The sequence below is a fragment of the Streptomyces sp. NPDC059957 genome (genome assembly GCF_042730015.1).
Taxonomy (GTDB): domain Bacteria; phylum Actinomycetota; class Actinomycetes; order Streptomycetales; family Streptomycetaceae; genus Streptomyces.
Window position 1 is genome coordinate 1 of sequence record NZ_JBHWMB010000066.1, and the last position, 45,682, is coordinate 45,682.

Annotated in this window: 42 protein-coding genes and 7 pseudogenes; 30 read left to right on the plus strand and 19 right to left on the minus strand. The window is 69.3% G+C overall.

From position 1 onward, the window contains the following. From ACFWBW_RS32345 to ACFWBW_RS32370, 6 genes are all read left to right on the plus strand, one after another. Nucleotides 1–653 (plus strand): helicase associated domain-containing protein (locus ACFWBW_RS32345; RefSeq protein WP_385380139.1); only part of this gene is annotated, 653 nt, incomplete at its 5' end. A 266-nt stretch (nucleotides 654–919) separates the two neighbouring features. Beyond that, entirely contained in the window at nucleotides 920–1,174 is a 255-nt protein-coding gene (locus ACFWBW_RS32350) for a hypothetical protein (RefSeq protein ID WP_385380142.1), read from the plus strand. An 85-nt stretch (nucleotides 1,175–1,259) separates the two neighbouring features. Further along, a protein-coding gene (locus tag ACFWBW_RS32355; RefSeq protein WP_385380249.1) for an IS3 family transposase occupies nucleotides 1,260–2,470 on the plus strand; the annotation gives its coding sequence in 2 pieces (ribosomal slippage) (nucleotides 1,260–1,560 and nucleotides 1,560–2,470; 1,212 coding nt in all). Nucleotides 2,471–2,599: 129 nt separating this feature from the next. Continuing rightward, the gene (locus tag ACFWBW_RS32360) at nucleotides 2,600–3,025 is read left to right on the plus strand and encodes an HIT family protein (RefSeq protein WP_385380145.1); all 426 of its coding nucleotides are present in this window, start codon (nucleotides 2,600–2,602) and stop codon (nucleotides 3,023–3,025) included. 303 nt (nucleotides 3,026–3,328) lie between these two features. Beyond that, a complete protein-coding gene (locus tag ACFWBW_RS32365; RefSeq protein ID WP_385380148.1) occupies nucleotides 3,329–4,054 on the plus strand; it encodes a DUF4241 domain-containing protein in 726 nt (241 codons plus the stop codon). A 255-nt stretch (nucleotides 4,055–4,309) separates the two neighbouring features. Beyond that, nucleotides 4,310–4,771, plus strand: a complete 462-nt coding sequence (locus tag ACFWBW_RS32370) for a hypothetical protein (RefSeq protein WP_385380151.1) — start codon at nucleotides 4,310–4,312, stop codon at nucleotides 4,769–4,771. An 87-nt stretch (nucleotides 4,772–4,858) separates the two neighbouring features. On the opposite strand, the gene ACFWBW_RS32375 is transcribed toward ACFWBW_RS32370, so the two are convergent. The 4 genes and pseudogenes from ACFWBW_RS32375 to ACFWBW_RS32390 form a co-directional block, all read right to left on the minus strand. Continuing rightward, nucleotides 4,859–7,312 (minus strand): protein kinase, encoded by a 2,454-nt coding sequence (locus tag ACFWBW_RS32375; protein WP_385380154.1) that lies wholly within the window; start codon nucleotides 7,310–7,312, stop codon nucleotides 4,859–4,861. A gap of 231 nt (nucleotides 7,313–7,543) precedes the next feature. Continuing rightward, complete coding sequence (locus tag ACFWBW_RS32380; RefSeq protein ID WP_385380157.1) at nucleotides 7,544–7,753, minus strand: hypothetical protein; 210 nt, start codon at nucleotides 7,751–7,753, stop codon at nucleotides 7,544–7,546. Nucleotides 7,754–8,405: 652 nt separating this feature from the next. Further along, nucleotides 8,406–8,591 carry a cold shock domain-containing protein gene (locus ACFWBW_RS32385; RefSeq protein WP_385380160.1) on the minus strand — a complete coding sequence of 62 codons (186 nt, stop codon included), beginning with the start codon at nucleotides 8,589–8,591 and terminating at the stop codon, nucleotides 8,406–8,408. A gap of 44 nt (nucleotides 8,592–8,635) precedes the next feature. Next, nucleotides 8,636–8,972 (minus strand): annotated as a pseudogene (locus tag ACFWBW_RS32390) (MerR family transcriptional regulator). Between the two features lie 888 nt (nucleotides 8,973–9,860). Between ACFWBW_RS32390 and ACFWBW_RS32395 the strand changes: the two are divergent. Together ACFWBW_RS32395 and ACFWBW_RS32400 are read left to right on the plus strand one after the other, a co-directional pair. After that, nucleotides 9,861–10,256, plus strand: coding sequence for an ATP-binding protein (locus ACFWBW_RS32395; RefSeq protein WP_385380163.1), 396 nt, complete (start codon nucleotides 9,861–9,863; stop codon nucleotides 10,254–10,256). 219 nt (nucleotides 10,257–10,475) lie between these two features. Beyond that, complete coding sequence (locus tag ACFWBW_RS32400; RefSeq protein WP_385380166.1) at nucleotides 10,476–10,874, plus strand: STAS domain-containing protein; 399 nt, start codon at nucleotides 10,476–10,478, stop codon at nucleotides 10,872–10,874. A 583-nt stretch (nucleotides 10,875–11,457) separates the two neighbouring features. Here the strand turns inward: ACFWBW_RS32400 and ACFWBW_RS32405 are convergent. Then, a complete protein-coding gene (locus tag ACFWBW_RS32405; RefSeq protein WP_385380169.1) occupies nucleotides 11,458–11,850 on the minus strand; it encodes an SPW repeat protein in 393 nt (130 codons plus the stop codon). A gap of 138 nt (nucleotides 11,851–11,988) precedes the next feature. On the opposite strand from ACFWBW_RS32405, the pseudogene ACFWBW_RS32410 reads away from it, so the two are divergent. Continuing rightward, nucleotides 11,989–12,189, plus strand: a pseudogene (locus tag ACFWBW_RS32410) (YnfA family protein); the annotation flags it as partial. Nucleotides 12,190–12,268: 79 nt separating this feature from the next. Here ACFWBW_RS32410 and ACFWBW_RS32415 read toward each other — a convergent pair. From ACFWBW_RS32415 to ACFWBW_RS32445, 7 genes are all read right to left on the minus strand, one after another. Then, nucleotides 12,269–12,406 carry a hypothetical protein gene (locus ACFWBW_RS32415; RefSeq protein WP_385380172.1) on the minus strand — a complete coding sequence of 46 codons (138 nt, stop codon included), beginning with the start codon at nucleotides 12,404–12,406 and terminating at the stop codon, nucleotides 12,269–12,271. Then, nucleotides 12,403–13,083, minus strand: coding sequence for a TSUP family transporter (locus ACFWBW_RS32420; protein WP_385380175.1), 681 nt, complete (start codon nucleotides 13,081–13,083; stop codon nucleotides 12,403–12,405). The genes ACFWBW_RS32415 and ACFWBW_RS32420 overlap by 4 nt, the downstream gene beginning before the upstream one ends. Nucleotides 13,084–13,203: 120 nt before the next feature. Beyond that, the gene (locus ACFWBW_RS32425; protein WP_385380178.1) at nucleotides 13,204–13,932 is read right to left on the minus strand and encodes a cation transporter; all 729 of its coding nucleotides are present in this window, start codon (nucleotides 13,930–13,932) and stop codon (nucleotides 13,204–13,206) included. Nucleotide 13,933: 1 nt separating this feature from the next. Beyond that, nucleotides 13,934–14,269, minus strand: coding sequence for an ArsR/SmtB family transcription factor (locus tag ACFWBW_RS32430; protein WP_385380181.1), 336 nt, complete (start codon nucleotides 14,267–14,269; stop codon nucleotides 13,934–13,936). A 153-nt stretch (nucleotides 14,270–14,422) separates the two neighbouring features. Beyond that, the gene (locus ACFWBW_RS32435; protein WP_385380184.1) at nucleotides 14,423–15,172 is read right to left on the minus strand and encodes an STAS domain-containing protein; all 750 of its coding nucleotides are present in this window, start codon (nucleotides 15,170–15,172) and stop codon (nucleotides 14,423–14,425) included. A gap of 498 nt (nucleotides 15,173–15,670) precedes the next feature. After that, complete coding sequence (locus ACFWBW_RS32440) at nucleotides 15,671–15,895, minus strand: hypothetical protein (RefSeq protein WP_385380187.1); 225 nt, start codon at nucleotides 15,893–15,895, stop codon at nucleotides 15,671–15,673. 27 nt (nucleotides 15,896–15,922) lie between these two features. Next, nucleotides 15,923–16,972 carry a magnesium and cobalt transport protein CorA gene (locus ACFWBW_RS32445; protein WP_385380252.1) on the minus strand — a complete coding sequence of 350 codons (1,050 nt, stop codon included), beginning with the start codon at nucleotides 16,970–16,972 and terminating at the stop codon, nucleotides 15,923–15,925. A gap of 457 nt (nucleotides 16,973–17,429) precedes the next feature. Here ACFWBW_RS32445 and ACFWBW_RS32450 point away from each other — a divergent pair, with 457 nt between their 5' ends. Further along, nucleotides 17,430–18,467, plus strand: a complete 1,038-nt coding sequence (locus ACFWBW_RS32450) for a magnesium and cobalt transport protein CorA (protein ID WP_385380190.1) — start codon at nucleotides 17,430–17,432, stop codon at nucleotides 18,465–18,467. 299 nt (nucleotides 18,468–18,766) lie between these two features. Here the strand turns inward: ACFWBW_RS32450 and ACFWBW_RS32455 are convergent, their stop codons facing one another. Further along, a complete protein-coding gene (locus tag ACFWBW_RS32455) occupies nucleotides 18,767–18,934 on the minus strand; it encodes a hypothetical protein (protein ID WP_385380193.1) in 168 nt (55 codons plus the stop codon). Nucleotides 18,935–19,258: 324 nt separating this feature from the next. On the opposite strand from ACFWBW_RS32455, the gene ACFWBW_RS32460 reads away from it, so the two are divergent. The 4 genes and pseudogenes from ACFWBW_RS32460 to ACFWBW_RS32475 all read left to right on the plus strand — a co-directional run bounded on the left by ACFWBW_RS32460 (nucleotide 19,259) and on the right by ACFWBW_RS32475 (nucleotide 21,647). After that, on the plus strand, nucleotides 19,259–19,399 hold the full coding sequence (locus ACFWBW_RS32460) for a hypothetical protein (protein ID WP_385380196.1): 141 nt from the start codon (nucleotides 19,259–19,261) through the stop codon (nucleotides 19,397–19,399). After that, nucleotides 19,399–19,783: pseudogene (locus ACFWBW_RS32465) on the plus strand (ATP-binding protein). Before ACFWBW_RS32460 ends, ACFWBW_RS32465 begins: the two are co-directional and overlap by 1 nt. 55 nt (nucleotides 19,784–19,838) lie before the next feature. Next, a complete protein-coding gene (locus tag ACFWBW_RS32470) occupies nucleotides 19,839–20,087 on the plus strand; it encodes a hypothetical protein (RefSeq protein ID WP_385380199.1) in 249 nt (82 codons plus the stop codon). A 309-nt stretch (nucleotides 20,088–20,396) separates the two neighbouring features. Next, a complete protein-coding gene (locus ACFWBW_RS32475; RefSeq protein ID WP_385380255.1) occupies nucleotides 20,397–21,647 on the plus strand; it encodes a PP2C family protein-serine/threonine phosphatase in 1,251 nt (416 codons plus the stop codon). Nucleotides 21,648–21,819: 172 nt separating this feature from the next. Here ACFWBW_RS32475 and ACFWBW_RS32480 read toward each other — a convergent pair whose 3' ends face one another. Continuing rightward, on the minus strand, nucleotides 21,820–21,963 hold the full coding sequence (locus ACFWBW_RS32480) for a hypothetical protein (protein ID WP_385380202.1): 144 nt from the start codon (nucleotides 21,961–21,963) through the stop codon (nucleotides 21,820–21,822). Nucleotides 21,964–22,850: 887 nt separating this feature from the next. Here ACFWBW_RS32480 and ACFWBW_RS32485 point away from each other — a divergent pair. From ACFWBW_RS32485 to ACFWBW_RS32500, 4 genes are all read left to right on the plus strand, one after another. Further along, nucleotides 22,851–23,375, plus strand: coding sequence for a hypothetical protein (locus ACFWBW_RS32485; protein ID WP_385380258.1), 525 nt, complete (start codon nucleotides 22,851–22,853; stop codon nucleotides 23,373–23,375). 677 nt (nucleotides 23,376–24,052) lie between these two features. Next, on the plus strand, nucleotides 24,053–24,283 hold the full coding sequence (locus ACFWBW_RS32490) for an STAS domain-containing protein (RefSeq protein ID WP_385380205.1): 231 nt from the start codon (nucleotides 24,053–24,055) through the stop codon (nucleotides 24,281–24,283). Nucleotides 24,284–24,810: 527 nt separating this feature from the next. Then, entirely contained in the window at nucleotides 24,811–25,194 is a 384-nt protein-coding gene (locus ACFWBW_RS32495; RefSeq protein ID WP_385380208.1) for a hypothetical protein, read from the plus strand. A 1,158-nt stretch (nucleotides 25,195–26,352) separates the two neighbouring features. Beyond that, nucleotides 26,353–26,571: a hypothetical protein gene (locus ACFWBW_RS32500; protein WP_385380211.1), complete on the plus strand. Its 219-nt coding sequence runs from the start codon at nucleotides 26,353–26,355 to the stop codon at nucleotides 26,569–26,571. Here ACFWBW_RS32500 and ACFWBW_RS32505 read toward each other — a convergent pair. After that, complete coding sequence (locus ACFWBW_RS32505; RefSeq protein ID WP_385380214.1) at nucleotides 26,516–27,163, minus strand: hypothetical protein; 648 nt, start codon at nucleotides 27,161–27,163, stop codon at nucleotides 26,516–26,518. The genes ACFWBW_RS32500 and ACFWBW_RS32505 overlap by 56 nt on opposite strands. 180 nt (nucleotides 27,164–27,343) lie before the next feature. On the opposite strand from ACFWBW_RS32505, the gene ACFWBW_RS32510 reads away from it, so the two are divergent. The 7 genes and pseudogenes from ACFWBW_RS32510 (at nucleotide 27,344) to ACFWBW_RS32540 (ending at nucleotide 36,379) form a co-directional block, all read left to right on the plus strand. After that, nucleotides 27,344–27,697 carry a hypothetical protein gene (locus tag ACFWBW_RS32510; RefSeq protein WP_385380217.1) on the plus strand — a complete coding sequence of 118 codons (354 nt, stop codon included), beginning with the start codon at nucleotides 27,344–27,346 and terminating at the stop codon, nucleotides 27,695–27,697. A 785-nt stretch (nucleotides 27,698–28,482) separates the two neighbouring features. Beyond that, nucleotides 28,483–31,911 carry an Ig-like domain-containing protein gene (locus tag ACFWBW_RS32515; RefSeq protein WP_385380220.1) on the plus strand — a complete coding sequence of 1,143 codons (3,429 nt, stop codon included), beginning with the start codon at nucleotides 28,483–28,485 and terminating at the stop codon, nucleotides 31,909–31,911. A 478-nt stretch (nucleotides 31,912–32,389) separates the two neighbouring features. Further along, on the plus strand, nucleotides 32,390–32,617 hold the full coding sequence (locus tag ACFWBW_RS32520) for a DUF6479 family protein (RefSeq protein WP_385380223.1): 228 nt from the start codon (nucleotides 32,390–32,392) through the stop codon (nucleotides 32,615–32,617). Between the two features lie 131 nt (nucleotides 32,618–32,748). After that, a pseudogene (locus tag ACFWBW_RS32525) lies at nucleotides 32,749–33,844 on the plus strand (glutamate--cysteine ligase). Between the two features lie 190 nt (nucleotides 33,845–34,034). Further along, nucleotides 34,035–34,292: a hypothetical protein gene (locus ACFWBW_RS32530; RefSeq protein WP_385380226.1), complete on the plus strand. Its 258-nt coding sequence runs from the start codon at nucleotides 34,035–34,037 to the stop codon at nucleotides 34,290–34,292. A gap of 449 nt (nucleotides 34,293–34,741) precedes the next feature. Continuing rightward, nucleotides 34,742–35,860: pseudogene (locus ACFWBW_RS32535) on the plus strand (PP2C family protein-serine/threonine phosphatase). A gap of 117 nt (nucleotides 35,861–35,977) precedes the next feature. After that, nucleotides 35,978–36,379 (plus strand): ATP-binding protein, encoded by a 402-nt coding sequence (locus tag ACFWBW_RS32540; protein WP_385380228.1) that lies wholly within the window; start codon nucleotides 35,978–35,980, stop codon nucleotides 36,377–36,379. A 218-nt stretch (nucleotides 36,380–36,597) separates the two neighbouring features. Here the strand turns inward: ACFWBW_RS32540 and ACFWBW_RS32545 are convergent, their stop codons facing one another. Further along, the gene (locus tag ACFWBW_RS32545; RefSeq protein WP_385380231.1) at nucleotides 36,598–37,002 is read right to left on the minus strand and encodes an SPW repeat protein; all 405 of its coding nucleotides are present in this window, start codon (nucleotides 37,000–37,002) and stop codon (nucleotides 36,598–36,600) included. A 185-nt stretch (nucleotides 37,003–37,187) separates the two neighbouring features. Continuing rightward, nucleotides 37,188–37,700, minus strand: a pseudogene (locus ACFWBW_RS32550) (GNAT family N-acetyltransferase). A gap of 153 nt (nucleotides 37,701–37,853) precedes the next feature. Here ACFWBW_RS32550 and ACFWBW_RS32555 point away from each other — a divergent pair. Beyond that, a complete protein-coding gene (locus ACFWBW_RS32555) occupies nucleotides 37,854–38,645 on the plus strand; it encodes a PIG-L deacetylase family protein (protein WP_385380234.1) in 792 nt (263 codons plus the stop codon). 51 nt (nucleotides 38,646–38,696) lie between these two features. On the opposite strand, the pseudogene ACFWBW_RS32560 reads toward ACFWBW_RS32555, so the two are convergent. Next, nucleotides 38,697–39,015: pseudogene (locus ACFWBW_RS32560) on the minus strand (type I glyceraldehyde-3-phosphate dehydrogenase); the annotation flags it as partial. Nucleotides 39,016–39,185: 170 nt separating this feature from the next. On the opposite strand from ACFWBW_RS32560, the gene ACFWBW_RS32565 reads away from it, so the two are divergent. From ACFWBW_RS32565 to ACFWBW_RS32580, 4 genes are all read left to right on the plus strand, one after another. Further along, complete coding sequence (locus ACFWBW_RS32565; protein ID WP_385380237.1) at nucleotides 39,186–39,374, plus strand: hypothetical protein; 189 nt, start codon at nucleotides 39,186–39,188, stop codon at nucleotides 39,372–39,374. Nucleotides 39,375–39,383: 9 nt separating this feature from the next. Further along, entirely contained in the window at nucleotides 39,384–39,617 is a 234-nt protein-coding gene (locus tag ACFWBW_RS32570; RefSeq protein WP_385380261.1) for a neocarzinostatin apoprotein domain-containing protein, read from the plus strand. A 522-nt stretch (nucleotides 39,618–40,139) separates the two neighbouring features. Further along, on the plus strand, nucleotides 40,140–41,957 hold the full coding sequence (locus tag ACFWBW_RS32575; protein ID WP_385380240.1) for a hypothetical protein: 1,818 nt from the start codon (nucleotides 40,140–40,142) through the stop codon (nucleotides 41,955–41,957). A gap of 557 nt (nucleotides 41,958–42,514) precedes the next feature. Beyond that, on the plus strand, nucleotides 42,515–43,330 hold the full coding sequence (locus ACFWBW_RS32580; RefSeq protein ID WP_385380243.1) for a hypothetical protein: 816 nt from the start codon (nucleotides 42,515–42,517) through the stop codon (nucleotides 43,328–43,330). Between the two features lie 381 nt (nucleotides 43,331–43,711). Here ACFWBW_RS32580 and ACFWBW_RS32585 read toward each other — a convergent pair whose 3' ends face one another. Then, complete coding sequence (locus ACFWBW_RS32585; RefSeq protein ID WP_385380246.1) at nucleotides 43,712–44,842, minus strand: hypothetical protein; 1,131 nt, start codon at nucleotides 44,840–44,842, stop codon at nucleotides 43,712–43,714. Nucleotides 44,843–45,682 lie beyond the last annotated feature (840 nt).

Below are 45,682 nucleotides of genomic sequence, written 5' to 3' on the forward strand. Positions count from 1 at the left end.
CCTACTTCGAGCAGCACGGGACGCTGGCCTCGCCGCGGCACGGCATCGCCCTCGGAAAACCGGTCGGGCAGTGGCTCACCAACATCCGCCGCCCCGGCGGGCTCGGCAAAGACCCGGTCCGCGCCCGCCGGCGAGCCGAAGCGCTCGCCACGGTCGATCCGGACTGGAACCCGGCCGAGAACGGCTGGACGGTGGACTGGCAACGGCGCTACGTATACCTCTCCCAGCTCCTCACCGACGGCGCCCGCCTGAGCGCGATCGTCCCCGGGGTGACCCGGCATGGCGAGGACATCAGACGCTGGCTCGACTCACAACGCCGTAACTGGAGCGGGCTGAACGACGAGCAGCGCGAGCGGCTCGGCGAACTCGGCGTCAAGGCCGTACGAGCCCGTTGGACCGCAGCGAAGGCACATGCGGCCTCCACGTCCGGCCGAGGCACAGCCGCCTTCCAGACAGGCATCCACGCCCTCGCGCAGTACCGGGAGTGGGAAGGGAGCGGGATGCCGGGGCGCGGCCACGTCGAACTGCTCCCTGACGGCATGGAGCACCGGACCGGGGTGTGGATCGTCAACCAGAAACAACGCCGCGACCGGCTCCACCCGGAGCAACTCGCCGCACTCGCCGACCTCGGTATCGACTGGGCCAGACCGTGACGATGCACGACCAGCGCCACCGTTCGGTCTGCCGCGCTGCACGCCCCGCGCAGGCCCGACGCCGACCCGTCCGGGAGGGGACCGGCGAGACCGACGGAGTGCGGGAAACCCGTCTTCACCTCACTGTGGAACCAAGCGGATAAGGGGAGAGCGGAGGCCCTGACATGGCTGACAACGCTCCTCAAGCCTGGGGAAACCGACCGCCCCCTCCCCCGAAGCACCATTCCGGCGGTCGGTGGCGCCCTCATTGGCGGCTCTTCACATGGGTGATCCTCGCGTTCAACCTGGTGATGCTGCTGTGGCTGATCTCCGGAATCGCAGCAGCCGGCAAAGACCTCTGTGCCACGAAGCCTCCCGAAGTCCAGGACGCCTGCAGAGTGGGCAGCGATGTGGGCACCGTCCTCGGCGTGGGGGCAATCGTGTTTCTGTGGATGGCCGGAGCCGTGATCCTGGGTGTCCTGTGGCTTGTGACCAACTCACGGACAAAGGAGCGGCGACACAGCCACCACGGACACAAATGATCTTGAACCGTTCCAGGGGCCCTGACCCTGGGTTTTGGACACCGGAGACACTTGGATCTTGATGGTCCAGGAGAACGGAGTCCCCGTGGGGATGAAGCACTATCCCGCCGAGTTCAAGGCGGACGCGGTCGCGTTGTACCGGTCGAGGCCGGGAGCGACGATCAAGTCGGTCGCCGGTGATCTCGGGGTGAACACCGAAACGCTGCGGAACTGGATCCGAGCCGCCGACGGCCGCCGCCCCGGCGCCCACTCGTCGCCGCCGGCCGCCTCGCAGGCCGGCGACAACGCCGTTCAGGCGGAGCTGGCCGCCGCCCGCAAGAGGATCCGCGAGCTCGAGGAAGAGCGGGACATTCTCCGCAAGGCGGCCCGGTATTTCGCGACGGAGGCGCGCTGGTGAACCGCTACCAGTTCGTTGACGATCACCAGCGCCGTCACGGCGTGAAGCGGCTCTGCGACATCCTCGGACTGGCCCGCTCGAGCTTCTACTACTGGCGTCGCACCGCGGCCGCGAGAGCGGCCAGGCAGAGCGTCGAGGCCGGGCTCGCGGCCCGGATACGCAAGATCCACCAGGACTCCGACGGCACCTACGGAGCCCCCAGGATCACCGCGGAACTCCGCGACGAGGAGGGTCCGGTGGTCAACCACAAGCGGGTCGCCAGGATCATGCGGACCATCGGGCTCGAGGGCGTCCGGTTGCGCCGCCGGCACCGCACCACCGTCGCGGACCAAGCCGCGTCGAAGGCACCGGACCTGATCGGACGCGACTTCACCGCAGCCGACGTCAACAGAAGGTACGTCGACGACATCACATACCTGCCGGTCAGCGGCGCGAAGCCGCTCTACCTCGCGACCGTCATCGACTTGTGCTCGCGTCGGCTGGCCGGGTGGGCGATCGCCGATCACATGCGAACCGAGCTCGTCATCGACGCCCTGGCGGCAGCCGAGCGGACCCGTGGAAACCTGACCGGCGCGATCATGCACACGGACCACGGATCCCAGTATTCGAGCAGGGCCTTCGCTGAAACCTGCAGTTCAGCCGGGGTCCGGCAGAGCATGGGCGCGGTCAGATCCAGCGCCGACAACGCCGCCGCGGAAAGCTTCAACGCCGCCTTCAAGAGGGAGACACTCAAGGGCCGCAAAGCCTGGTCGAGCGAGCGCGAGGCGAGGCTCGACGCGTTCCGCTGGCTGACCCGATACAACACCCGCCGCCGGCACTCCCGCCTCGGCCATCGGTCCCCGATCACCTACGAGAACGACCTCCAGCCAGCTGCAACTACCCTGACCCAAGCCGCATAGACGTGTTCAAAACCCGGGGTCAAGGCCCTTGTTCATGAGAACGGGGTTCTGGCACAGATCTTCTGTGAAGTCGGGGTCGTCCTCGAACTGGTTGGCGAGTGACATCCCGCGTCTGGCAGGGTCGGTCACATGGATTGCATCTTCTGTGGGCTCATCCGTGAAGGTACCGGGAGCTGGGTGGATCGTGGTTCGGTGGCCTGTGCCTTTGCTCCACTGAACCCGCTGGCGCCGGGTCACACTCTGGTGGTTCCGACGCTCCATTACGCGGACGTCTTTGAGACCCCGCCCGAGGTCCTCGCCGTGATGACGGCGCTGGTGCAGCGCGTGGCCGAGGCCGCGCGGAGCGCCTTGAACGCCTCGGGTGTGAACATCCTCAGCGCCAGCGGCCCGGGTTCGGAGCAGTCGGTGCCCCATCTGCACTTTCATGTCGTTCCGCGGTGGGTGGGCGACGGAATCTCGACCTGGCCGGCCGGACGCTCCGTCCATCACGTCACTGGCGATCCGGGGGCGCGGCTTGCCGACGCTCTGGCTTCGGGGCCGGCACCACACAAGTGAGCCAGAGCCAGATCTTGGGGAGCGATCACGAAGCGTGACGGTTTCGTTCGATTGCAGGGCACTCGCGAGCGCGAAATATGTGGTCGTGGTGGAAAAATTTGATCCCGCCCGTCCTCGCATGGCCTCAGAGTTGCTCATCCCGGCTCCCCAGACCTACCACCACGCTGTCCCGTTGCTCTAGCCGCGCAGCAGGTTGATCGGTCGGGCAGCGTGCGCTCGAGGACGATAGGCGAAGTGCCGATGCCAGCGGGCCCACGTATGTTTCGGTTGACCGCCCGGCCGGGCGGCGAGGAGGGGTGAGACATGAAGTGGGTTGGGGACGCGCGGCTGGCAGCTGGGCCTGAGGCCGCCTGGTACCTGGAGACGGCGTTCACCCCCGGTGCTTACCTGGGGACGGTGTACGACGATCCGACAACGCCCATCGTTGTGACAGGGATCGAGGAGGTGACCACTATTCGTGTACCCAGCGGCCGTCTTGTCGTCGATGCTCCGTTCGACGATGACGACGTCTCGAGATACGAACAAGGGTTGCCGACGAGGCCCCCGCGGGAGCTGGCGGTGAGCATTCCCCCGGGCGTCTACCGAGTGGAGATCGCCTGGACGGCGGGCCCGTACGAGTTTTTCGGCGAGTACTTCGATGGCGTTGAGTGTGCCGCGACGCGCCTGCGTCTCAGCGACGGCCCTGTGATCGGGTGGGAGATGGGCCTGGGGGTCGAAGACGACATCGACCGGATTCAGCCAGGCAAGGAACCCCAGTTTTACTCCGACGCCAATGTTGGCTGTTTCGCCGACGCAGGTGCGTGGACGACCTTGTCCGCGCCATTTCGCGCATTCAAGGACGGCATTCCGGTGCCGCGCGACACCGAACGGCTGCCCGGATGGTGCGAGCGGGTACGCGACGAGTCGCAACAAGCCGATCTGGTCACGTTCGGGGCCGAGTCGGGCGGCATCGTCTGGTTGGGCCGCACCGCGACCGGCGACGTGGCCGCGATCGTCGTCACCAGCGGTATGCCGGGCACCAAAGCCTGATGCAGCTGCTGCCTCTGCTTGGCCGCTACGGGCAGCTGGAATGAACGGTAATCATAGAAATCTTCATGAAGGCCGCACTAGGCTGGCCGCCGCCAGAGGATGACGTATCGTCACATGGCCGTCTGCAACGGTCTGCTGCGCCCGGTGCGCCTCGGGCCGACGACGCCTCGACGATCGACTCGACGAGAGGGGCCGGACATGACGCGTTCCCGGAGGCCGGCACGGTACAGCTTCTTACCGGGAGTCCTGGGCCTGGTGATCCTGTTCGCCCTGAGCGGCTGCGCAACCAGCTCCGGCGGCTCCGCGCAGACCGAACCCACGAAACCGAAGCTGGACGTCTGCGCATTGGCGACCGAGGAGGAGGTCGGGGCGGTCCTCGGTCAACCGGCCAAGGGAAGCCGGGACGACACCGCCCTGCCCGGCCTCACGCAGTGCACCTACGTGAACGCCGCCAAGGGCCGCACCGTCTTCATCACCCTGCTGCCCTACGAGGTCAGCCGGCACACCAAGTCGGGCACACCGGTGGCCGGAGTGGGCGACGTGGCCCTGTACGAGGAAGCCAAGATCGGTGGCCATCTGTACGTGCGCAAGGGCTCGGTCAACTTCGCCGTCAACTACGCCGTCGTCCCCCTTGCCCCGGGAATCCCCGACGAGCACTCCAGCCAGATCCGCGGTCACCTCGAAACGCTGGCCCGCGCGATCGTGTCAAGGCTGTGAGCGGCCGCGCCTGCGTCAGTCCACCTCGATGACGGAGAACCGCCCGCCCCGCGGATCGGCGAGCCGGGCCGCCCGGCCGTACGGGTCTCATCCGGGCCGTCGAGGACCTGCCCGCCCAGCCCGACGGCCTGGCGTACGGTCAGGTCGGCGTCGGTGACGGCGAAGTGCACCTGCCAGAGCGGCCACCCCGGTACCGTGCCGCAGCGGATGCCCGCCATTCCGGTTGGCGACCTGGTCGGAGGGCTGCGGAATCACGGCCCGGATCCCTCGTAGGCGGAGATCGGTCCGGATCGCGCGGGACGAGTAGGCCTTGTCCGGCAGGACCACGTCCGGTGTGGTCCTGGGCCGGCCGATCGGCCGCGGCACCCATAAGCGGGCCGTGACCTCAGGGCGCGCAGGTGCACCAGCGGCCCGGCCTGGCGCGTAGCGGCCAGTGGCTCTTGCGGGCGTGACAGCGCGCCGAACGCCGGGAATCAGCTGCGCCCATCGGATGCGGGACCCGTCCCTTTGCAGCGGCTGCGGCCGCGATGGCGGGCGCCGTTGGAGACGAGCCCGTCCCTTGGGATCAGGCGGCGAGGTCTGCGGCCTCCGACGCGGACGAGGGCGGACCGGTGTGCACGCCGGGAGGCGCGTGGAGCGCGAGCGCGCAGCGCGGGTCAGCGGGTCGACCCGATGACCCGGGAGGGGAATTCGGACGCGCGTGCCGTCCGGCCGGGTGTCGACGCGCAGACCCGGCGGGGGCTTGACCTCGGCACGCAGGAGCACGTGCAGCTCGTAGCAGCGCCCGTCGCGCTCCTCCCAGATGCACTGGATGTCCGCCCACGGGAGAGCGGCTGCGATGCGTCGACCGGTCCGCCGCCGGCCGCGGATACGCAGTCCCCGGTGGTTCAGGGTCACCCGCCAGGGGCGCAGCGGCACCAGCCAGATGAGGAGTGCCCAACCGGATGCGAGGGCTGCGATGAGGGAGGTGTCAGATTGGGTGGTCCCCACGGCCGTGAGCTGGCCGGCGGCGGGGAGGAGGGTCAGCAGGGCGCCAACCGCGCGGGGCCGTACGGACAGCAGGTTCGGCGATGGCGAGCTACGGGCCGGGGAGAGGGGCTCGGGCGTGATCTGCGGGGCGAACAGGGCGAGGGCGGTGGTGACCAGGGAAGCCGTCGACCGGGGGTTGCCCGCCGGCAGCGGGCAGGCCGAGATGCGCGGCTTCCCGGGCATCACGACGTGGTGGACGGTGTAGGGCTGAGGTGTGACGTAGACATCCCGGCCGGCTGGGGGTTTCGGCGAGGGGATGTTGGTCGTGATCCGCATCAGCGGCCTTTTTCGAACGTCGAGTTCGAGGGACGTGACGGTCGCCCAGAGCACCTGGGTCCGGATGGGGGTGAGGGCGCCGACGGCGAACGACACACCGGCGGCGCTCAGGGTGAGTTCCACTGGCCGTGCCTGTACGAGGAAGGCGAGGAAGGCGGATCCGAGCAAGCACAACGGGATGAGGGCGTAGGGCTTGTCGAACGCCACCATCGCGGCGGGAGGTGCGCACAGCACCACGAGCGATGTCACCACGAGAATGACCCGCCGCCGCACCGCGATCCTGAACCGGACGTGCGGCGGGCCGGGTTGCGCGGGGACCACGGCCGTACGGGGCCGCGTCCGCGGCACCGCGTCGGCGGTGGAGGCAGCCGGGTCGACGGATGGGCGGATGCGGTTGAGGAGGCGGCGCGGCGCCGGCGGCCCTTGCGGACGGAGTGGTCCGGTCGTGGGGACGAGCGGAGCCAGCAGGGCGAGGAGGTCGTCGGCCGTGGGGCGTGCGGCGGGGTCCCTGGCCAGGCAGGTGGTTACGACCTGGCGCAGTTCGGGGGGCAAGGCCGAGACGTCGGGGAGGTCGTCCTCCGTGGGGGCGTAGCCGTGTGCGGCGTCGAACGGAAGCCCGCCGGCGGCGTGGACCATCACCGCCCCGAATGCGAAGACGTCGCAGGCAGGCGAGACCTCCTCGTACTGGAACGCCTCCGGTGCGATGAAGCCGGCCGTTCCTGACACCTGGCCGGTGGCGGTGCGGGTGGTGTCCGGGCCGTGGGCGATGCCGAAGTCGATGATCACGGGGCCGTCCGGCGACATGATGATGTTGTCCGGTTTCAGGTCCCGGTGGATGATGCCGGCCCCGTGGAAGGCGACCAGTGCTTCTGCCAGTGCGGCGCCCAGGCGGCCGAGACCCGCCAGGTCCAGGCGTCCTTCAGCGCCGATCCGGTCCCTGAGTGTGGGACCTGGTACGTAGACCGTGGCGATCCAGGGCGTCGTCCCGTCAGGGTCGGCCGCATGCAGGGCCGGCGTGTGCACCCCGCCCACCTTGCCGGCCACCTCGGCCTCGCGGCGGAACCGGGCTCGGACCCGCGGATCATGAACCCTGTCGGTGGGGATCACCTTGACCGCGAATTCTCGGCCGCCGCGGCTGCGGCCGAGGTACACCCGGCCCATCCCGCCCTGCCCGAGCAGGTGCTCGATGGTGTAGTTGGCAATCCGCCTGGGGTCTCCGGGTTCCAGATCCCGCATGCTCCGCCCGCCCGTTTCCCACCCGTACCCGGTCGTGCTCCGGCGACCGCCGGAGGACTCACTCTACGCCTGCCGCCCCAAGGCCGACAGGCCGCGTGGGAGGGCTGGTATATCGACCCACAGCATTGTTGAAGCGGCTGATGGGCGGATGCCCGCAACTCCCGGGGAGAGGGCGTCAAGGCTGTGCACGGTCGCTTGGAGGAAGTTGCTTTCCTAGCCCTCTTGGTCCGGTCATGCGTGCTTGGCAAACACGTGCGCGCCGAGGAGGCTGCGGGTGATCTCGGCGCCGAACCCGACCTGGGTGCCGGGGCCGATGACGACGTGGTCCCGTACGTACGCTCCGGCCGCGATCACGGCGCCTCTGCAGACCAGGACCGGGCCGGTGACGCGGGCGCTGGCCTCGGTGCGGGCGCCGCTCTGGACGATGACGTAACCGCTCACGCGTGTTCATCGCCGGCAGTTCGACCGTGACAGCCCGCGTGCCGTCCATGCGCGGGCGTAGGGTGTGAACGCCGGGCTGCCAGTCGTTGAAGTCGCCGACCACGCTGACCGGTCCGGACGGAGTGTCGGCGGTGAGGATCAAGGTGACCTCGGTGCGGTCCTTGCGCAGGGTGCGCTCCAGCATGGGAGTCGGCACCTGACGATGGCGGGTGGGTGCTATCTGGCCACGCCCGGGAGGCGTCCCGGCTCAAAAGCGTCGCGCGGAGTTCGCTGCTTGGACTGCCTGCCGGATGCGGACGTCGACCAAAGGGTCCTGCTCCAAGCCGGAAAAGTGCCGGGCGGCGCTCGCGTGATCGCGGAGGGCTGCTGCGACAAGGCTGGCGGTGTCTCCCGTCATCGTGCGCAGCCAGGGGGTCACCCGGTCTTGGGCACTCCATTGGTCCCAGGCTCCGTCCCAAGTGAGCATGGCGCGGGTCGCTTCGTCGAGAAGGTCCCATGCCTGGCGAGTAGCTGCGATGGCGGCTATGGCGTGGAGCGGGATGAGTTGGCGTGATGCCCGTCATCGCCACCGCGGTCGCGCTACTGGCCGCTGACTGCTTGGGCCGCTGCACCCCGGGGCACTGAGGGCACCCCGGGCGCACAGCGGAAAGGGTCAGGCCGGGGTGATGTTCTCGGCCTGGGGCCCCTTTTGGCCCTGGGTGACGTCGAACGTGACGACCTGGCCCTCCTGGAGCTCACGGTAGCCCGAGGAGTTGATCGCCGAGTAACGGGCGAAGACGTCGGGGCCGCCACCCTCCTGGGCGATGAAGCCGAAGCGCCCGGAGACAGGCACGAACATGGGAAACCCGGGGCCCGCCGGTGTCCGACGGGCGTGGGACGGTCTCAGGCCGATGCCGTCGGGTTCACCGAACCAGCGGCATGGCGGTAGCCAGCGTTGATGCGCTGCGCTTCTTCGAGCTGATCCTCGAGGATGACGATCCGGCAGGCAGCCTCGATCGGTGTGCCCTGATCCACGAGTTCGCGGGCGCGGGCGCGGGCGGCGATGCGTAGCTGGTAGCGGGAGTAGCGGCGGTGGCCGCCGGCGGAGTGGGGTGATGAGGCGGGCTTCGCCGATGGCGCGGAGGAAGTTCTGGGTGGTGCCGAGCATTTCTGCGGCCCGGCCCATGGTGTAGGCGGGGTAGTCGTCGTCGAGACGGCCAATCGAGTCGTCTGCGGTCATTGCACCTCTTTCTGGAACACGGAGGGGCCCTGGTGCCTATGGCACCAGGGCCCCGAAGGAACTGTTACACCATCTACCGGCCCTGGAACTGCGCCGGCCTACTTGTTTCCGCGTGCCTGGCCTGACTGCTGCCCGAGGCGCGGGGATCGCGGTTGCTTGACCGGAGACCACCTCACTAACGATGTCCTGCGGTACCCGGACTCAGACTTCCGCCCGGGCGATCCTGATGGCGCCCAATCCCTCCGTTCATCCCTCGGATGATCAACTACTTACCACTGCGAACTGCGGTACTGCTCCACTCAGAACTGCTGGTACTGCGCACTGCTTGTACTGCTCGCGGCCTGTCCGAGCGCCACGTTTCGGCAGCCAGCCCCGTCGCCTGTCCTGCGTCTTCTCTGGCTTAGAACCCCACTGCCGAACCTCCCGGTGTACCCGCCCACACTCCAGCGCACTCACCGAGGTACCACTTACTGACTGCACTGCTTGGCTCTGCGAACTGCGGGTACTGCCACTGCGTTAACTGCGGTCCTGCTCTCGGCGGCCCCTGATCACTGCGGGCCACCCGGTCCGATGGCCAGTCCCGTCGCCGTCCTGCACCTGCTCTGGCTTCGACACTCCACCACCGCACCGCCCTGCGCACTGCAACTACGGGTACTGCGTACTGCGTGGACTGCTGCCTGGCAGTTCGTCTCTGCCAGGCCCCGCGGTCTCTCTGGGCTACGAGAGAAACCATAACCACGACACAGTGCAATGTCTACTCCGGCCAGGACAGATTTTTAGGTGCCCAGCTCTGAGGTAATCGGGTGTTGTCGGGTTCAACCGCTACGGAGGCGGGGACAACGTCCGGGCAGGCTAAGCCCGACACGAGCAACGGACACGGAGGGCGCGATGACCACGATGAGCAGCGAGCGCACAGCCCTTGGCGCCCTGGCCGCCGTTGCCGAGGCGCGCCGGAGCGCCTGGTCCTTTCTTGAAGCCCTCGGGCCGTCGGGGATCGACCCGGAGCGTGCCGACAGCGTGGTCCTGGTCGTCTCCGAGCTCGTGACGAACGCCCTGCGCCACGGTGGCGGCGCCTACACGCTTCGCTTGACCGTCCACCCCGGCATCATCGAGGTCGCCGTCGAAGACTCCGATCCCCGCCCGCCGCGAATGCGGACCCCCGACCTCGTCGACGGCACCGGCGGGTTCGGCTGGCACATGGTCAACGACCTCGCCCTCGCCACCGTCGTCACGCCCACACCCGAGGGCGGCAAGACCGTGCGCGCCCTCCTCCCCCGCAGATAGATGTCGCCGGCGGGCGGGCCCCGGAGATCCAGCAGTCGCACCGGCCCCCGCTGAAAGCACCCGCCCAGGCAACGCTCCAGCCCCCTCCCGGTTCAACCCCGTCCCGCGCCCTCTGCGCACGCTTCAGCGCGCCGCATGCCCGCCTTACGCCGTACCGCGCCAGGATGGGGCCCCGCGGGTCCGAAGCCCTCGGGTGACGGGAGCAGAACATTGATCAACGTGGACATCCAGCACTGCCGCAGCTCAATTCTGATCAACGCCACCGGAGAACTCGACGAGGGGGCAGGAGAAGTCCTCCGGCGGACGCTGGACTACGTGACCATGGACGAGCACGATGTCCTGGTGGACCTGCACGCCGTCGCGGCCATGGACATCGACGGCCTGCTCCATCTCCTGGACCTGCACCGGCGCGCGGAGCGCATGCGGCTACGGGTCCAGGTCTCCGGCTGGCAGCCCCAACCCCAGCAGTGCATGGCCACTGTGGCCGGCATCCCCGGGCCCAGAGCAGACACCGGGGAGCGCTACGCCCTGGCAGGCTTCCGCCGACTCCTCGAGGAGAAGGCGCAACGCGCACAGGAGCGCTCCGACTTCGCCGAGGGCTGGCTGCCTCACATCTAGCCGCGTCCCGGCGTGGCTGCGATTCGGCATGAAGCGAGGTCCACGAGCTCTTCCCATTTCTGCGCCTCGGCCGCCATGCCCTGCCGCTCCAGCCACGTCCGCCGCGAGCGCAGTCCGGGCCCAGGAGACGAGGTGTTCGCCCTGTCACCTGCGTGACAAGCCCAGCCTGCGCGGCCGCGCCGTCGTAGCTACCGGTCTGCAGATCTCTCAGGCATGTCCTGGGGGCAGACCTCGGCCAAGAGCTCCAGCAGATGGGCAGTCACCAGCCCAGGCTCGCCCCGCCGCACCCAGGTATAGACGGCAACCCGGGCCGAGGCATCGGCATGCCGCAGGACGTACCCGTCCACCAGCCCATCCGAACAGGACTCCCGTACCTGGATCTGCCGGGGCTTTTCGGCCCCTTCAACCAAGACCTCGACGACCTGACGCTCCGGGCCATCCCGAAACTGATACACCCAGCACGTACGCATGCGGACCATTGTTTCCAGCCCTCCTGGCCGAGGAACGCCAGACACCCGCCACCCCGGCCGGGGTGGCGGCGGCGTTTCACACGGCGTCGTCGCGGTCGTGCAGGGCCTGGTTGTCAGGGAGCTCCAGGCATGGAGCGCCGCGGGGCGGGGTCGCGCCGGACGGTGTCGCGATGGCGGGTGTCGTGGTCGCGGGCGCCCGAGGCGGCGGCGAGGGCGAGGAGGGTGGCGATGGCGCCGGTGATCAGGTTGCTGGTGATCGAGCGGGTATGGGCGACGTCGCCGGCAACGACCCAGGGGGCGACGCAGGTCCAGATGCCGACAACTACCGCGGCCCAGGCCATGGAGTGGGTGCGCTCATAGGAATTGCCGAGACCGCCGAGGAACAGCGTGTAAGCGACGCCGGCGATGAGGTTGCTGACGGCCAGCGTCGTGAAACCGCTGAAGCCGACGATCCACGGGGACGCAGCAAGGAAGACGCCTGTGAGCAGCGCCAGGGCCTCGACCATCTGGGCGCGGGGCGTAGCTGCCGCCCGGTCGTGCCGGGCACGCAGAACCAGCCCCAGCCGCCCCGATTGAACGCTGCCCCTTGGCCAGGCGCTGCGCGTCTTCCTTCTTGGCAGCGGGCACCGCCCGGCCGCCGGTCGGTGCCGGCGGTCGGCCTGTATGGGGTGGTGGCCACCCTGCAGAGCGACGACGATTTCGGCCGGATCCTCGCCGCGTATGGCGGGATCTTCGTCGCCGGGTCGATCGCCTGGGGCATGGTCGCCGACGGCTACCGGCCCGACCGCTTCGACGTCATCGGCGCGCTGGTCTGCCTCGCCGGGATGGCGGTCATCGTGTACGCCCGCGCGGCCACCGAACGGACCGACCCCGGCCGGGAGCAGGCCCAGGCCGGGGGCCGGTCTGGGCGTCGTGGTGGCAGGGTCAGGTGTGCCGGGCGAGCTTGACGGCGGAGACGAGCAGGGTCACGGCCAGGGCGGGGATGAGGACCAGGTCCGGGAACACGCCGAGGAGGAGCCCGCCTAGCACCGCGCCGGTGATGGAGCCCGCGGCCATGGTCATGGTGAAGCGGAGGTTGGCGCCGAGGGCGGCGAAGCTGCCGTCGCGGCTGTAGCGGGCGAACGCCACGAGCATGGTCGGCAACGAGACCAGCAGGGAGAGGCTGCCGGCGGTCTTGATGTCTTCACCGAACAGCAGCACGATCGTAGGATCAGCAGCTCGCCGCCGGCCACCCCCATGATCGCGGCGACCACACCGATACCGAAGCCGGCCACGACACCGGCGGGCACCTGCGCCCACAACGGAAGATCGAGCGTGCCCAGAGTTGTGGTGTGGGTGACCATCAGGGCGGCCGCCATGAGCACCATCAGGGCCGCCAGCACCTTGTAGAGGGTGGCGGAGCGCATCCGCAGCGCCCAGGTCGCTCCGGCCCAGGCTCCCAGCAGGCTGCCGGCCAGCAGGTTGACCGCGACGGGCCAGCGGGCGGCGACATCGGCGGCCGGGACCGCCGCCAGGCGGGCGGGCAGCGCGACCAGGACCACGACCAGGCTCATCGCCTTGTTCAGGATGACCGCCGAGAGCGCGGCGAACCCGAACAGGCCGATCAGCAGCGGCAGACGGAACTCCGCGCCGCCCAACCCGATCATCCCGCCCAGCACACCGATGGCCGCTCCCGCGGCGAACACCACCGGCGCCGGCCGCGTGGCACGCAGGGGGACGAGGGACTGGTCAATGGTCATGACCAGAATCCTGACTGTCGTCTGCGCCCGCCCGCTACGGCCCACCCCCACCTTCGGGTGAAAGCACCGAGCCCCTGCCCCGGGAACCGTCCGGACCTCCAACCGGCGGCCAGGGAATGCTCAGCAGCAGGAGCAGCCCGGCTCACAGCCGCATGCGTCCAGCCCGCTCTCGGCGGGCTCGGTGGTGAGAATCGGGGTGTTGGTGGCGGGTGCGCAGCAGCCCTTGCCCTGCCAGGCGTCGCGGCCTTCCTTGAGCGCGATGCCGGCGATGACCAGGGCGGCGATGGGGTCGGCCCAGGACCAGCCGAGGGTGGCGTTGAGGAGGAGGCCGAGGAGGAGGACGGCGGAGAGGTAGGTGCACAGCAGGGTCTGCTTGGAGTCGGCGACCACGGAGGCGGAGCCGAGTTCGCGTCCCGCGCGGCGTTGGGCGGCCGACAGGAACGGCATGATCGCCAGGGAGAGGGCGGCGATGACGATCCCGGGGATCGAGCGTTCGGCCTCGCCGGTGCCGGTCAGGGCGCGGACGGCGTCGAAGGTGACGTAGGCGGCGAGCATGAAGAACGACACCGCGATGATCCGCAGCGTGCGCTTCTCGCGGGCCTCTCGCAGGGTGTGGTCGCGGGCGGAGAACTGCCAGGCGACCGCCGCGGCGGAGGAGACCTCGATCACCGAGTCCAGGCCGAAGCCGACCAGGGCGGTGGAGGAGGCGATCGTGCCCGCGGTGAGCGCGACGATCGCCTCGATGACGTTGTAGGAGATCGTCGCCGCGACCAGCAGCCGTATCCGGCGGGCCAGGACGTCCTGGCGGGCCGGGGCCGGGCCTATGCCGATGGGTATCTCGGCGGTCATCTCAGCAGCAGCCCTTCTCATCCGCATCGGCACAGGTCTTGTCGGCCTCGACCGCCACCACTGCGGTGCGCAGGTCGTCCAGCGCGTGGCCGAGGCGTTCGTCGGCGAGTTCGTAGCGGGTGCGCCGGCCGACCGGTACCGCGACGACCAGGCCGCAGTCGCGCAGGCATGCCAGATGGTTCGACAGCCGGGTCCGCGAGACGCCGAGGGTGTCGGCGAGGTCGGCGGGGTGGGCCGGGGCCTCGCGCAGGGCGAGGAGGATCCGGCAGCGGATCGGGTCGGCGAGGGCGCGGCCGAACCGCGCCAGCACCTCGATGTCAGCAGCGAGAGTCAGCACACCCACGAAAGTACACCCAACCCTGAATCCATGAAAGCATGAACTGTTACTCGCCGCGGCAAGGTACGCGGGTGCTGACCGGGTTCGTGTACATCACCCCCGACCAGAAGCGGATGCCGCTCGCCCCCGCGTACGCATGTCATCCCTACTCCGCTACTCGTGTCCGAAGCCAGGCTCCAGGCCGTACAGAGAAACGAGGAACCTACGGAGCTCGTCGATGGTGCCTTCGGCATCATCGAGTTGCCTGCTGTCGGGGACGGATCCACCGCGGCCTTCCGCGTGCCAGAGCATGGCGGGTGTCAGGACGACGGCGTAGTCGCCGGCCAGGCGCCCCAGACGGCTGTGGGTGCTTGCTCCGATGACGGCCAGGCTCACCACCGCCTGCTGCACCCGCTCGACCCTGGCCTCCAGCGTGATGGCGCTGCTCGGAGCGGGGAGGAGGAGGCCGGCGAGGAGTCCCCGGGCCTGTTCGACTTCACCGCTCACCGGCTCCCAGTCCTCGCCGCCGTCTCGCACACTGGGGCTCTGCACGAACCCGCGGCCACCCGCGTGCGTGGCTGCAGACGTGGACACGGTCGCTGTCGGCGGGGCCGGGCGGGGTGAGAACAGATCTCGAGTGCCGGTGACGTCCAGTAGCTTCAGCCCCTGCCCGGAGACCCCGCGCACTTCCAGTCTGCCGTCTTCCGCCAGGGCGCGGTCGCGCAGGTCGCAGAGCAGGTGGACGGCGCTGGAGTCCATGAAGGTGACGCCCGAGAAGTCGAGGACGAGGACCCGGCCGGTAAGGGCGAGGGCGTCGGTGGCCTCGGTGACGTATGGGACGGTGTCCGCGTCGAGTTCCCCCGCGATGGTGACCACGGCCCGGCCCGGGCGCACGGTGACATCGACGTTCAGGGTGGGAAACATGATCGGAGCCGCCGATCGGATCGGAGCCCATCACGGTCGGCTCCCAGCTTCGAGCGGGGGCGGCCGTCGAGCGCACCGCCGCCTCGGGCCGTGCACAGCCGAGCGAGGCCACCCGTACCCTCCGCCGGTCACACCCCCGAGGTGACCATGCGGCGACGCGGGGCCTCTCACCAGACCAGGCTGGTTCCCTTTGAGCGTGGCACGAACCCAGCTGTAAGACCAGGTCAGACACCGCCACCCCGCCTTCCTGGCGGCGGGAGGGGCGAGGCGGTGGCATGGGGCAGGCGGGGCGGGGCAGACGCCTGGCGTGCCGCAGTCAGTCCCCCCGAGAGGGCAGGGCAACCAAGGCCTCCGCCGGCTGCGGCACGCCAAACCTTCCCCGCGGAAGCGCTTGGTTCGAGCAGCGCTGCAGGTGGCCATGTCCGTAGCAGCTCCACCACGTCGATCACCCCTGGCCGTGAGCAGCGCTGGCCTGTGTTCTGCATCGCGCAGATTCGTTCAGGCGGCGCGCCACTCGTGCGCGGCTGCGCCGTTCCACTGCACCAGCTGCGGGTCGTCCAGCACGTTGTCCGGGGAGACCACACCGGCGGCTTCGAGGAAGACCACCAGGTCATAGTCGGAGTAGGCCACACCCAGGACATCCTCGCGGCCCCGGCGGCGCATGGTCACCTGCCGTCCGCCGCTCAGGGACACCGGGTGCACGACGATCGGCGCGGTGTTCATGTGTTCAGGGTGCGGCTGGTGCCGGGTTCAGAGCCAGTCGCGGCGCTTGAAGACCACGTACAGCCCCAGACACACCAACGCCATGAGCACCAAGGCGAACGGATATCCGAATACCCAGCCGAGTTCGGGCATGGTCTCGAAGTTCATGCCGTAGATGGTGCCGACCAGGGTCGGGGCGAAGAGGATCGCCGCCCAGGCGGAGATCTTCTTGATCTCCTCGTTCTGCGCGTGGCCGGCCTGGGCCAGCTGCTTCATCTCCTCGTTCTGCTGCTGGGTGACCAGGGTGGCGTTGACAGCGAGGATGTCCTGCAGGGCCAGGCGGAAGCCGTCGACGCGTTCGGTGACGTGAGTGGCATGGTCGGCGACGTCGCGCAGGTAGCGGCGCAGTTCCTCGTCGATGCCGTACTTCTCGAATCCGGCGGACAGTCCTTCGAGGATCCGGGTCAGGGGGCGGGTGGCGCGGGCGAACTCGACCACTTCCCGGGAGAGCTCGTAGATGCGGCGTGAGACGGTCGGGTCGCCGCGGAAGACCTCCGTCTCGATCTCGTCCACGTCGTTCTCCACCCCGGCGACCACGGGGGCGTAGCCGTCGACGACGGCGTCGAGGATCGCGTACAGGACGGCTTCGGGGCCGCGCTTGAGGAGGTCGGGGGTGTTCTCCATGCGGCGGCGGACCGCGGCGAGGTCGGGGGCGGCGCCGTGGCGGACCGTGATCACGAAGTCGGGGCCGACGAAGACGTGCAGTTCGCCGAAGTCGACTTCCTCGACCGCGTCGAGGTAGCGGGCGGCGCGCAGGACCACGAACAGGGTGTCGCCGTAGCGCTCCAGCTTGGGCCGCTGATGGGCCTCCAGCGCGTCCTCGACCGCGAGGGCGTGCAGGTCGAACTCTGCGGCGACGGACAGCAGCTCGGCCTCGGTCGGGCGGTGCAGGCCGATCCACGCCATCCCGCCCTCGGCCTCGCGGAGTTTGCCGAAGGTCTCGGCGAGTGAGTCGTGGGTGCTTGTGCGTACTCCGTCGTGGTAGATCGCCGCGGTGACCACGCTGTTCTCGCGGGGCGGCTGGGGCTCGGCCCGCACGGCCGGGCTGGGCTGTCCGGCATCGGAGTGGAGCTCGGCGGGGCGCTGGGCGGGCTTGGTGAACGCGCGCAGGGCACGCAGACGATGCTCGGACACGGAGGGTCCTTCCGCAGGCAGGAAGAAGGGGCGTTGGGGATGCACGAGGGCACGCCGCAGACGCCGCCTGCGGGGGTCCGGCTACAGGCCGGGCAAGGCAGCGTCCCGCGGCGTACGACTGGGAGGTTCACCACACATCGGGGAACTCACCTGCCTTCGGTACGCGCGGGACTATGGGCCATTGAGCAGGGTATGCCCGCCGCAGGAAGCCTTGGGACGCTCTCCCGGCAGCCCCCGCCGGGGCGGGATACGGCCAGCCTGTGCCCGTCGGCGCCAGCCGCGGTCAGGGCCATGGGTGATCACCTGATGGTCGCGGGTAGGTTGCATCCCTACGTACCGGACCAGGGACAAGAGGCAGCACATGGCGGAGCAGCGGGGCGTCAGGGACAGTGCGGGTCTGCCCTCGGCGGTGGTGGACTGCGCGCTCTACGAGGACGGCCACCGCATCCCCGGCCAGGTGAATCTGGCCACGGTCATGAAGCGGATAGACCCGCAAGAGGGCCGCTTCGCTTGGATCGGCCTGTACGAGCCCACCGAGGAGCAGTTCCAGGAGGTCGCCGAGGCCTTCAACCTGCACCCCCTGGCGGTGGAGGACGCCGTCCACGCGCATCAGCGGCCGAAGCTGGAGCGCTACGGCGACATGCTGTTCCTCGTACTGAAGACCATCGTCTACGTCGACCACGAGCAGGTCACGGCGACGAGCGAGATCGTCGACACCGGCGAGATCATGGTGTTCGCCGGCCCCGGCTTCGCGATCACCGTCCGCCACGGAAGCGCCCCATCCCTGGACGGCGTACGCCGCCAACTCCAGGACGATCCGCAGCAGCTGGGCTGCGGGCCAGCCGCCGTCCTGCACGCGGTGGCGGACATGGTCGTCGACCGCTACATGGACGTCGCCGACGCCTTCGCGGGCGACGTCGACTCGTTGGAGGCCGAGGTCTTCTCCCCCGACCGGCCGGTCGACGCAGGCCGCATCTACCAGCTCAAGCGGGAACTTCTGGAGTTCAAGCGCGCCGTCATGCCGCTCGCCAGCGCACTGCAGCGCCTCAGCGAAGGCACGGTCCCCGCCATCCCTCCGAAGGTCGCCACGTACTTCCGGGACGTGGCCGACCACCACCAGCGGGTCAGCGAACAGATCCTGTCCTTCGACGAGCTCGTCTCCGGCATGCTCAGCGCCAGCATCGCCCAGCTCGGCGTCCAGCAGAACGCCGACATGCGCCGCATCAGCGCCTGGGCGGCATTGATCGCCGTCCCCACCATGATCGTCGGCGTCTACGGCATGAACTTCGAGCACATGCCCGAACTGAAATCCCCCTACGGCTACCCGGCCGTCTGGATCCTCATGGTGACCGCGTGCACGGTCATCTACCGGGCCCTGCGCCGCAACAAATGGCTCTAACAGCCCGGCCCCATTTCTCGCTCCGCCGCCCCGGAGGGCGTCCTCTTGACGCCGGTCCGTCGGCCCCAGGACCGGCGACCCAGGTAGCAATCCTCCGAGCCATCGCACGCTGGCGGCGGGGGCTGTGTGGCCGATCCCGGCGCTGCTGATCGGGGCGCTGACGCTGCTGAAGGCGCTGTCGATGTGCCAGCGGATCAGGGAGAGCCCGCCCGCCAGGATCGGCGGCGATTTTCCAGCACCTGCTGCTGAGTTGATGCGGCATCCCCGGCCCAGGCGTGATGCGATGCGCTCAGGCCCTCCTACGGCCGGTAGATCATCTCGATCAGGAACGCAGTGATCAAAACCCACACCCCGATGCCGAGGAGCCACCACCAGCCGGCGACTGCTCCCACAACCGCCAGGACTGCCGCGACAACGGTGAGGGTGAGAATCCTGCGCCGCATCTGCTGTTCCGGCGTAGACGTCATCTGACCAGCCTCTCGATCCTGCCCGCCCGGGGGACGCTGCACATGAGTGTGGATCAGCCGCCGACGTGAATTCCCGGACGGCGCTCGGGGTCGGGTTCATGACTGCGGATGATCTCGCGGGTGACCGGTGCAGTGTCACCGCGGCCCAGAAGGAAGTACCGGACCATGTGGACCAGCGGACTGCCCTCAGCCCAGGCGAAGTAGCAGTGCGGCTGGACCCCGGTTGCATTGCGCAGGGCCAGCAGGATCGCGGCGATGGCGTTCGGAGCCGCCGGGGCGTCGGCGCGCAGGATGCGGTACCCGTCGACTTCGACCCCGCGGACGGTGAATTTCGAGGAAGAGTACGTCGGCGGTGCCGGGGACCGGGTTGACGCCGCACTGTTCGCGTTCCTTGTCCCTGTACTCGGCGATGACGACCGCGTTCAGGGCAAGGAAGATGGCGACCAGGGGGATGGCCAAGCCTGATGGACACGATGAGCGTCACCGTCGCACCCGCCCGCAGCGCGACGTCCGTCGCCAGTGCGCGTGAGATCACCCGGCACTTCCTCCGGGACCCCCTGCCAGCGGTCGAGGCCGGGGCCGGCGACACGGTGATCCTGGTCGTCTCCGAGCTCGTCACCAACGCTCTGCGCCACGGCGGCGGCTTCTGGACCCTGGACCTGACCTCGCACGCCAGCGGCATTGAGGTCGGCGTCCACGACAACAGTTCCGAGGCGCCGCGGATGCGTACCCCTGATTTGGACGACGGCACTGGACGGCTGGCCCATGGTCAACCGCCTCGCCCTCACCACTACCGTCACCCACCGCCCGGCGGGCGGCAAAACCGTCAGCGCCCTGCTGGCCCGGTAGCACCGGGCATGGCTTGCAGGGTGACCTGCGAGGTGGACGATCCGTTAGGGATGGCGTGACGGCAGCGCGGGAATCCTCATCCGACACCGAGGTGGGCGAGCCTGCCGGACAGGTCGACCTTGGTTGGGCCCCGGCCTGTCCGGCGGGCATGAATCCCCGCGCCCGCGAGACGATCGAGCACATCGTGCAGGCGGTCCGCAGCGGCGACGATGCGACTATCCGTACCCTGCTCGCCGATCTCGCGGCGGTCGCGGACACCGCCGCTCTGCTTCATCTGCGCGAGCGGCTCTACGAAGTGCACTGACTGCCAGGGACGGCAATCAGCGCTCCCCCGGCCATTCGACGGGCGCCCCGCGGCACAGGGTTCGCCCCATCGGCGCAGTCCCGGGCCGCACGCGCCCAAGAGGGGCGGGCCATCCGGACGGCCCGGGCCCCGGAGCCTCATGGTGCAATGGAGCCCGTCCGGTGCCGCTTCGGCGCCGGTCTTCGCCTGTCCCGGGACGGGAGTCCCGGGCGGTATCGAGCAATAAGGGGTCCCGCTGTGACCGCAGGAGAGCCGGACGGCGGGCGGGCGCCTCACCCTGACGCGGGCGGGAGCCGCCGGGGCGGGGCGGTGACGTTGGCGGGGATACTGGAGGCGGCGGAGGCAGCCGCGCCCGTGGAGTCGCTGGATGTGGTCGCGCGCATGCTCAAGGAGCGCCTCCAGGCGGCGTCGGTGTCGTTCCTGATCACCGACTTCACCGGTAGCTCGGTCGTACGGCTGGGGAACGCTGACAGCATCGACACCGACGACCCGCCCCGGCGGATCTTGCTGCGCGACACCCTGTACGAAGACGTCATCCGCACCCAGCAGCCACAGGTCGAACACCGGGGCGAGAGCCAACACGTACGCGTGGTCGCCCCGGTGACCAACCGCGGAGACGCCATCGGACTCCTCGAACTCTTCCTCCCCGCCACGCCGGACGAGGAAGTGATGCGGGAGATCGGCGAGACCGCGCACGCGCTCGCCTACATCGTCATCGCCAACCGAGCCCACACCGACGTCTACCAGTGGGGCCGGCGCACCAAACCCCTGAGCCTGGCCGCAGAGATCCAGCACCGCCTGCTCCCCGCATCCCTGGCCTGCGAAGCCGCCCAGTTCGCCGTGGCCGGGGCACTGGAGCCCGCCGAGCACGTCGGGGGCGACACCTTCGACTACGTCATCGACCGGGACACCGTGCAGCTGTCGGTGACCGACGCCATGGGCCACGACGTCGACGCCGCGCTGCTCGCCACCCTCGTCATCGGCGCCCTGCGCCGGGCCCGGCGCGAAGGCGCCGACCTCGCCGAACAAGCCCGCCAAGCCGATCAGGCCATGCGCGACAACGGCCGCAGCGGCTTCGTCACCGGCCAGCTGCTGCGCATCAGCCTCCTCGACGGCAATGCCGAGTTCGTCAACGCCGGCCACCCCTGGCCATTGCGCATGCGAGACGGCAAGGTCCAGGAGATCGTTCCGAAAGTCGACCGGCCCTTCGGCATAAACATCCACCCCTCGCAGCCGAACACCTACCGCGTGCAGGCCCTGGACCTGCGGCCCGGAGACCGGCTGATCATGCTCACCGACGGCATGCTGGAACGCCACGCCGAGAGCCTCGACCTCGCGGACCTCATCATCCGCACCCGCGAACTACATCCCCGCGAAGCCGCCCGCACCCTTATCGGCGCGATCGTCGCCGCCGGCAACGGCCACCTCGACGACGACGCCACCGTCATGTGCCTCGACTGGCACGGCACCCACCACGCCGAGCGTGACGCCGCCAACGGCGCCGACCTCACCGACGCCTCACCACCAGCAACAACGGAACCACCCGCCTTCCAGCAGTGACTCCGGGCCGCGTACGGTCGACACGGCAAGCAAGGTCGGCCCGGGAGCTTCCCCGATCATCGGGATCTCCTCGCGAACCACGGCGGGCAGTTCGCTCCGCTGACGGCGATCGGTCCCGGTCGCCACCCGTGGGCCTGAACCGGCGCCGACATATCCGCCGCACGAAGTAGACCTACCAGGCGTCTTCCTGCGGGCAGACCTCGGCCAAGAGCTCCAGCAGATGGGCGGCCACCGGCTCGGGCCTGCCCCGCCGCACCCACGTGTAGACGGCCACCCGGGCCACCGCGTCGCAATGTCGCAGAAGGTACCCGTCCACCAGCCCGTACCCACCAGCGCACTCCCGTACATGGACTTGCCGGGGCCTTGCGTCTCTATGAGCCAAGATCTCGACGACCTGACGCTCCGGGCCACCCCGAAACTGATACACCCAGCACGTCCTCATACCGGCCATTGTTTCCAACGGCCCCCGCCCGCTCGGGGCGGACACCCCGCGCCCACGCACCGGATCACCGTCGTCGACTGCGATGCGGGGCGATTGGACCGGCCGGGGTGCGTGGCGTCGCTCGGGCAATCGCCCAGGGCTTCGCGGTCTACGGCAACCGGCGCGGCCAGCAGCTCTGACCAGACATGGCGCGGGCCTGCAACGCGAGGCTCAACACCGGCTCCACGCACCTCTATCCGCGGCATCACCGCAGGTCAGAGCGCAACGCGCGGCGGTGTTGCACTGAACATGTTGCAGTGCCAGGAGCATTCGTGTCCCGTGCCACCGAACCTGGACCGAATGCCATCGAAGTGGGACCACTGCACGGTTTGCGTTAGCGAAGATGCACCACCGCAGGTCAGCGCGCTGCGGGAACCTCCGTCGAAGTGGCGGCCCAGCACTCAGTCATCCCCGGAGTCCTCTGACAGGTGATCTTGGCCGTCTGATCGGGCAGTGCTGAGGGCACCCTGGAGCTGGCGCCGGTCTTTCGTTGCGCCCGAGGCCGGCGCTCGCGGCGGCAAACTCCCCGCGCACAGGGGACCTATAGCTCTCCGTTCACATCCGCGGCGATGCGGCCTTCGACCACCGCCGCGGATGCCCATGCCTGTGTACGTCCGCGTCGCATCCGGCGCTCTCCGGCGGGAGAGGAGCGTCGGATGCACACCTGTCGAGAGAACGAGCGGTCCTGCGGTCACACGGTCCTCGAGGTGGTCACCGACGACATGCCCATCCTGAGCAACTCGGTCACCAACGCGCTGACCCGCCAGGACGGCGGCATCCACGTGGTCATCCACCCGCAGGTCGCCGTCCGCAACGACGTCACCGACAAGCTGCTGGAGACCCTGCATGCAGGGCTTATCCGGGGCGGCGGCGGACCCGCTCGGCCCTGGCCGCATGAGCAAGGTGTCCAGTTATGCCGCGCAACGGCGCGCGACAGGAGCCATAGACGTGTACGCCGATGTGACTGGCAGAGCTACGAGAGGACCGCAATCCATGCCCACGACCCGCACTGCGGACAACAAGCAGCGTCCGTACTTCGAGTTCCGCTGCGGCGGTCTGCACCTGACTGTTCAGCGTGTACCGGTGTGGCTGATCACACTGCTGTCCACAGCTACCGGCACAGGGGCAGCCTGGTGGAGCAGCCGATAGAACCAGCACTGCCGAGTCGCCGGCGGCATCGGGCTCAAGGGCTCGCGCGAGGGCCGGCCGGCCGCGTCGGACAGCAGCCGACACACGGCCAGCGTTGATCATCCCGGTCGGAGCAGCCGCTGGATCGTTTTTGTCACCAGTGGCGGACCCGCCTTGAACTGCGGCGGTCCATCCTCATCCAGAAAGCCGACTAGGGCGCGGCGCTATTTCGTCACGGGCGGCCTGCTGGGCAGGACGTCACGGTCGATGTACGGGGCGGCGGCGACGACGGTCCGTTGGGCGCCCGGCAGTCCGGGGAGGGGGCGGGCTGCCGGGCGCACGGCATGAGCGGCGGTCCTGTCACCGCGGTCCTGATGCCGTGAACTCCCAGGAATACGGAGGCGTCGGGGGAAGGCGCCCTTGCGTGCACTCCGGGGTGAGTTCGGCCCTTTCAACGATGCGGGGCAGAAACGGCTCTGCACGCATGTGCGGATCTGTTGGACGCTCACCGTCCCGGCCTCAGGCTCGTTGACCGAGCGACGCGGGATACACACCTGCACCCAGTACTCCGAGCGTGCCGGGTGCGGGCCCGGATGCACACAACTCGGAGTGCTGGGGTCTGCCAGGAGAGCGGTACCTGGCAGACCCCAGCCACAAGCCCCAGCCCCCTCTCGGTGCACCCCCGGCCTCTACGCGCGCCTCAGCGCGTCGCATACCAGCCCCGCGCCGTGTCGCGGCAGGATGGGGCCCCGTGGGTGCGGTGCCCTCGGGTGACGGGAGTAGCACCTTGATCAACGTGGACGTCGAGCGTTGCGGCAGCTCGGTTTTGATCAGCGCCACGGGGGAGCTCGACGAGGGTGCGGGAGAAGTGCTCCAGCGCGCGCTGGACTACGTGACCATGGACGAGCGGGACCTCCTGGTGGACCTGCACGCCGTCGCCGGCATGGACGTCGACGGCCTGCTCCATCTCCTGGACCTGCACCGGCGCGCGGAGCGCATGCGGCTACGGGTTATGGTCACCGGCTGACAGCCCCAGCCCCAGCAGTGCATGGCCACCGTGGCCGCCATCCCCGGGCCCAGAGCGGGCACCGGGGAGCGCTACGCCCTGGCAGGCTTCCGCCGGCTCCTCGAGGAAAAGGCACACCGCGCACGGGACCACTCCGACTTCGCCGATGGCTGGCTACCCCACATCTAGTCACGTCCTGGCGTGGCTGCAGGACGGCACGGGTTTCCTGCGAGCCGACCTCCCCCGGGGCGCGAAGAGCGATTCAGGGAGAGGGGTCCCATGCCTCGGGCCCGGCGCCTCGCCATTCCACGAAATCGGGGTCGGTGAGGTCTACGTCCTTGGCGTTCTCCAGCCCGGCCGCCGCGAGGAAGACAGGATATCGGCCGGACGGTGCGCGACCCCGATGGCGACGCCGTCAAAACGCGCCCGGCGCCAGACCAGCTCGTCGGGCGGGTAAGGCTTGTGCCATAAACGATCTCCGACTGGGGTGTGCGACTGATCGGATACTGCTATGACAAGACTTCCGATGTGGGCTGAGGCTGATCATCTTGAGCGAATACAACATCTACGCTGGCCTCCGGGAGCCGCAGGCCCCCGGAGTCACCCTCGCGGAGACCCTATGGGCTGACCTGGAAGCGGCCTTCGGCATCGGGTTCTCCGGTGACGCCGGTGGGCAGTCCCCCTCCTTCACCTGGAGGGACGACGAGCGCTGGCTGAGCGTCTGGGTCGCGGTGCCGCCGGACCTGGACGAGCCATACCACTCCCACCCGGCCCGGGTCACTGCAAATCAGCCCGACTCGGACGCCTGGGCCCACCGGGTCTTCGACGCCCTGGACGCAACGGGCCGGTACTCGCTCTTCACGATCGAGGACGACTGGCAGCTCGTCCGGACCAATTCGGAGGTCGCCCGCACCCAGTGGGAAGACCGCTGAAGGCACCTTGCCGCGTCCGAACGGGTGGCTCAGCACCGAGGAGCAGAGCGCGGCCCGCTCGCCCGGAGTCGGGGTACGTTCGGCCGCGCGGGGTGCAGTCCTGGCCACCGGGGCCGTGACGGGGCCCGCGCCCCGGACGGCGCTCGGGTGGCCGGCAGACCGGACAGCCGGGAGCCCCGGGCGGGAGCCGTTACTCTCCCCGCCCAGGGCTCCCAGAGCGTACGGGCCGTCTCAGCTCCTGCAAGCGCTCAAGGGCGCCCGTACCGCTCGCACTTGTAGTACGTGATGTTGTCGGGTGCACCACCGTCATCGAGACAGACGCGTACGACGGCTGCCCCACCGGAGACATCCGCTTCGACAGGGAGAGTGAATTCCCTGCTCGTACCGCACACCCTGTCGTCAGTGAAGCCCCTGCCCAGTTCGGCATTACGGCTGTTGAGGGTGAACGCTGAGGTGCCCCGGCAGCTGCCCCCATCCACGGACTTGTGCACGCCCGTCAAGGTCACCGAGCGGGCGTACCAGGTGATGGTGCCCCTCGTAAAGGTGTTCCCGACGGTCACGTCGAATTTGCTGGTCGGGTAAGCGGACGCCTGGGCGGTGGCGGCGGGCGCGCTCAGCAGCGTTCCTGCGGTGAGTACAACTCCGCAGAACACAGCGGCGAGACGAGTACCCAAAGAGGCCTCCCAAAATTGATGGCCGACTGTGCAAGCACGCTCTACTCTCCCGGCCGCGTGCCAGGGAGTCCAGAGGGCCTTGAACCCAAGCCTCCGGGCCTACCGGGTCCAGCTCGGTGGGGCCGTGGGCCGGGGCGCTCCCTTGGCTCCCCCGATCACAGCCTGGCTGAGTAGGCCCGGGGCGCTGCTCCAGGATTGCTCCTGGCCCGTCTCCCCAGGCCGACGTGATCGGTTGGAGCACACCACCGACGGATTGGCTGTCTCGCACCAGACCTCGACGCGTCGAATCTGTGAGGCCCATAGGTTGCGCCGATAGCGCTGCATGGCGTCCTCGAGCGAGTCGTGCTGGGCCTCCTGCCTGACCATGCGGGTGCCGTCGGTGATCCACTCCTTCTGTCCGCTGTTCATTTCTGTCTCACGGAGCCTGTGGTTCAGTCTCAGTGACGGGTAGGACATGAGGCCGCTGGGCTGACGGGAGTGCGCCATGGCCCTGGGAGAGATCAGGGTGGAGAAGCGACTGGCCACCAAGACCCAGGAATGCACCCTCCTGGAGAACAAGCTCAAGGCCGCTGCCACCGCGATCGCTGCCCTCCACCACGACAACGAAGCCCTCCGCCAACAGCTCGCCAGGGACGTCTCAAACACCGTCATCCCGATCCGGCCCCGCCGAGGCCGTCACGTGACCAGCAACCAGGAACGGTAGGAGACGCACATGACGTCGGAAGAAGTGAGGACACCTCCGTCGACCAGGCCGCGATCGGCCCCATCCCCGCCGGGCGTTGCTCCAGCGCCGGGGCCTGGGCGGGCACGGTGTTCTTGCGGACCACGGGCGCGGTCGTCTCCAGCGGCGTCCGCAGGAGCGCGGCCAGGGTGTCGGTCACCTTCCCCGCGTGCTTCGCCCCCGAGGCCGCCGCCGCCTTCGCCGTACCACCCATCTCCCGCACAGGACGGTCCAACACCACCGCGGCCGCCTCCAGCCCGGACGGCGTCAACGACCAGAGCTTCTCCGTAATCCGTCGGCCATCCGCCTCGAGCCGCGACGTCCGGCCAGCCGACAACACCAGGCCCTCAGCCTCCAGGTCCTTGCAGCCACCGCGCACCGTCGCCGCGTCCGCCGTTCCCGGACACATCAACAACCTGATCTGCGCCGCCGTGGCCACCTTCACCACACCCAACACACCGCCCTGGCCGATTGCGTGTCCGCTCCAGCTTCCGCGACCAGCCCGGGCGCTCTGGGCCTGAACCGCCGTCAAGGTGTCAGTCAGCCCCTGAATGACGGCCGGGCCCGTGGTCATCCGGCAGGTCGTCCACCTGCGGCCAGGCCGTGCTCGCTGCGCCTCGCACGCCGGTAGTACCACCACTCGTGCATCCGCGCGCCGGGCCGGCTCCCCTTGCCCACACGCTCGTCGACGGAAGAATCAATCAACCGCGGAGCTGATCGCCCGTCCGCGTTGGCCCTCGCAAGGAGATCAACCGTGTCCAAAGGTCAGATAGGCAAGCGTGTAGGACGTGCGATCGCGGTCGGTGCGGCCTGTGCCGCAGTGACTGTCGCGGCGGCCTCACCCGCGGAGGCTGCCGCGCCGAAGACCAACAGCCTGACCAACGCCTACGCCGCGCCGACGCCGTATTCCCAGCTCATCGGGGGAATCTGGAGCGGTGCGCCCGTCACGATGTACTGCTGGGTGGACAACGTGTGGTCCAACGGTACGAACCGCTGGTTCCGAGTCCAAGGCGCGGGCTACAGTCCCTACACCGGCCGCCCGATCATGGTTGTCGGCTACGTGTCAGCCACCAAGATCGTGAACCAAGTCAACGTCGGACGCTGCTGACCACCCAGCACTCACAGCCTTCCACCGCCGAGCAGCACCGGCGTCGATCGGCATGTTCCCGACCACAGGCAGTGGGCGGCAACCCCGCCCTGTGGGGTTGCCGCCCACGATCACGCAGCATCCGTCCGGTGCCTGACGGACCGCCGCCTGACAGCCGGACGCCGGCGAGACTCATCGGAGGCTTAGCGCGGTCCAGCTTGGTGTGGGAGCGGTCAGCGATTCGCACCCGTCCGGGAGATCCGCCCTGAGCCCGCCCAGCCCTCCCGCGGCAAGAACCCCGATGAGACGGAACGCCGCCGCGAGGAGGACCTGCTCCGGGACGAGCGCGACCTGCGCGACGAGGACTTCTGAGCAGCGCACCACCCCACGAACGCAGGGCCCGGCCGGGCTCTGTCACGACCCCGCCGACCGGAAGGCAGGTCCGCCCGCCGGTTGGCACAGAGCCTCACACGAGCAGTACACCCGTTCAGCCGTTCTGTTCTCCGCCGGCGAACCAGAGCCCTGGTTCCGCGACACCGGCGACAAGCACGGCGTGGGCCCCGGAATCCGAGATCCCTTGGTGGCGCGCAAGTCGCTGCAGGGCCTGGCGCGATGTGACCGGCCTACGCCGGGCGGGTGGTTCTTCCGGGGATCTTGGTGAATCCCCGCGCCGCAGCCCGGGACGCCGGACACCGACACCCGCTCCCTGTCACAGTCCTGCTCGAACAGCGCACGAGGCCACTGGTGAGGTACGGCCGTCGCGCTGGAAGCAGAGGGATGTAAAGAGCCAGAGAGCGGAACGCATCTTGAGCAACCATCTCTACAGACGTGCCGTCAGCATTGTTGGCGGCACTCTCCTCGTACTGCAGTCGCTTGCGATCCTCGGCCCCGCCGCTGCCCCCGCGTGGGCGGGCGACGACCAGAGGATCGGCGCCAGGTTCAACGAGCCGCACAATGCCACCGCCAATCCCCGCAGGCCCGGACAGGTCGCCGTCATGGAGGGGTGCACTGTCCACATCGACCTGAACTACGGCCGGGACGGGTTCCCGATCACGCGGACGTCGACCGTCGCCCCGTGCAACGGCGACCCGGTGCTCGGCTTCGACGCCGAGGGGCGCATCTTCGTCACGCACCTGTCGCGCGGCGGACTGAACACCAACCCGACGCCGACCCGCCTCGGGGTCGGCGTCGGCCGGATCAACGACACCACGACTACGGGGAGCCAGACCTACACCCCCGTCCAGGTGAGCCCGAACGGCAACATCGACCACGACAAGCAGTGGCTGGTCGTCGACTCCAACCCCACCAGTCCGTACGTGGGCAACCTCTACATCGTCTGGACGGAACTCCCCGCCGCCGGCGGCTCGCGGATCCTGTTCTCGCGGTCCACGAACGGCGGTACGACCTGGTCCGCCGCGGCCGCCCTCTCCCAGGCGGGCGAGGGCTTCGTCTGGCCCTCGCACGCGGCCGTCGCCCAGAACGGCGACCTCTACGTCGCTTACCACACCGACACCTGCGACGGTGACGGAACCGTGGGCTCCACCCAGCTGCTCCGGGACGGCTCCGGCGGCGCCGACTTCGCCGCCGGGACGCCCCGGCAGCGGACCGTGCCGTTCGGTGCGGGCCAGGCCGACGTGACCTGCAACCGGCAGAACAACCCGGCCACCGAGATCCCCGGGACCGACTTTTGGCTCCAGGGCACCGTGCAGCCGTACATCCTGCCCGACCCGGCGCGGGCCGGGAACGTCTACGTCGTCGGCAATGACGACCCGAACAACAACTACGGGGACGGCGACGACGCCGACGTCGTCATCGCCCGCTCCACTGACAACGGCCTGAACTTCACCCGGAGCCGGGTCGACCACGGGCCGGGCCAGACCTTCGCGGTGATGCCCAACGCCCACATCGACCAGGACGGCAACGCCGTCGTCACCTGGTACGACAACCGCAGCGGCCGGCGCAACGGCGGCACCGGGCCGAACGGGGAGGACAACTTCCTGCTGGAGCTGTACGGCACCACCAGCCGGGACGGCGGCCAGACCTGGACGCAGGACTTCCGTATCAGCGACTCCCCCTTCGACCCCGACCGCAACGCCCCGTGCCGCTTCGGCAACTTCGCCGGCTGCGGCACCATGGTCGCCGGCGAGACCCGGCGGACCCTGCGGATCGGCGAGTACAACGGGGTATGGGCGGTTAACGGGATCGCCTACGCGTCCTGGACCGGCAACACCACCCCGCCCACCCCCACCGCCCCCTCCGCGGGCAACCAGGACGTCTACTTCGACGTCTTCTCGATGCTCGGGGCCTTCCCCGACAGCCACGAGCCCAACGAGTCGATCGACCACGCCGTGGCCGCCGACCTCGGCTCCAACGAGCAGTTCAACCGGCGCGGCCTCACCCTGCACACCGCGACCGACGTGGACTTCTTCCGGGTCACCCCCCGCCACACCGGCCACCTCACCACCGAGATCCGCTTCAACGAGGTGATCGCCCCGCTCGCGGTCCGCGCGTACGACAAGTTCGGCAGCGCCGTCGCCACCGGCACCGTCTCCACCCGGGCCGGCACCTCCACCGGCCGGCTCACGATCCCGGTCGTCCAGGACGAGCCGTACTACGTCGTGGTCAGCGCCGCAGGCGTGAGCGACCCGACCCGGCCCGGGGACGCCTCGCCGACGGACCCGCCGCAGGGCACGTACGACCTCGTCGTCGCCAACCGCGCGGCGCCCGAGCCCTTCAGCCTGGATCTCAAGCAGCAGTCCGACTCGGGCCGTTCCGACAGCGACGACGTCACCAAGGTCGTCGGACCGGACCTCTTCCTCCGCGTGGACGACGCCGAACTGCGCTCCGCCGGCATCGTTCTGTCACAGCAGAACGCCACGCCGGTCCTCACCGACGACGCCCCCGGCTACAAGGTGGCCGTGGAGCGCGACGGGGAGCGCGTCGGCTTCGCCACTCCCGTCGACCCGGTGAACAAGCCGGGGCTGTACCAGATCCGCCTGGACCCGGTCCTGAGGGAAGGCGAGAACCAGATCACCGCCGAGGTGATCATCGTCGACGCGTCCGACAACCCCCGCGTCGCCGGCACCGCCCACGTCACCGGCTCGGGCGCGGAGAGCGCGCACGCACTCGTGATCACCCTGGACACGGTCGCACCAGTCCGGCCGGCCAACGCGCCCGACCTGCTGGCCTCCAGCGACAGCGCGGGCATCGACATCGACAACATCACCACCATCATCAAGCCCGCCTTCCAGGGCTCCTCGGTCGAGCCGAACGCCCTGGTCCGGCTGCGGACCACCCCGGTGGGCGGCAGCCCGGCCGTGGTCGGCAAGGACACCGTCACCCCGGCCGGTGAGTACGAGGTCGTCAGTTCTGCTCTGCGCGACGGCCGGTACGACGTCGGCATCCTCCTGGAGGACCTCGCCGGCAACGTGAGCCCGGCCTCTCCCTCCCTCGCGGTGACCATCGCCCACCATTCGCTCAGCCTCACCGGCGCCACGGCGAACGTACTGGCCGGCATCGCCGAGGGCCGGGTGACGGGCTACCCGGGCATCCCGGGCGGTGTCGTCGGCATCCAGGAGATCCCGGTCGTCAACCTCAACGCGAACGGACACGGCGCGGCCGTGACGGGCGGAACCGGCGACGACCGGCTCACCTTCACCCCGCTCAGCGTCAACAGCGGCCGACTGACCCGGGCGGACTCCGCGCAGGTGCTGAACTTCTTCAACGTCACCGGTGACGTGGGGATCAGCACCGACGGCGGAGACGACGAGGTCACCATCGTGGGCACCACCCGGGGCGACCGGATCCGCGGCGACGTGGACGCGTTCACCACGCTCCACGTCGACTCCCTGCCGCTGGTCCGCAAGCCGGCGCCGCTCGTGGCGCTCCTCGGCCTGCGGATCACCACAGCGCAAACCGAGCGGATCGGCGTCCTCGCCCGCGGCGGCAAGGACACGATCGACTTCCTCGTCAAGGACACCGTCAGCACCCACCTCTCCGTCGACGGCGGCGACCCGTCCAAGGTCCGGCCCGAGAAGGGTGACGAACTGATCGTCCGCGCCGGCTCCCCCCAGGGCCTGCTGAAGGAAGACCACTCCGGCAAGTCGGGCACCGGCACGGTCCTCGTCGCCTACCCGTACACGACGCACGCCAAGACCCACATCGACTTCACGGACACGGAGGACATCACCCTGAAGGCCAACGCGCACAAGGACAACGGCAAGGACGAGGACTAGTCCCCGCCCGCCTGCCCCGCGACACGACGGCGCCCCCGTACCCGGATCCCCCTGGGTACGGGGGCGCCGCCGTCTCGCCATCCGGGCTGCCCGGGGCGGCACTGCAACCGCCGCAGGCGCGGCCACCGGCGCGGCCAGGCCGCGCACGGCAGCATGCACGCCGTGGCTCCGGTCTTCACGTCGTGGTCGGCGATCCGGATGGTCTTGCCCGTGACGCCGTGCTCGGCAAGCGCCCCCATGGTCTGCTCGGCCAGCAGCTGGGAACTGGACGGGGCGGGGGAAGGCGTGAGAGTGCAGACGAGGGCGACGCGCGCAACGGGGTTGTGCCTGTGGTGTCCATGTTCCCGCTGCTACCCGCGCACCGGACCGATATCCGGTCTAGTAATTGCACGTCCCGGCTTCGGTGCGCGCCGTGCCCGGCGGCCGCGATTCGGGGCAGTCACCCCGTAGTCCCCTCGATCGGGGGTAGGGGCTGGGCATGACTGGAACCGAGATCTTTGCCGCCGAAGCCTTCAGCTCACTGCTCCTGATCGTCATCGGAGTGGTCGTGGCCCTGCTCTTGATCGGAGCGTTCTGGTACGGCGGCCGACGCAGCGCACGGCGCAACTCCCCTGCCCAGCCGGCCCAGCAGAACCCCTCTGCACGGGCCCGCGAGGACTCCTGGCAGACGCCCGACGACGGGGCCGGACAAACACCGCGTCTGTAGACCTGCCGTGCCGTCGCGCCGGCCCTGCGTCGGTGGTGGTTTCGACGGCGCTCTGCACACCCCGCCCCGGGTGGGCCCGGCCGGTCCGGAAGAGCGGGGGTGATCATGGAGCGGCCGGGTAACCGCACGGGGTGATCACCGTTGGAGTCGAAGAGCAATATCTGCTGGTGGATCCGGTCACCGCGCTGCCGACTCCGCTGGTGGAGGAAGTCCGCCGCACGGCGGGTCTGGGCGCCCTCACAGAACAGGGAGAGGTCCAAGACGAGCTGCTTCAGGCACAGATCGCGGTGGCCACCCCCATCTGCTGGAGACTCGAAGAAGTCGGGGGCCACTTGCTCCGGCTGCGCCATGCGCTCGCCTCGGCGGCGGAGGCCAACGGCTGCCGGATCGCGGCGACCGGTGCCGCGCCGGTGCGCGGTAGCCTGCCCGCGCCCGTCACCAGGACGGCGCGGTACCTGAGGATCGAGGGCGCCGCGCCAGCTGTTGGGCGAGCAGCTGATCTGCGGAATGCACGTCCATGTGGCCATCCCCGACGCGGAAACGGGCGTGGCCGTGCTGAACCGGATCCGGGTCTGGCTGCCGAAGCTGCTGGCGATGTCGGCGAACTCGCCCCTGTGGGATGGGCAGGACACCGGGTTCGCCAGCTGGCGCACCATCGTCTTCAGCCGCTGGCCCGTCAGCGGTCCGCCGCCGTACTTTGAGGGGCTCGCGGACTACGAACGCCGTCTGGAGACACTGGTGGCCTCCGGGGTCATCGCCGACCGGGGGCAGGTCTACTGGCAGGCGAGGCTGTCCGACCGCTACCCGACCGTCGAGGTGCGCTGCCCGGACGTACAGCTGCGGGCGGACGAGGCCGTGGTGCTCGCCGGCATCGTCAGGGCGCTGGTCACCACGGCGATCGCCGAGGAGAAGGCGGGCATGCAGCCTGCCCCGCCGAATGATCCCGAGGTACTGCAGGCCGCGAGCTGGCACGCGGCCCGATATGGGTTGAACGGCACCCTCGTAGCACTGGACGGCCGACCGCGCAGCAGCGGCGACGCCCTGTGCGCCCTCATGCGCCACATCACGCCCGCGCTGGAAGAGGACGGCGATCACCGGGAGGTGAGCGCCCTGTCGCACCGGCTGCTGCGAGAAGGCACGCCCGCGGACCGTCAGCGCCGCGCCGTGGCCGACGGCGGACTGCCGGCGCTGGCCGGACTGATCACCGGCACCGTACCGTCCGGCTGAACGCCGGGACCGCCGTAACCAGCGCGGTGGCCACGGAGCTGCTCCGAGCTTCCTCTGACCGTGCCCCCACGGCGTCCTCCTTCCGCGTGAGTACGGGGTCGGTGTCGGGGCAGGCGGAGAGGGGACACCGGCGACGCCCTTCTGTCGTCGCCTGCCGCGCAACCACCGCCCGACCGCAAGGAGAGCCGATATGCAAAGGCCCCCGTCACAGCCCGAGCTTCCGGACCGAGTACCGGAGAAACGTGACGCCGTCACCCCTGACCTGCCGCCCTTCGGTCAGGGAGCCCCCGACCTCCCGGACGCCGAGCGCGTACGAGCCCGGCGCGAGGGCCCCGACAGGAACAGGAACAGCCGCAAGGAGAACGGAGAGGCGGAGCACAACGGCACGCAGGGCGAGCGGCCGGCCGCCGGCCCTGGCAACGCCAAGCCCCAGGAGCCGACCGACTGACATCCGCTCGGCAACGACCCAGCAGCTCGGGAACGCCCTCTGCCGCTGAACACGGACAGACCGACCCGCGCGTTCGTTCCGGTAGGAGGGAATCCTCATGGCCGTACGTCATCGCGCCTGCTGCGTCTCACCGGCACCCACCAAGTGCTCACCGTCCTCGCCTGGCCGACGGAGGAGGCTCCCCAAGGCGACGGACACCCGGCTTCGCCCCGCCCGGCGGAAGGGGAGCCATAGCGCCGCAGCGGACGGCTCCCGAACGGGAACCGGGGCCAGTAGCCCCCGGGGTTTCTGTTCGCGAGAGGCATGTGGTGGGTCGCTGTCCTTCCCGCTGTGCCGGCGGGAGGAAGGTTCCGAAACTTGTGGAGGCCGATGTGGCTCGTGATCGGATAGGACTGGCCGAGGTGCTGGCGGCCTCCTAGGCCGCCGCGCCGGTAGCCTCCCTCGACGTCGTGGCACGCAATCTCCGCGACCGGTTCGGAGCGCGCTACGTGTCATTCCTGTTCGTCGACATCGTCGGCCGGCGCCTGCTGCGCGTCCACGACACCACAGCCATCCACCACGAGGACCGCGCCGCCGCAGGTACCCCTCGCCGGCGGCAGCGTCTACGACGAGGTCCTACGCGGCCAGAAGCTGTTGCTCGAGGCGGACGGCGGACAGGGGCAGCGGGTCCTCGCCCCGGTCAGCAACCGCGGCGACGCCATCGGCGTCCTGGAGCTCCACCTCCCCGAGGCCACCCCGGACGTACTGGCCGAGGTGGAGGAGGCCGCCCACGCGCTGGCGTACATCATCGTCACCAACCGCCGGTTCACCGACCTCTACCACTGGGGCAACCGCACCACCCCGGTCAGCCTCTCCGCCGAGATCCAGCGCCAGCTCCTGCCTTCGGCCTCCTCCTGCGAGGCCCCGCAGTTCACCCTCGCGGGCGCCCTGGTCCCGGCCTCGGACATGCTGGGGACACCTACGACTACAGCCTCGACAACGACACCCTGCACCTGTCGATCACCGACGCCATGGGCCACGACGTCGAGGCCTCCCTGATGGCCACCCTCCTCGTCAACGCCTCCCGCGGAGCCCGCCGCGCCGGGGAAGACCTCGCCGAACAGGCCCGCCAAGTACACCAGGCCCTCCTCGACCACGGCCGCCACACCATGGCCACGGGCCAGCTCCTGCGCATCGCCCTCGACGGAAGCGGCGCCCAGCTCGTCAACGCCGGCCACCCCTGGCCCCTCCTCCTGCGCGAGGGCGCGGTTACCGGACTGCGCCTGGCGGTGAACCTGCCCTTCGGCTGTACCTCCCTTCAGGGCCCGTACGCGGTCCAAGACCTCGACCTGCAGCCTGGTGACCGGCTCGTGCTCCACACCGACGGCATGCAAGAACGCGACGCCGAGACCGTCGACCTCCCGGCGCTCCTACGCAACGCCGCCGACGAGCACCCGCGCGAAGTCGTGCGCATCCTGGTCGGCGCGGTCAGCGGCGCATACGACGGAGGGCCGCCGAAGGACGACGCCACCGTGCTGTGCCTCGACTGGCACGGCCCCCACGCCGAAAGCCGCGGCCTGAGAGCCTGACCTCGACGAGAGGCAAGACCCCGCAAGGGCCAGGACCCTCACCGATGGCGCAATATGGGGTATTTACCTCCAGGAGGGGCAGGCGCTTTACAGGCCCATCATGTGGAGGGAGAAGCCGTGACCAACTTCCTGCCCGTCCTCGACCAGGCCGTGTCGCGCACCGGCCAACCCACCGCATCAGCACGCGGCGCCACCCGCCACTTCCTCCACCACGCCACACACATCCGAGCCCCCGCCCGGCCCGAGAGCGCCGACGTGGTCCTCCTGGTCGTCGCCGAACTCGTCACCAACGCCATCCGCTACACCGACGGCCCCTGCACCCTCCACCTCGAACTCCACGAGGACCACGTCGAGATCCGCGTCACCGACACCAGCCGCCACCCGCCCACACCCCGCCCACCCCACACCGACGGAACCGGCGGCTGGGGATGGCAACTGATCAACCAGCTCACCACCCACACCCACATCGAGCCCACCCCCACCGGCGGCAAAACCATCCACGCCCACATCCCCTGGTAGAAGCGGTCGCCGAGCCGAAGCGCCTCGCCCGACGAACGAGGCGCGCAGCGGGGGCCAGCGCCACGGATCGAGGGGGAACCGGTCCAGCCTCTCCGTTGGCGCACCGTGGGTGCTGCCGGGCGGGCTGGAAGGCGACGTGTGACGGCGGCCGGACCTGCCCGCAGCCGACAGCGCCACGGGGCTGGGAGCAGCGGCTGCAGTCGCTGCCTCCTGCACTCCTATTGGATACCGTTGCCGGCTGCTTGCGTCGTGGACCCACGGGCCTGTTGCTCGGTCCTACCCGGGCAGCGGGCACCGCCCGGCGGGTCAGTGGATTCGGGGCATGGGGTGGTGCGGCTGCGCGCTGAGGTTACGACGACGGATGTCGATGTCGCGGGCGCCGGAGGCGGAGGCGGCGGGAGGGCCAGCAGAGTGGCGATGGCGCTGGCGAGCAGGTTGCTGGTGATTGAGCGGGTGTGGGCGATGCCGTCGGCAACCACCCAGGGTGCGATGCAGGTCCAGATGCCGATGGCGACCGCGGCCCAGGCCTTGGAGTGGGTGCGCTCGTAGGAGTTGCCGAGGCCGCCGAGCAGGAGCATGTAGGCGATGCCGGTGATGAGGTTGGTGACGGCCAGGGTGGTCAAGCCGTTGAAGCCCACGATCCACGGGACGCGGCGAGGAAGATGCCCGTGAGCAGGGCGAGGGCCTCGACCATCTGAGCCCGGGGCGTGGCGGCCGCGCGGTTGTGCCGGGGGCGCGCAGTTCCATCGGGGTGCTCTTCGATGGGTGCGCGGTGGGTTGACGCCATGATGGTGGAGCCGAACGAGACTTACTCCAGCTCCTCCGCCAACAGGTCCATCAGCAGCCCGTCGTGCCAGCTGCCGTCCGGGCCGCGCTCGTACTGCCGCATGATGCCCACCGGGCGGAATCCGGCCTTGCGGTAGCACCGGATGGCGGCGGCATTGTCGGCGGCCGGGTCGATCACCAGTCGACGGTATCCGTGATCATCAATCAGATGGCGTGCCAGGGCACGGACGGCGTCAGTGCCAAGGCCGAGCCCGTGCACCGCCGGGTCGAGATAGATGTCGATGTTGGCATGCCGGTAGTCCGGCTCGTCCTCGGCACCCCACTGGATAGCGCCGACCACCCTGCCGCCGTGCTCGACCGAGAAGGTCCGGACCCCGGGATCTTCGAGGTCCTATGCCACCGCGGCCGTCAGGTCGTCGCCGCCCCGCCAGTGCGCGTACACCTCAGGCGTGGTCCGGATCACGGCCAGAGCCGGGATATCGCCCACCGTCGACGGGCGAAGCGTCACCAGGGCTCCACGCAGGACCGTCCGCATGCCACTGATCATCCCCGACTTCGGATCCACTCGTCTAGGTCGTCGCGGAACTACGCGCCCTCTGACCGCCCTCGCCCGACCCGTGCGCGCGGGAGGATCGGCGAAGACGCGCGCCTCTGCGGATCGGGGAAGACGGACCGCCACTATCGGTACATGACGACACGAGATGAAACGGGCGCGTTCGGCCCGCAGAGCCAGTTGCCGCCGCTTCCGGAGGACTGGGAGCGATGTCTGGCCGTGGCGGCGCATCCGGACGACATCGAGTACGGTGCGGCCTCCGCCGTCGCCCGCTGGACCGCTCAGGGCAAGCGGGTCACGTACCTGCTCGCCACCCGCGGTGAAGCAGGCATCGACGCTCTGCACCCCGCCCAGGCCGGACCACTGCGCGAGGCCGAGGAGCGGGCCGGAGCACGTGAGGTCGGCGTGGACACGGTGGAGTTCCTCGACCACCGCGACGGTGTGGTCGAGTACGGCCCCGACCTGCGCCGCGACATCGTCCGCGCGATGCGCCGGCACCGGCCCGAGGTCGTGGTGACGGGCGCGTTCACCGTGCGGATGGTCGCCGGTGTCACCAACCAGGCCGATCACCGCGCGGTCGGCCTCGCGGCCCTGGACGCCGCGAGGGACGCGGGCAACCGCTGGATCTTCCCGGAACTGGCCGACGAAGGCCTCGAGCCCTGGGGCGGCATCCGCCTGGTGTGCATGGCCGGCCCAGAACACCCCACCCACGCCGTAGACATCACCGGAGAACCCCTGGAACGCGGCATCGCCTCGCTATCCGCCCACGCCGAATACACCAGAGGACTGGGCGAGCAGAGCTTCGAACCCCGCCCCTTCCTGACCTGGGCGGCACGGATGGGCGGCCCCGCGCTCGGCGTCGAAGCAGCGGTCCTCTTCGACGTACACCACCTGGCATTCGAAGGGAAGCCGCCCTGGGACCAGTAGGCCCCACCCCACGCGCAGCCCGCGCCGACCGCCGTATCCGCCCGCGGCCCTTTGGGTCGGCCCTGCTGTCGTCCCTGGCCGGCCGCGGCGTGTGCCCACGAGTTCCTCGAGGACAGCGGCCAGCAGCGCGGGCGCGTTGGTGGTGCACGAGGTGTTCGAGACGATCGCGTGCAGACCCGGATCGTAGGCGTCGGAGTTGATCCCGTACGCGAGGGTGACGTCGGCCGACTCAGACGAGGACCTTTCTCGCACCCGCGTCGGTGTCGGCGCGGGTCGCCTTGGCGGAGGTGGAGCGGCCAGTCACTTCGAGAACGATGTCGACGCCCAACTCGGCCCACGGCGGCGGGGCGGGCTCCCACGCGGCGAGAACCCACCGTCACCCGCGCCGCCACGCCTCGCGACCACCGACATCGACCTGATCGCCCCACCACAACTCGCCGGCCTCGGCATCCACTGGGCGTAACGGCAGGCAGGCGCGTGTCCTCGCCGAGCACCACTCGTTCCACACACCATGATCATGACTCTCACGTCCACGCGCGGGTGAAGGTCGCCCTCGCCGCCGCGGCGGTCCTCGGCCTGTCCCTGACGGCCACCCCTACAGTGACCGCCCAGACACACGCCCTCGCACTGCACGTCATCGTCACGCCCGCCACCGACCTGCCCGCGACCGCCCAGGTCACCGTCACGATCCGCGGCTTCGAGCCCGAGGAAGCCGTGTTCCTCCAGTAGTGCGCACAGCTGGGCCCCAGCGTATTCGGCTGCGACTACAAGAACACCACATCGGTGACCCTCGACGAGGCAGGCGAGGGCACCGCCCAAGTGACCGTCCACCGTGTCTTCGCAGCACAGGACGACAGCGGCATTGACCTCGGGGAGGTCGACTGCGCCCAGTCCGAACAGGGCTGCCTCGTCGCCGTCGGCAACCTCGAAGGGGGAACCGGCGCGACGACTTCCTTCAAGGACAACGCATAGCCCCGGAATCTCGCGGCCCGCCCCACGGCCTCACCGCTGGACGGCCCCCCCGGTATGAGCTGCACGGGCGGTGGTGGTGGACCCGCGAGGCCACCGAGGCACGGGCCACCCGGCCCGCGCAGTACAAAGCCCGCACCCCCCAACGCAACTGCACCGTCGTATTCGGTTTCCTGCAGCCTGGCAGCGGGCCTGTTGCCCCGACCCACACCTGACTGTGACTTGGCAGGACGGACAACGACATCGACTGGGTCAGCGGCAGGCAGCTCGCGCAGCGGAGGCCATGTTCCCCGAGGCGCAGCCGTACCAGACTTGGAGGTGCCCTTCCCAGTCAACCTGAAGAACATCACTGTCTGAGCTGTAGCCGAGCAGTCTGAGGGACTGCCGGGTACCGGTGGGTATTTCAGCACGAGTTGAGTCCAGTGGCGGCGTGTCCACGGCATCGGGAGCAACCTGTGTGCTCGTTGGAGGTACGGGCGTGTGTCAGGGGCCGGCGCGGTGGTCGAACCGTGCTGTGTTGGGTGGATGAGCCCGATCGAAATCCGTGTGCACGGCGTCGGCGATCATGGTCCCCTGAGCGCATTGGGCAGTGTGGGACTCGAACCGTCGGCACAACCCATCGAGGGCATCGAGTCGTACCAGAAGCCGCAGATCCCGGCCCATGATCTCGCCCTCGTCAACTGGTCGCGGACCTCGCGCGGCGTTGCCGGCTTCCTGTGGTACCTCGCCATTCCCTTCACGCTGCTCAATGTCGTCGGCTACATGAAGCCCGCCGAACGGCAGCGGGGCTGGTATACCGTCGCCCGCCTGGCGGGCATGCTGGCCACCGTGGTGCTGACCGCATGGCTGATCGTCATCATGGAAACGGTGCTGGAGTACGTGCCGGGCCTGGCCGACAAGACGCAGCTGGCACAAGGGCTGTCCGCAGGGCTTCCGGCTGCGGCCGTCGTCGCGGCAATCCTGTGCCGAACCTGGCTTCGGCCCCAGCACAGAATCCCCCCGATCCTCGCGTGCGCCCACGCCCTGCTCGCAGTGGTCGTGGCCGCGGCGGTGCTCGTATGCAAGCCGGCCCGGATCGAGCGCAGGAGCTGGCCCAACAACTTCGGCTACGGCGGCGACGTACCCGGTGCGGCCGTGGGGGCCGGCGTTGATCCGCGTGCCGACGCGATGATGCTCTTCGTCCTCATCTCCACCCTCGCCGCTGTGTTCCTCGCCACGGCACTGTGGAACTCGGCGGCCGCTGTGGTCACGATGCTCGTCTTCCTCGGACTCCACGCGACCGGCGCGATTCTCCGTCTCGGCACCGAGTGGCTGATGGCGTACCTGGAGTACATCGGTGCCGTCGCCGACCGGGCCTCAGGCATGGCGCCTTCGGCTCACGTGCTCAGGGCGGCCGACCCCCAGGGAGACCGCGTCCTGCTGCTCGACCTCGTGCCCATCGTCGCGTGTGCCGCCATCGTCGGCTTCGCCGTGGCGTTCGCGATCATGGCTCGCGCCTCCAAGTGGAGTGACACACTCGCTTCGGCCGATCTCCCGGCCTACCGGGGTCGATGGTTCATCCACCTCGTCATCACCGCACTGCCGCAATTGATCCGGCGTGCTCTCATCTTCGCTTTCTTCATCTACATCGCTCTGGCGATCGTGATCGGGCTGGTGGCCCGCAGTACGAGCTGGAGCGGCTGGCCGCTGACCGTCGCACTGATCCTGACGCACACGATCGTCGCCGGGGTGCTCGTGTTCATCGCCATGCGCGGAAAGGTCTCGGCGGCCCCCAAGGTCTTCGGTACGGTCGCCGATGTCGCCGGCTTCTGGCCGGTCCGGTACCACCCGCTCGCGGGCAGCTCCTACCGCGATGAGGTCGTAGGCGGGCTGCGGGACGCACTCGGATGCCACCGGGAGGACGCCGTCGTCCTGTTCGCCCACAGCCAGGGTTCGGTCCTGGGCGCCTGGTTGCTCGCCAATGAGATGGTTCCCGAGAATCTCCAGGACGACGCGGCGCTCGGCGCTGTGGAAGGGCCGTCCCTGCTGCCGCCGGCGGAGAGTCTCTACCTCCTCACCTGCGGGTCACCGCTGAAGTCTCTGTACCGGGGGTTCTTTCCGTCCTATTTCCACGACCAGTTCTTCCTCCGCGCCGGCGAGAGGACCGCCGGATGGTTTAACGCCTGGCGAAAGACCGACCCGATTGCGACACAGATGCCCGACGCCGTGAGCGGGCAGGTCCATGATCAGGAGATCGACGAAGTGGACTCCAACCACCTGCGTGTCCACAGCGACTACTGGATCGAGCAGGCACCGACCGACTGGATTGAAGGAAAGCTGACTCCGCCCGCGGCCGCACCGTAGCAAGGCCTCCCCCGCACCGGCACCGGCACCGGCACCAAGGCAGACCAGCCCCACACCCACGCTCCCGGCCCGGCCCGGCCCGGCTGAACGCTAGCGAGGCGCTGCTGGTCATGTGGACCGTCGCCGGGAACCACCGTCGGCTGGGGATGCTCCACCACTCGCGCCGCACGCTCATCGACTCGCTCACCGAGCCGACCCGGCGCGCGGAGTGGCCGCTGCCCGTCGGATCGCGCAGGCCCAGTCGCGGGCGCGGGAAGCCGCCCCCGCGCAGGCGGCCCACGCGGCCGCCGTCGTCCACGACACCTCCCACCAGGCCTCCACGACCTGCGCACGGTCATCGGGGTGGGTGCTCCATACGCCGGTCCCACGCCGCCGTGGATCCAGCGGCGGAGCGGGGCAACCGGGCCTGCGGCCCGACGCAGCGCGGTACGGACTGCTCGCGCAGCCAGGTGTGGGCGGGGTCATTGTCGTAGCGCGCCCTGCTTGCCCCGGGCGGATAATGGACACGTCCCCCTCGGGGGCAACGGGGCAGAAGGTGTGGGGGGCTGGAGCCGATCATGCCGACTGCACGCCCAGGGCGGCACTTCGCCGCCGCGACGGGAGCCATAGCGCTGTCGCTGGTGGCGTCCTTGGGTCTCGCCGCGCCGTTCACCGCGGCTGCCGGGCCGCCACCGCATCACGTGATGCGCGCCACGTGCCTGTTCACCGACCGATCCGTACCGATCCCGACGGGCTTCGAGGGCATGTATTCGCACCATTCCGATTCGACATCAGGGTGTTCGGTCGTCAAGAACATCTCCACGGACCGGGTACTCCAATTCTGGGGGGCGGGCCGGATTGATCCGCCGACGCGGTTTGCCGACTGGATCGGCGATACCAGGGCCGCACAGATCTCCGTCAGGCTGCTACCGGGCAGGGTAGTGGTCCTCCCCGGTGAAAAGGCTGTCCTGTACGAGCCGCCGCCGACCTACTTCGTCGCTCTCGCTCCCGCGCCAGCACTGCTGGGTGACCGTGTTTCGGAGGGCTTGGCCGACCTCGCACAGATGATTGCTTCCCGTCCGGGACCGGCGACCCGCCTCGTACTGGGACCCGAGTTGAGAGACCTCATCAACAACTGCGCTTTGGCAGCCGACGGTACGTGGCGCGAGCTTCGCGAGCACGAATCACTGGAGGACATTTATGAGGAGGCAAAGGTTCTCCCAGCCTGTAAGAAGGCGTACAACTACGTCGACCCGACCTACGGAAGCCCAGACAAACCCCCCGGATGGCAGGTCTGGCGGAACCGGATAGTGACCTTCAACGAGCGGTGGGTCACGCAGATGAACGACGACGTTGCCCGCACTGTGACCAGAGTGCTGGGACGGATTCCGTGACTACGTTGGAATGACTGGCCCACGGGCCAAACCCTTGCGGAGCACGGTGACGTGAACCTCGGGCGGTTGACCAGCATCACGCAGTCCACCGCCCCACGTCACGTTCTGGCTGACACCAAGCAAGCCTTCCAGGAGAGAGACAGGCGCGCACACCGTCACGCGAGATGTGCCGGGCCCGTGGGGCTGCCCGCCTCGTCGAAAGCCGTTCTGGTGTCCAGGTCGAGCTCGCCAGTCTGGGTGAGGTGCACCCCGACCAGGAAAGCACTTGGCCGCCAAAACGGGCCGCCACCCCGGAGGGTGACGGTCCGTCTACCACCGGTCGACCATCATGGACCGCTCCTGGTCGGCAGGCGCAGGACAGTGGCTGGCTGCGGTGTGAGGTCAGGGGTTCACAGCGAGTCCCTGGTTGCTGACGTTGGTGGCGGCAGGGCTGTTGATGTTGTTGTTGATACTGATGTTGTTGAACGCCGTGATGATTCCGTTGAGGTTGATCGGGAGGATCGATCCTCCCTCGTTTCCGCCGTTCCCTCCTCCGCCGCCGTTACAGGTTCCGCCGGTGACGGTGGTCGGGTCGTTGTCGGAGGCTGCAGGGCTGCCGCCGCCGGAGACGCTGGCGGTGTTGGTGAAGGTGCAGGGCGCGCTGGTGGTGACGTTGGTGGTGACGTTGATCGTGGGGTAGCTGGCGCCTGCCGCGAGCGCGTCGCTGCGGGTGCAGGTCACCGTCTGGCCGGAGATCCCGCAGTTCCAGCCGGTCCCCGACGCAGCAGTGGGAGTGAGGCCGGCGGGCAGGGTGTCCGCAACGGTCACGGTGCCGGTGGTCGGTCCAGCGTTAGCGGTGTTGGCTACATCGATCGCGTAGGTGCCGGTCCCGCCCTGGGTGAAGTTGCCCGCGTGGGACTTGTTGACCGACAGATTGGGATCGGATGCCGGTGGCGCGAGGGGCAGGGATGCCTCGGACGGGACGGACTGACCGCCGTCGTAGGTGACGGTGGCCACCGCCGAGGCCATCGTCCCGGTAGGGGATTCGACGACGGTGGCGGTGTAGCTGACGAAGATCGGGAGGTCTGCGGGGGCAATGGTGCCGCCACTGGCGGCGCTGGCACCGGTGCCCAGCCTCAGCTGGAGGCTCGTCGCGCCGATCGTCGCCAGCACCCCGGCCGGCTCCGTATTGATCTCCACGTTGGTGATGTTCGACAGGTTGGTGAGCTGGTCGGTCAGCACCACGTTCGTGGCATTGGTGTCACCGGTGTTGTCGACGGTACGGTTGATGTCGACCAAGTCTCCCGGCAGGAGCTGGCCGCCATTCCGGTCGGACATCGATCCAGGGGCGCCCAGAACCGGTACCCGGCGACGCATGTCGGCGGTCGCGCCGGGAGAGAATGCGGACGCGGACGTGGCCGACGTGAACGCCGGTGCCTGCTGCACGGCGAGCGCGGGCCCCGCGCCCGCCATCCCCTGCAGGGCAAGGACCAGACCCGTTGCCGCCGGAATACCAACCGTCCAGCGCCTCAAACGATGGAAACACATAGGTTGCCCCTCTCATGACGGAGGCCGCCCGACGAAACGCGGGCGGTCGGACAACCAACGAGGTCGCGCATCCCAGATCGCAGACACACGCACCAATTCACCCAAATAGCACCTAACGCGACGTAACCAGATGGCGCTCGAACACGAGGGACGCCGCCCGGCGCAGAGCCCCGCGCCGGAACATGAGCGCAGACACTGACTCCATGAAGACAGCGAGCCTCGGCGAGCGCAGCCGTGGAGGCGCTGGGGGCCCCGTCGGCGCGGTTGCCGCGAAGACCATGCGGGGGCAGGTGGACCGAGCAGGCCGGCCCCTCCGGACCCGACCTGCGCATCCGGGTGCGGGCCCGATCCGCCCGCACCCGTAGCACCAGATCTCAGACCCGGAGCCGACTGATCACCGGCCAACAAACCACCGGCAGAAAAGTCGGAACGGTTCAATCCTCCCTGATAGCTCACAACGGAGCGGCAGAGAAGTCAGAACGGTTCATGGCTGGCGTGCACCTGGTGGTGACATTCCGGTGCGGTGTGTTCGGTGTCATCGGTGTGTGTTGTCGCTGGACAACGGCGTGCGGTGTCTATGGGGTGTTGCCGGTGTTAGTGGTCCTGGGTGTGTCCGGGCCCTCCGCCCTGTACCAGGGGCGAAGCTGTAGGTATCTCTCTTTCATGGCGGGCCCGAGATGTGCTTCGGTGGCGTACCCGGGCGCCACCCTCTAGTGATCTGGTTTTGAGTTGTGCTCGCCCCATGAGTCGTGTTCTGTTTCAGATCTTGGGTTTTGCCTGACGGGGCCGGTTTTGGTCCGGTGTCCTGATGGCATGGGCGATACC

Excerpts from the sequence above, each read along its gene's own strand:
- ACFWBW_RS32365 (WP_385380148.1), top strand. The coding sequence starts at position 3,329 with ATGAAGTGGGTTGGGGACGCGCGGCTGGCAGCTGGGCCTGAGGCCGCC.
- ACFWBW_RS32415 (WP_385380172.1), bottom strand. The coding sequence starts at position 12,406 with ATGACCATGGCCGCGGGCTCCATCACCGGCGCGGTGCTAGGCGGGCTC.
- ACFWBW_RS32500 (WP_385380211.1), top strand. The coding sequence starts at position 26,353 with ATGGCCCTGGGAGAGATCAGGGTGGAGAAGCGACTGGCCACCAAGACC.
- ACFWBW_RS32580 (WP_385380243.1), top strand. The coding sequence starts at position 42,515 with ATGCCGACTGCACGCCCAGGGCGGCACTTCGCCGCCGCGACGGGAGCC.
- ACFWBW_RS32375 (WP_385380154.1), bottom strand. The coding sequence starts at position 7,312 with ATGCGGGATCTGGAACCCGGAGACCCCAGGCGGATTGCCAACTACACC.
- ACFWBW_RS32575 (WP_385380240.1), top strand. The coding sequence starts at position 40,140 with ATGAGCCCGATCGAAATCCGTGTGCACGGCGTCGGCGATCATGGTCCC.
- ACFWBW_RS32405 (WP_385380169.1), bottom strand. The coding sequence starts at position 11,850 with ATGGTCGAGGCCCTGGCGCTGCTCACAGGCGTCTTCCTTGCTGCGTCC.
- ACFWBW_RS32555 (WP_385380234.1), top strand. The coding sequence starts at position 37,854 with ATGACGACACGAGATGAAACGGGCGCGTTCGGCCCGCAGAGCCAGTTG.
- ACFWBW_RS32520 (WP_385380223.1), top strand. The coding sequence starts at position 32,390 with ATGACTGGAACCGAGATCTTTGCCGCCGAAGCCTTCAGCTCACTGCTC.
- ACFWBW_RS32425 (WP_385380178.1), bottom strand. The coding sequence starts at position 13,932 with ATGACCGCCGAGATACCCATCGGCATAGGCCCGGCCCCGGCCCGCCAG.
- ACFWBW_RS32485 (WP_385380258.1), top strand. The coding sequence starts at position 22,851 with ATGCCCATCCTGAGCAACTCGGTCACCAACGCGCTGACCCGCCAGGAC.
- ACFWBW_RS32435 (WP_385380184.1), bottom strand. The coding sequence starts at position 15,172 with ATGTTTCCCACCCTGAACGTCGATGTCACCGTGCGCCCGGGCCGGGCC.
- ACFWBW_RS32450 (WP_385380190.1), top strand. The coding sequence starts at position 17,430 with ATGGCGGAGCAGCGGGGCGTCAGGGACAGTGCGGGTCTGCCCTCGGCG.
- ACFWBW_RS32505 (WP_385380214.1), bottom strand. The coding sequence starts at position 27,163 with ATGACCACGGGCCCGGCCGTCATTCAGGGGCTGACTGACACCTTGACG.
- ACFWBW_RS32530 (WP_385380226.1), top strand. The coding sequence starts at position 34,035 with ATGCAAAGGCCCCCGTCACAGCCCGAGCTTCCGGACCGAGTACCGGAG.
- ACFWBW_RS32455 (WP_385380193.1), bottom strand. The coding sequence starts at position 18,934 with ATGACGTCTACGCCGGAACAGCAGATGCGGCGCAGGATTCTCACCCTC.
- ACFWBW_RS32420 (WP_385380175.1), bottom strand. The coding sequence starts at position 13,083 with ATGACCATTGACCAGTCCCTCGTCCCCCTGCGTGCCACGCGGCCGGCG.
- ACFWBW_RS32395 (WP_385380163.1), top strand. The coding sequence starts at position 9,861 with ATGACCACGATGAGCAGCGAGCGCACAGCCCTTGGCGCCCTGGCCGCC.
- ACFWBW_RS32385 (WP_385380160.1), bottom strand. The coding sequence starts at position 8,591 with ATGTTCGTGCCTGTCTCCGGGCGCTTCGGCTTCATCGCCCAGGAGGGT.
- ACFWBW_RS32360 (WP_385380145.1), top strand. The coding sequence starts at position 2,600 with ATGGATTGCATCTTCTGTGGGCTCATCCGTGAAGGTACCGGGAGCTGG.
- ACFWBW_RS32440 (WP_385380187.1), bottom strand. The coding sequence starts at position 15,895 with ATGAACACCGCGCCGATCGTCGTGCACCCGGTGTCCCTGAGCGGCGGA.